This is a genomic window from Pseudomonas sp. BN505, from assembly GCF_029873175.1.
In the GTDB taxonomy this organism is placed as follows: Bacteria; Pseudomonadota; Gammaproteobacteria; order Pseudomonadales; family Pseudomonadaceae; genus Aquipseudomonas; species Aquipseudomonas putida.
The window spans coordinates 57,264-111,838 of the sequence record NZ_SSOI01000045.1 but is presented as its reverse complement, the minus strand read 5'-3'; the positions used below and the strand labels follow the sequence as shown (position 1 = coordinate 111,838).

Genomic DNA, 54,575 nt, shown 5'->3' with positions numbered 1-54,575 from the left:
GACGATCGAGACCGGGATGGCGACAACGCCCAGCTGGAGCTTCAAGGCGATCCAGGTGGTGCCCCAGATCAGGACGGTAAGCAGGTAGAGTGACAGGTTCATGGGTAGGGCTCCTCAAGCGGTCGTCCATTCAAACCGGGGCCGCTTCGCGACCCATCGCCGGCAAGCCAGCTCCCACAGGTACAGTGCCCGGCTTGAGGCAGATGCTGTACCTGTGGGAGCTGGCTTGCCGGCGATCGAGGGTGCAGCCCTCGCCAGTGCGACCAGTGTTTGCCCTGTGCGGCGCCTGGCGCTTGCACAAACTTGCGCTTTTCCTTTGCCGGTAGCTGTCACTCGATGCAAGGCGCAGTAGGATGGCTGGCAAGAGGAGCCCCCCATGACGCCACTCACCCAACTGCAAGTGTTCAACGCCATGCATGCCTCGCCCCACGCCAGGCTGGAGCTGAGCGCGCACCTGGGCGATGGGCTGGCGGCGGCGCTGTGGAGCAACCGCGACGATGCCCGCGACTATCACGCCCCGACCCACCACACCCTGTCGTGCTACATCGCCGACGGTACCGGCACCTTTCGCCGCCAGCGCCCGGCCGACAAGGGCGCGCCCGGCAAGCTGTGCGTGATGCCAGCCGGGCAGGAGTCGAACTGGGTGGTAAATGGTGCAATCCGCCTGGCGCACCTGTATGTCAGCGAGGCGCAGTTCGCCCTGGGTTGTGTGCGCCTGCTCGACCGGGAACCGCGTGAACTGCAGTTGCAGGAAGCGACTTTTCTCGACGACCCGCAACAGGCCGTGCGCTTTCGCCAACTGATCCAGCTGGACTGGGACGAGCCCGGCGAGCGCTTGCTGGCCAGCAGCCTGGCCCACGAGATCGTCGACCATGCGCTGCTCAACCAGGTCGGGCTGCGCCAGGGCCTGCGCCTGAAAGGCGGGCTGGCGCCGAACCTGCGCCGGCAATTGGTCGATTACATCGAGGCGCACCTGGACCAGCCGATTACCCTGGGCGAACTGGCCTTGCGCTGCAACCTGTCCGAATACCACTTTGCGCGCATGTTCCGCAGCAGTTTCGGCCTACCTCCGCACCAGTACCTGCTGGCCCGGCGACTGCACCGGGCCTGCCAACTGCTGCAGCTGGGCGTGATGCCGCTGGGGGAGATTGCCCTGCTGTGCGGGTTTGCCAGTGCCAGCCATTTCAGTAACCGGTTCAGGCAGGCGCTTGGTGCAACACCTGGGGAATACCGTTCGGCATTCAAGTCGTGAAACGGGGCCGCTTTGCGGCCCTTTCGCGGCACAAGGCCGCTCCTACAGGGATCATGGTTTCCTTGTAGGAGCGGCCTTGTGCCGCGAAAGGGCTGCAAAGCAGCCCCAAATACCTAGAATTCGAAGGTGCTGGACAGGCTCACCTGCCGCGCATCCCCGATAGCCACGAAGTACTGGTTCACCGCCGAGCTGTAGTAAACCTTGTCGAACAGGTTCTTTACGTTCAGCTGCAAACGCACGTTGTGCTCATCCAGCTTGGTCTCGTAGCTGGCGAACGCATCGGCCACGGTGTACGACGGCAGGTCGAAGGTGTTGGTCGAGTTGCCCGCCCGTTCACCCACGTAACGCGCGCCTGCACCGACACGCAGCTTGTCGCCACCGAACAGGCTGCCGAAGTCGTAAACAGCCGACAGCGAACCACTGTGTTTGGCAACGTTCTGCAAGCGGTTGCCCTCAAGGTCCGGGTCTTTTGTAACCTTGGCATCGGTAAAGGCATAGCTGCCGATCAAGCTCCAGTGATCGCTGAGCTGGCCGGTCAGGTCAAGCTCCACACCTCTTGAATTGACCTCACCGGCATTGCTGTAGACAGTCTCGCCAGTCCCGCTGTCGAAATTGGCAACCAGCACATTACGCTTGGTGATATCGAACAGCGCCAGCGTACCGGTCAGCCGACCGGGCATGTCCAGCTTGGCGCCCAACTCCCACGACTTGCCTTCCTCAGGTGCAACGGACGCGTCCAGCACCACACCGCCAGTCAGCGGCGCAATGCTGGAGTTGGGCTTGAACGACTCGCTGTAACTGCCGTAGAACGACAGCTGCTCATCAAGCTTGTAGACGATGCCGGCATGCGGCACCCAGGCCTGGCCGCTGTTATCGGTATTGGCCGTGAACGGGCGGCCGCGGCCGGCGTACTGGTCGAACTGCTGGAAGCGTGCGCCGGCCACCAGGATCCAGTGGTCATCCAGGTGCAATGCGTCCTGCACGAACAGTGCATCGGTGCGCAGCTTGTCGGTCTGGTCGCTGTCGCTGGCACGCACCGTGCTGCCTTCCACTTCCTGGCCGTAGACCGGGTCCACATAGCTGAAAGTGGACTTGGCAGTCTGGCGAATCAGGTCGCCGCGATACACCTTGCGGTCTTCATGGTCGACGCCGAACAACAGGTCATTCTGCAGGCCGGCCAACTCCACATTACCGGCCAGGCTCAGGGTAGCGAACTGGTCACGGCTCATGGCGTTGTGGGTACCATCGATGCTGCGTGTCAGCGTGCCTTTGGCTTCATTGACGCCGGTCACCCGTACCTGGCTGGCATCATAGGTCTCGCGGTTGAAGCTGTAGCCAAAGTGCAGCTTCCAGTCATTGGCCAGCTGATGGTCGACCTCCAGGCGATACAGGTCGGAGCGCCCTTCCATGTCGTTGAACGGCTCGTCCAGGCGGCGCGTGGCGGGGATGTTCAGCGGGTGGCCATTGCTGCCGAACGCTGTGCCCCGGTCGAAGGGGTAGAGAAACTCGCGGTGCTCGTAGGCCAGTACCACCTGGGTGTCTTCGCCCAGCCAGGCCAGCGACGGCGCCACCAGCGATTCGCGGTGCACGCCGTAGTTGCGCCAGTAGTCTTCGTCTTCATGGTCGACGATCAAGCGGTAAGCGAAGTTGCTGTCGCCCAGCGCACCGGTACTGTCGAGCCCGCCGCCACTGCCATTCTTGCCGCTGCCGTAGGTCGAGCCGCGCACGTTCAGGGCGTTGTACTGCTGTAGTTGCGGGCGCTTGCTGACCACGTTGATCACCCCGCCCGGATCCTGGATGCCGTACAGCAGCGAGGCCGGGCCCTTGAGCACTTCAACCCGCTCGGTGCTGGCGTTGAGGCTACGCCCCTGCACGATGGGCATGCCATCGCGCATGATCGAGCCGTCGCGGTTGTCGCCAAAGCCGCGCTTCATCACCGTGTCGGACGTGCCGCCAAAGTTGTTGCCCTGGGTGATGCCGCTGACGTTGGCCAGCGCATCGTCGAGGTTGCGCGGTGCCTGGTCGCGGATGACCTGGGCCGGTACCACGTTGATGGCCTGGGGGATGTCCTGGTTCGGCCCCTGCCCGCGCATGATCGAAGCGCTGGCCGGGGGCTGGTAGCTGTAGTCGTCCAGCTGCGAGGTTACGTTGGTGGCCTGCAGGTTGAGGGCGCCTGAGGTGTCGGCGGGTTCGAGGGTGAGGGTGCGTGCGTCGACGCGCCGCCAAGCCAGCCCGGTGGTGCCCAGCAGCTGTTGCAGTGCCTGCTCGGCGCTGAAACGGCCATTCAAATCGGGCGCTTGCCCGCCCGGCAGTTCGAGGGTGTAAACCACGCTCTGGCCGGTGGTGCGGCTGAACGCGTTGAGGGCCTGGGCCAAGGGTTGGGCCGGCTGGGCGAAGGCATAGGCCTGCAACTGCTCGGCGGCGCTTGCCAGAGGGGCGACAGCCAAGGCCGGGACCGCAGTCAGGCCGAGCCAGAGAGGGACGCAACGCGAGGAGAACTTCATGGACGCTGACCTGTGAGAGGGTGACGATTGCGAATGAATCGCACTTTCACTCATTACACGGATGCCACGTCCTGTTACCTCACCCGTTGATTGAAATTATTTTTCCTGTGCCGGCCTCTTCGCAGCACAAGGCTGCTCCTACAGGTATTGCATGGCCCCTGTAGGAGCAGCCTTGTGCTGCGAAGAGGCCGGTACAGGCGGTTACCGAACCAGGGTCAAACGCCCCAACACGGTCTGCCGCGAAAAACCCATCACTTTGCCCAGCGAATCAAGCGCCAGCAGCGGCTCGGTCACCGGGAAGCTGCCGCTGACCTTGCGCTGCCCCAGTTCGCCATCCAGCAACAGGATGCGCCCCGGGTAATAGCGCCCAAGGTCTTCGACCACCTGCGCCAGCGGCACCTGGTAATAGTTCAGCCACCCCTGGCGCCAGGCCAGGCGGTTTTCACTGTCCACCGCCAGGGTGTCGCCTACCCAGCCTGCGCTGTAGGCCACCTGCTGGTTGGCCGTCAGCTCACGCGCCAGAGTGCCTTGCGCAGGGCTCACGCCCACACGCCCGCTGCGCACCGTCACCTGGGCGCCGTCGCCTTGCTCACGCACCTCGAACTGAGTGCCGAGCACCCGTACTTCGCCACCGCCGGCTTCGACCAGGAACGGCTCGCCGGTATGCGTGACCTCGAAGAACGCTGCGCCATGCAACAACCGCACACGGCGCTCTCCCTGGGCAAAATCGACCGCAATGGCGCTGCCGGCATCAAGCGTCACCTGCGACTGGTCGGCCAAAGTCACCTGGCGAACCAGCCCGGCACTGCTGTAGTCGGCCTGCAGGTCCTGCAACCAGTACGCCGGGTGCCAGCCACCGGCAAAGCCCACGGCCAGCACCAGGCAGGCCGCCATCGCCAGTGCTGCCACCTGCCGCCACGGCCCGCGGGTCGGCGGCTTGGCCATGGCGTCCAGGTAGCGCTGCAGGGCGTCCTGTTCTTCGTCCGCCAGGCGCGCCGCCGGGGCGGCGCTTTTCTGCCACAGCGCCTGGGCCTGTTGGTAGGCGTCACGGTGCACGGGGTCGGCTAGCAACCAGCGCTTGAACGCAGCCCCTTCGGCTTGCGCGGGCTGCTCATTGATGCGGCTGAGCCATTGCAGGGCGGCCTGGGACTGCGCCTCGGTGATCGGGGGCAAACGGCTCATCGACGGGCACTCCCTGGCCGGCGTGGGGTGGACGCGGGCTCGGCAACACTCGCCTTGCACGCTTCAAGGGCGCGCATCATATGCTTTTCCACGGCGCTCTGGGACAGCTGCATGGCCTTGGCAATTTCGCCGTACTTGCAGCCGTGGATGCGGTTGAGCAGAAAGATCTGCCGGGTGCGCTCGGGCAAGGCGCGCAAGGCAGCTTCGATGCGCTGCAGGTCGTGGTCGACCTCCAGCGCCTGCTCCGGCGCCTGAGCCATGGCCGCCTCGTCCATGGGCAAAGCGGCTTCTGCCACGCGTTCGCGGCTGCCTTCACTGCGCAGGTGGTCGATGGCCAGGTTGCCGGCACAGCGCAACAGGTAGGTGTCCAGCGCCTCGACCTTGACCTCGGGGCGGCGCCAGAAACGCAGGAACAGTTCCTGTACCAGGTCTGAAGCCGTGGCGCGGCAGCCAACGCGCCGGCTGACCAGCGCCTCCATGCGCGCCCGTTGGGCCAGAAACACCTGCACGAAACGTGCGCGCCCGCCACTGCTGTCGGCTTCGGGCTCGATGATATCCCCCTGCTCGCTCACAGGTTCACACGGCAAACACGGCCAGCAACGGGCCCAGCACCACGCTGGCGGCGGCCAGGCCCAGCAGCAGACGTGGCTGGTACGGCAGGCCGAACACCCACACGGTCACCCCGGCCATCATCACTGCCGTCCATTCCACCAGGCCATGGGCCCAGCCACGCAGGTGCACGCTGAGGATCAGCGATAGCAGCAGCAGCAGCCAGCCGGCAACGCGCAACTGCTGTAACTGCCCGGGGCGCGGCTTGCGCCCGAGCAAATCGCTGAAGTGCTTTTCCATGGCCAGGCACAGGGCGACAAAACCTGCGAATGCAATCAGTGCGTTACCCAGCATCAGCTCACCTGTGCCGTTTCAGTGCCCGCTTTTTTTGCCGCGCGTGGCCGCTTGGCAACCGGTTTGGGGCTGCGCAACATCTTGCCGGCCAGCCAGGCCAGGAACAGGCCAGTACCCAGGGCCGTCAGGTCGAAGCCGGCCATGGCCCAGTCACCCGCCTGCAACGAATGGTTCAAACCCCGGTCGGTGCTCAAGCCATTGAGCAGCGGCAGCAGGGCAAAGGCCAGCGCCCCCAGCGCCAGTTGCTCCCCCCAGGCCCGGCGCCCGCTGCGCAGCACGGCATGCACCAGTGACAAGCCCCAGGCGATGAAGAAGGCATTGACCTCCCAGCCGGCGCGGCCCTCGACGCCCACCGGGATCAGGCGGTTGGCCCAGAAGAAGCCCGCCACCGCCAGCAGCAGGCCGCTCATGCTGGCGATATTGAGCACCTCGACCAGGCGCAACTCACCCGGCATGTGCGCGCTCTTGGCATGCTTGAGCTGGCGCTTACCCAGCCACATCACCAGCCCGGTGCCGATCACCGCAGTGCCGGCGACGCCAAAGAAGAAATACAGCCAGCGCAGCCAGGGCCCGGCGAAATTGCCCATGTGCAGCCCGGCAAAACTGAAGGCAGTCATCATCGCCCCGCTCTCTGGCTTGCCCTGGCTCAGCAGCGCACCACTGGCGCCGTCGAACGTCCAGTTGGCACTGCGCCGATAAGCCACGTGGTCGGCAGCCGACTGGGTGAAGGTGACGCGGGCATTGCTGTCGCCGGGGTTCTGCACCTGGATGAAGCCGATACGCGCGCCCGGTTGCAGTTCCTGGACCTTGGCGTACAGGGTTGGCAGCGCAACCAGCGGCGTGGCCACCTGGGCCGCTTTGGGCGAATCGTCGCGGCCGAACAGGTCGTTGAAGTACTTGCCCGTGTCATTGCCATAGCTGGCCATGATGCCCGCCGGCATCACCATGTACATGAACAGCACCAGGCTGCTGTAACTGATCATCAGGTGGAAGGGCAGCACCAGCACGCCGATGGCGTTGTGGCCGTCCAGCCAGGAGCGCTGGCCCTTGCCGGGGCGGAAGGTGAAGAACTCCTTGAAGATCTTCTTGTGGGTGATGATGCCGGTAACCAGCCCCAGCAGCATGATGAAGGCGCAGAAGGTCGACAGCCAGCGGCCAAACGGGTGCGGCATCTGCAGCTGGAAGTGGAACCGGTAGAAGAACTCGCCCCCCCGGCTGTCGCGTGCTTCCACCGGCAGGCCGGTCTGCGTGTCGAGGGTTTTGTTGACGAAGCCACGCGGCCCGCCGTTGGGGTCGCGATAGCCCACGCTCAGGGCCGCCTCACGCTCGTTGGGCATGTCGATGAACCAGGAAGCGGAATGCCCGGCATTGTCCTGCAGGTATTGCTGGGCCTTGTCCAGGCTAAGGGCCGGGTCCAGGGTATGACGGCGCACTTCGGGCTGAGCCCAGTGGGTGATTTCATCCTTGAAGTACGACAGCGTGCCGGTGAGGAAGATGGCAAACAACAGCCAGCCAAAGATCAGGCCGATCCAGGTGTGCAGCCAGGCCATCGCCTGGCGGAAGCCTTCTTTCATGGGTTTTTCATCCAGTAGGCAACGCCGCTGATCATGCCCAGCAACAGGCTCGGCGCCAACACGCCCAGCCAGGCACGCCAGGCGCTGCGACAGGCGAAGCACCAGATGAATGCCAGCAGGTAGAAGACGAACGACAACAGCAGGCCAGTCAGCGTGGCGTCGACCTTAGGCAGTGGCGCCACCAAGGCAATGCAGACGCTGGCCATGGACGCCAGCAGGTAGCCGCCCAACAGCGCGGCCAGGCTGCGTGAGGCAACGGCCAGCCGATAGCTGAGCGAGAGGCCGGCGGTTTTGCGCGTCATGGCGAAGGTCCGGGCGTTTTTGGGGCTGCAATAATAATGATTTCAATTCTCATAGGCAAAGAGTTAGCGATGTGTTGCCTGTCCTGCCCAATCGCCGGTGGAGATTGCCGAGCATTCTGCCCTGCAATACAATGAGAACAATTCTTACTACCAGTTGCGCTACCCGGCGCCGGAGTATCACGGTGCCCAGCGCGCTCACATCCACGGTCGAAGGCCTCTACCACGCTCATCACAACTGGCTCACTAGCTGGTTGCGCCGCCGCCTGGGCTGCCCGCAGAGTGCCGCCGACCTGGCCCAGGACACCTACCTGCGCCTGCTGCAGGCCCGCGAGGCGCCACAGTTGGTCGAGCCACGTGCGTTCCTTGCAACGGTAGCCAAGCGCGTGCTGTGCAACCACTTTCGCCGCCAGGAACTGGAGCGTGCCTACCTGCAAGCACTGGCACAGGTGCCAGAAGAAGTAGCACCGTGCGAGGAGCAGAAGGCGATCATCCTGGAGACCCTGCTTGAGCTGGACCGCCTGCTGGACGGTTTGCCGTCACTGGTCAAACGCGCCTTCCTGCTGGCCCAGGTCGATGGCCTTGGCCAGGGTGAAATTGCGCGTGAACTGGGCATCTCGCTGGCCACGGTCAAGCGCTATCTGACCAAGGCGGCCATGCGCTGCTACTTCGCCCAATGAACGCCGCGTTTTCCCCACAGGTGGCGGAGCAGGCCGTGCAATGGTTGATCGAGTCCCAAGGCGATGATTTTGACCAGGCGCAGCGGTTGGCGCTGGAACACTGGCTGCGGGCCGACCAGGAGCACCAGCGTGCCTGGGCCCATATCCAGCAGGTAAACCAGCGCCTGCATGGGGTGCCCTCGCCGGTGGTGCACGCCACACTGCAAGCCCCCCACTCGCCCGCCCGGCGACGCGCGCTCAAGGCATTGCTGCTGGTGGGAGTGGCCAGTGCCACCGGTCTGGGGCTGCAACAGCACAACCCGATGCCCGGCCTGATGGCCGACTACCGCAGCCCGGTGGGGCAGCGCCGGCGCATGGGCCTGGAAGATGGCAGCGTGCTGCAACTTAACACCCGCAGTGCCGCCGACGTGCGCTTCGACGGGCAACAGCGCCGGGTGCGGTTGTTCGAGGGCGAACTGGCGCTACAGGTGGCCAGCGATGCCCGGCCGTTGCTGCTGCGCACCGGCGAAGGGGCCTTACGCCTGGACAGCGGGCGCTTCAATGTACGCCAGTTCGATGGCTACAGCCTGGTGTCGGTATTCGAGGGGGTGGCCAGCGTTGCAGGGCAACCGTTACTGGCTGGGCAGCAGGCACGCTTCACGGGTGCCTGGCGGTCGACTTCTGCGCTCGACCGCAATGTGGGCGCCTGGGTCGACGGCATGCTGGTGGCCTCGCAGATGCGCCTGGCGGATTTCCTGGCAGAGCTTGGGCGCTATCGCCACGGGCAGCTGGGGTGCAGCGAGCGGGTCGCCGACTTGCGCATCTCCGGGTCGTATCCGCTGGATGACAGTGAGCGCATCCTGCAAATGCTGGAGGTAGCACTGCCAGTGCGGGTGCGACGGTTCACCCGGTACTGGGTGACGGTGGAGCCAACAATGAGCTAAAGCAGGCCTGGCCTCTTCGCCGGCAAGCCAGCTCCCACCTTGAGCGCATAGGCCTTACGTCATGTGCATTCCCCGTGGGAGCTGGCTTGCCGGCGATGAGGCCGGTACAGGGAAATTATTTTCAATCAAGTGAGCCATTTTCCCAACCTTGCGTGACAGACATGGCAGACCCCCTCTCTCAGGACCCGACCCATGCCGTTGCGCCCCAGCCCCCTCCTCCACGCCCTGCTGCTCACCACCACGCTCGGCCTGGCCATGCCCGCCGCCCAAGCCGAAACCCGCAGCTACCATATCGCCGCCGGCTCGCTTGAAGACGCACTCAACCAGTTTGGCCGCGAAAGCGGTGCGTTGATTTCGTTCGGCTCGCAACTGACCCAAGGCATCAGCACCCAGGGGCTGGACGGCCAGTACGCTGTGCGCCAAGGCCTCGACGCGTTGCTGCGCGGCAGCGGCCTGCAGGTGCGGCAGGAAACCGACAATGCCTTCAGCTTGCAGCCAATCGGTAGCCCCGTTGCTGGCGCCCCGGTCGAGCTCGGCGCTTCCACCGTGGTCGGCGACTGGCTGGCAGAAGCGCAGCAGGACAATGTGTTCGAGCACCCAGGCGCCCGCGACGTGGTACGCCGTGAAGAGTTCGAGCGCAGCGGCGCGACCACCGCCCGCGAAGTGCTCAACCGCATCCCCGGGGTGAATGCCCCCGACAACAACGGCACCGGCAGCCACGACCTGGCGCTCAACTTCGGCATTCGCGGCCTCAACCCGCGCCTGGCGTCGCGTTCGACCGTGCTGATGGATGGCATCCCGGTGCCGTTCGCCCCGTATGGCCAGCCGCAGCTGTCGCTGGCACCGCTGAGCATGGGCAACATGGACGCCGTGGATGTGGTGCGCGGTGGCGGCGCGGTGCGCTACGGCCCGCAGAACGTCGGCGGCATCGTCAACTTCGTCACCCGGGCGATCCCCGAGCAGGCCACCTTCAAGGCCGCCATGCAAAACCAGATCAGTCCCTCCTCCAGCCACGACGGCTTCAAGAACAGCGCCAACCTGCTGGTCGGCGGTACCAACGACAACGGCCTGGGCGGCGCACTGCTGTACTCCGGCACCCGTGGTGGCGACTGGCGGGAACACAGCGACACGCAGATCGACGACCTGATCATCAAGGGCAAGCTGCAACTGGATGAAGCCAACAGCCTGCACGCCATGGCCCAGTACTACGAGGGCGAGGCCGACATGCCCGGTGGCCTGAGCACCGCCGACTTCGCTGCCGACCCGTACCAGTCGACGCGCCTGAAGGACAAGTTCTGGGGCCGCCGCACGCTGTTCAACTTCGGCTACGACTACAAGCAGGACGACCGCCAGTTCAGCGTCAACAGCTTCTTCACCAAGACCCTGCGCAGCGGCTACCTGGACCAGGGCAGCTTCGTTTCGCTGTCGCCACGCGAGTACTGGGTGCGCGGCATCGAAACCCGCTTCTCGCAGGGCCTGGCGCTGGGCGATAGCTGGCACGAACTGGGCGTTGGCTATCGGTATGTCAACGAAGCCGGCCACGAACTGCGCTTCCGCGAGCCGGTGAACGGCAACCTGCCGACCACTGCCAGCCGCAACGACCGCGACACCCGTGGTAGCACCGAAGCCCACGCCATCTACCTGGATGACCGCATTGACATCGGCCGCTGGACCATCACCCCGGGCGTGCGCTACGAGATGATCGACTCCGAGCAGAGCAACAAGCTCAACGGCCAGCGCTACCAGGGCAGCTACAACACCGCGCTGCCGGCGCTCAACGTGATGTACCACCTGACCGACAGCTGGAACCTGTACGCCAACACCGAGGGCTCGTTCGGCAGCGTGCAGTACAGCCAGATGCCCAACCGCGTCAGCAGCGGCGAGGTAAAACCGGAGAAGGCACGCACCTGGGAAGTCGGCACCCGCTACGACAACGGCGACCTGCAGGCCGAGATTGGCGCGTTCCTGATCAACTTCGACAACCAGTACGAAAGCAACCAGACCAACGACTCGGTAATCGCCCGCGGCGAAACCCGTCACCAGGGTATCGAAACCAGCGTCCGCTATGCGCTGGATGGCCTGAGCCCGGCCCTGGCCGGCTTCGATGTGCACGCCAGCTATGCGTTCGTTGACGCCACCATCCGCGAGGACGGGCCGAACAAAGGGAACCAGGTGCCGTTCTCGTCGCGGCACAAGGGCAACCTGGGCGTGGGCTACACCGATGGCCCTTGGCAGCTGAACCTGGACGGCAGCTTCCAGAGCAGCCAGTACGCCGACAACGCCAACACCGGCACCGAAAGCGCCGATGGCAGCACCGGGCGCATTCCGGGTTACATGCTGGTCAGCACCCGCGCCGGATACGATTTTGGCGCGCAGCTGTCGAACCTGAAGGTGGCGGTGGGCGTGAAGAACCTGTTCAACCGCGAGTACTACACGCGCTCCTACGATGACAACAACAAGGGCAAGTACGTGGGTGAGCCGCGAACGCTGTATGTGCAGACGTCAGTGGAGTTCTGACTGCCATGCAGCCCTGCCCTCTGTAGGAGCAGCCTTGCGCTGCGAAGAGGCCGGCACAGACAAAACATCTGTTGAAGGCATGCCGGCCCTTTCGCAGCACAAGGCTGCTCCTACAGAACCCCGCCAGGCATCGATGGATTTGCAACAAGAAATTTATTTTCAAAAAGGGCTTGAATTCGGTCCGCGGTTGCCTGACCTTAGAGTCAAGAGGCGCAGAAATTCCAAGGGTCTCAAGGGCCTAGGCGCGTCTCCATGCGAGCAAGCTGAATAAGGATTGAATCATGCAAATCCAGGTCAACAGCAGCAACCATTTCGAAAGCAACGCCCGTCTCGATCAGTGGGTCCGCAGTACCCTGCAGAGCTCTCTGGAACGTTACGAAGAAGACCTCACCCGCATCGAGGTTCACCTGCGCGACGAGAACGGCGCCAAGCCCGGACCGCATGACAAACGCTGCCAGATGGAGGCTCGCCCCAAAGGCCACCAACCGATTTCCGTGACCCATACTGCCACTTCTGTAGACCAGGCAGTCGACGGTGCCGCCACCAAGCTCAACCACGCGCTCGAACACTTCTACGGCAAGCTGCGCAGCAAGCGCGGCGCCCTGGAACTGAGCGACCCGGACGCCTGACCCCAGCAATGAAAACGCCCGGCCAAGTGCCGGGCGTTTTTATTTAAGGCCATTCAAGGGCTCCCTCAATTCACTACCCTCAGCCTTGGCACGGGGAACAGGTTCTCCAGGGTTGTCAGCAAACGCTTGTGATAAAGCGGCTTGCGGAAAAAGTCCACCACCTGCAGGTGCAGCAGTTCGCTGACATCATCCAGGTCGGCCTGCCCGGACATGACAATCACCGGCAGGTGCAGCCGGGCCGTATGCTCGCGCATGCGCCTGATCAAACCGATGCCGCTTTCCTCGGGCATACGCAGGTCGGTGATCACCAGGGCAACGTCCGGATGACGGGTAAGCTGTTGCAAGGCAGCCTGTACCGATGTCGCGGTCAGGCAGGCGAAGCCTTCGTTCTCTAAAAGTTCGGCCAGCTCCAGCAGAACGTCCTGCTCGTCATCCACCAAAAGGATCTGCTGGCGCGAGGAGGCGTTCTGCATGGCGTGGGCTCCTGTTCAATGGTCAAAGGGCATTTTTGATCGTGGTGAAGGTGGCGTTGACGGCCGTGGAGATGTCCCCGACGAATGCGGCCAACACTACTGCAACCATCGTCGCGATGACCGCGTATTCGATACCGGATGCTCCGTCCTTGCGATGCAGGAAGTTCATGCAGTGCAAAATGAACAGTTTCATGGCTCAGCTCCTTGCGGCATGCATGCCGGCGATGGCGGTATCAAAGTGACACCTATTTGCCATCAGCATCGTCAAGCTGGAGAGGTCTGCAAATGTATTAAAGGATTAATTACAAAGTATTAATTCCCGAGAATTAACACCCGTAAATTTGCTAACCCGCTGTATTTCCTCGACTTACTCACAATCCCTAAAAAAACCGCCTTGGCTCATGGCAAATGGTGATGGCTGGGCTACCGTCCTATAGCGAAATAGTGACTTTTTGCCATCAGTCGACGCGTGCAGGGAGGCCGGGATGAGTAGTCGCTTGACCCTGATACTGGCGGCATTCTTCCTGCTGGCAGCGCTGCTGGCAGGCTACTGGGGCATTGTGCTCAGCCGCCCTGCTGCTGTGCCTGCACCGGTTACCCCTGCGGGCGAACAACCGGTTGTCGCCGTCGCCCCACCCCCCGCCGCTCCACCGGAGCCACTGCGTACAGCCGTCGTCGTCCTGCGCAAGGCACTGCCCGCCAATACGCCGATCACTGAAGACGATGTGCTGATCGAGCGCCTGCAGGTAGCCCCCGCCGGGGCCTACCAGCAAACCGCCCAGGTGATCGGGCGAACCAGCGCCAGGCCACTTGCCGCGGGCACCTGGCTGGATGAGTCCAGCTTCCAGGCCGGCGGCCCGCTGGCGCGGATGATCCGCGCCAACGAGCGCGCCGTGGCTGTCGGTGTGGACGAAGTGGTCGGTGCCGCCGGCCAAGTGCGCCCGGGTGACTACGTGGATGTGTTGCTGTTCCTGCGTGAAGAGCCCAACAACCCTCAGTCCTCCGCCCAGGTGGTGCTGCCGGCCTTGCGCGTGCTCAGCGTCGGCGAGCAGACGGGCCTGGCCAACGATGGCCGCCCGGCGCAGACCGCCGAAGAGCAAAAGGCCCGGCGCGAACTGGCCAGCATGAGCGGCAACGGCACCCGCACGGTAGCGCTGGCAGTACCCGAGGCCTTCGCCAGCCGCTTGATGCTGGCTGCCCAGGCCGGCACGTTGCGCCTGGCCGTGCGCAGTGCCGATGAACAACGCCTGGCTCGGTACTGGAACGAACCCGATGTCAAACCGCAGGTAGAAGCCGCCAACCGCGAACTCTACCGCTTCAGCCAGCTGTCCCAGTCGCCGGTGGTCAACGCTGCCAGCCTGGCGACCCGTAACCCCACACCCGCCATGCACATCATCCGTGGCGCACAGGCTGACGATACGAATAAAACCCCCTGACCCGGCAAGGATGCAGCGATGCGTAGTTCCTTTTTGAGACAAGCATGTTGTACCGGGCTGCTGGCCGCGCTGTTGCCCCAGGCGCAGGCGGCGGGCAAAGGCTGCGAAGCGATCAGTCAGCTGCCTTCGGTCATCGAGATAGACCAGGGCCTGCAGCAGGAACTACGCCTGCCGCTGGCGATCAGCCGGGTTGCCGTGGGTGAGCCGAAGGTGGCCGATGTGCAGGCCAGCGGCGAGCGCGGCGTGGTAATTACCGCGGTGGGCCAAGGCAATACCACCCTGATGCTGTGGACGGCATGCGCCCCGTCACCGCACCGGGCCATGGTATTCGTCAAAGGCCGGGCCAGTGCCGACATGGCCGAAGACAGTTTTTTGCCGTCGCAGGATGCGCAACTGATAAGCCAGGTGCAGGCCGACATCCGCTTCGTGGAAGTACGCCGCACCAAATACAAGGAGGCCGGTGCACGATTGTTCTTCAAAGGCTCCAACAATAGCCTGATCGGCTCGCCGGGCACCGTGCCCGGCACGTCCGTCAGCCCCGGTTCGGTCCCCAACGTAACCCCGTCGATCCCCCTCGACGACACCGTCTTCAACATCGTCTGGGGCGGCGGCAGCAGCCGCTTCCTGGCCATGATCAACGCCCTGGAAAACAGCGGCTTCGCCTACACCCTGGCCCGCCCGAGCCTGACCGTGCTCAGCGGCCAGACAGCAAGCTTCCTGGCGGGCGGCGAAATCCCGATCCCGGTGCCCAGCGCGGGCAGCGACAACGTGTCGATCGAATACAAGGAATTTGGCGTACGCCTGGCGCTGACACCGACCGTCATCAGCCAAGGCAGGATCACCCTCAAGGTGGCGCCGGAAGTCAGCGAGCTGGACTACAGCAACGTGGTGACCATCGCCGGCACGCAGGTGCCGGGTTTGACGGTAAGGCGCACCGACACCAGCATTGCCCTGGCCGATGGCGAGAGCTTCATCATCAGCGGCCTGGTCAGCAACAACACCCGTTCCGCCGTAGACCGCCTGCCTGGCCTGGGTAGCCTGCCGGTACTGGGCGCGTTCTTCCGCAACTCGGCCATGCGCCGCGAAGAAACCGAACTGCTGATGATCGTCACCCCGCACCTGGTCCAGCCGCTGGCCGCCAACGCCCGGCTGCCGCAACTGCCGGGCGAGAACCTGCGCACCTACGACCCTAGCTGGGGGCGCTTGTTCTTCCTGGAGAACGGCAACTTCGATGGCCAAGGCGGGTTATCCCAATGAACGAGAGCCTGAACCCCACCTTCCTCGCCATCACCCGCAACGAGGAGGACCTGCACTGGCTGCAAGGCGCACTGGCGCCGCAAGGCCAGGTGATCGGTGCCAGCGCCGGCAGCCTCGACGAGCTGCTGGCGCTGGTTAACGCCACCTTCAGCAACCTGATGTTCATCGGCCTGGACCGCGAACAACTGGTCAGCCAGTGCGCCTTGATCGAGGGGGTGCTGGAGGCCAAGCCGATGCTGGCGATCGTCGCCCTCGGCGATGGCATGGACAACCAACTGGTGCTGCACGCCATGCGCGCTGGCGCCCGCGACTTCGTCGCCTATGGCTCGCGCGCAAGCGAAGTGGCCGGGCTGGTGCGCCGCCTGGGCAAGCGCATGCCGGCGGTGGCCAGCAACCCCGCCCTCGGCGGGCTGACGGTGCTGTTCGGCGTACAAAGCAGTGCCGACGGGGCATTGCTCACTACCCACCTGGCCCGGGTGGTGCAGGAGAGCGGCCAGCAAACCCTGTTGCTGGACCTGGGCCTGCCGCGTGGCGACAGCCTGGCACTGCTCGGCCTGGAAGCGTCGTTCTTCTTCGGCGACGCCCTGCGCCACTTGCGCCGCCTCGACACCACACTGATCGACAGCGCATTCACGCGCGACAAGAAAGGCTTGCGCCTGCTGACCTACGCCGAGGCCGACGACCCGCTGCAGCAGACCAGCGCCGCCGAGCTGTACATGCTGTTGAGCGCCCTGCGCCAGCATTTCCAGCACATCGTCGTGAACCTGACCGGGCATGCCGACAGCGAAGCCCTGCGCACGTTGGTGAGCCATTGCGACAAACTGATCGTCTACACCGACCAGAACATCCTCGACTGCCGGCGCAACCTTGAAGTGCTCGACCTGTGGCGTGACCACGGCATGAAGCTGGAGCACGCCAGCCTGTTGGTGGACCGTTATCTGAACAACGTTGCACCCGACGCCGATACCCTGGCCAAACGCTACGGGCTGCCCTTGCTCAAGGCCATCCCCTACAGCCCGGAAGTGCGCCTGAACGTGAAAAACCAAGGCCTGAGCCTGTTCGAACTGGCCCCGCGTGAAAACCTCACTCAAGCCCTGCGTAGCCTGGGCGAACGCCTGGCACGGCGCTCGGAAAACCTCGCACCACCCGCCTTCACCTGGCTGCGTCGGCTTTGGGGGAGCAAATGAGCAATGACCAACCCTTTGGTGGCCCGCAACACGCCTCCGGCGACCCCTACGCGCTAAAGCGTGCACTGCACCGCTTTGCCATCGACGCCATCGAGGACAGCGGCCGCAACCTGCTCGAAGGCGCCCGGCCAGCGCTGACCCAGTTCGTGCTGGAGCAGGTGGGCGATTACGTCGCGCGGCTACGCCTGGCCATGTCGCGCTACGAAATGGAGCGCCTGGCCGAAGAGCTGGTGGATGAGCTGACCGGTTTCGGCCCGCTGGAAGTGTTGCTGCGTGACCCCACCGTCACGGAAATCCTGGTCAACGGGCCGCACCGGGTGTTCGTCGAACGGGCGGGCCTGTTGCAGCAAACCGACCTGCGCTTTATCGACGCCCACCATGTGGAGCGTGTGATGCAGCGCATCCTCGCCCCGCTTGGCCGGCGCCTGGATGAATCCTCGCCAATGGTCGACGCACGCATGCCCGATGGCAGCCGGGTGAATGCGATCATTCCGCCTGTAGCACTGGACGGCCCGTGCCTGTCGATCCGCAAGTTCCGCCAGGACATGCTCAAGAGTGCCGACCTGCTGGCCACCCGCGCCATCGACCAGCACATCTTCGACTTCTTCGAGCGCGCCGTGGGCAAACGTTGCAACATTCTGGTCAGCGGCGGTACCGGCACCGGCAAGACCACCTTGCTGAACATCCTCAGCCAGATGATCGCGCCTCGCGAACGCCTGGTGACCATCGAAGACGTCGCCGAACTGAATTTGCACCATCCCCACGTGGTGCGCCTGGAAACCCGCCCGCCAAATGCCGAAGGGCATGGCGAAGTCAAAGCCAGCGAACTGATCCGCAACGCCCTGCGCATGCGGCCCGACCGCATCATCCTGGGTGAGATACGCGGCAGCGAAGTGCTCGACGTGCTCACCGCAATGAACACCGGCCACGATGGCTCGATGAGCACGGTGCACGCCAACACCGCCCAGGATGCGCTGCTGCGCCTGGAAACCCTGGTCGGCCTGAGCGGCCGGCAGATTGCCGAAAAGACCATGCGGCAAATGGTTTGCGCGGCGCTGGATGTGGTGATCCAGCTGACCCGCCTGCCCGATGGCCGACGCTGCGTCAGCGAGGTGCTGGAAGTGGTCGGCGTGCGCGATGAGGTGTACGTGACCAACACCCTGTTCCGCCTCGATCGTCGTGGCGGCGATACCTTTCTGCGCGAAGCCCCCAACCCGGCAGGCAGCAAGCTGCACGCAGAGGGGCTGCTGTGACCGGCCCCGTGCTGCTGGCACTGTCCCCGCTGCTGCTGGGCGTGGCCTTGCTGCTGCTGCGCCGTGGCCTGTACAAGCGGCACGAAGAGCGCATCCTGCAACGCTTGGGGCGGGCGTTCAGCATTGTGCGCAATGGCACCGCCCGGCGCGAATGGCTCGACGCCCTGCTGCAACGCGCCGGTTTGGGGGCTATCGACTTTGAGCCACAACGCTGGTTACTGGCGTGGCTGGCCGTGGTGCTGCTGGCGCTGATCGTTGCCGGCTGGGTGGCCGCCTTGATGCTGCTGATCGGCCTGCCGACACTGGCGTACCTGACCCTGAGCTGGCAAAGCCGCCGGCAGATGCGGCAAATCGTCGACCAGTTGCCCAGCCTGCTGGACTACAGCGTTCGCAGCCTGAAGGCCGGCCGCACCCTCAATGACGCGGTGCTGGGCGGCATCGACAGCAGCCGCGACCCCCTGCGCTCCGCCATGGCGCGGGTGCGGCGCAACGTACAGTTGGGCGTGGCGCTGGAGGATGCCGTGAGCGAGCTGGCCGAACTGCACCAGCAGGACGAACTGCGGCTGTTCGCCCTCGGCTTGCGCATCAACCAGCGCTACGGCGGCAATGCCAGCGAACTGATGGAAAACCTGATCAAGCTGATCCGCGAGCGTGAACAAGGGGCGCGTCAGCTCAAGGCGATGACCGGCGAAACCCGCATTACCGCGATCATTCTCGGGTCGTTACCGCTGGCCATGGTCGGCTACTTCATGATGGCCAACCCGCATTACCTGTTGGCCATGTGGCGCGACAGCAGCGGCCAGATGATGCTGTTGCTGGCCTTTGCCCTGCAGGTGCTCGGTTGCCTGGTGCTGTGGCGAATGATGAGGAGCCTGTGATCATGGCCTTGCTGATCTGCGCCCTGTGCCTGTTCATCGCCGCCAGCCTGTTTGGTCTACAGGTTATTCGCCAATGGCGAGCGCGGGTACTGGTGACCCGACGTCTGCAAGGGCGACTGACCCGCGACGAACGCCTGGGCGACTGGCTGCAGTGGCTGGGCAACAGCGTGTGGGGGCAGCGGCTACAGAAATTCGACGGCGAAAGCCAGGCCCTGCTTGAGCGGATCGGCTGGCGCCGCAGCCGCCAGCGCGCCCTGTTTGCCGCTGTTCAGCTGGGCCTGCCGCTGCTGGCCGTGGCGCTGACGCTGTTGTTGCAACAGGGGTTCAAGGGCAGCGCCGCGGCCGGCTGGATGGTCTGGCCATTGTGCGCACTGGGCGTCGGTTACCTGTTGCCCAAACGCCTGTTGGCCGTGGCTGCGGCCCGTCGCCAGCGGCGCATCGCAGAAGAGGTCAGCCTGATGATCCCCTTGCTGCGGATTCTCTTCGAGACGGGCCTGGCCGTTGAACAGGCCCTGCGCGTGCTGAGCCACGAAGGCCGGACGCTGATCCCGCACATCAGCGCAGAGCTGCGCCAGGTGCTGCAGCGGGTGGATTCGGGCATGGCGCTCGGCCCGGAGCTGGAAAAGGTCGCCCAGTTGCTGGCTGTGGATGAGTTCACCGATACCTGCGTCATCCTGCGCCAGTTGCTGACACAGGGCAGCGGCGCAATGAAGTCGTTGCAGGCACTGAAGGCGCTGCTCGACGACCGTCGCCTGACCCGTCTGCAAGAACGGGTATCGATGATGTCGGCAAAGATGTCGGCAGTGATGATGGTGTTCCTGTTTCCGGCCTTGCTCATTGTCCTTGCCGGGCCAGGCTTTTCTGCATTGGCGCGGGCGTTGAGCCCATGAGGACTGATTGATGAAGACAATCCTGTTGTGCGCAAGCCTGGTGTTGCTGACCGGATGCGCCGGGCAACAGCCCGAAGGCCTGCGCCAGTTGTTCGCCACCGCCAGTTGCAGCAAGCCGGACGCCGACCAGCAACTGGCACTGAACCTGGCAGACGAAATGCTCAACGACGGGCGCCCGCACGCCAGCCTTGCCCATCTGCAGCAACTGCCGGACACCTTCGACCAGGTGCGCCTGCGCAAGGCCAAGGTGTCACGGCTGCTTGGCCTCAGCGAGGCCGAGCCCTTGTACCGCAGCCTGCTCGGCGGTTGCCTGGCTGCCGAAGGCGAGCACGGCCTGGGCCAACTGGCATCGGCCCGCGGTGACGACGTACAGGCCCTGCAAAACCTGCAACGCGCCGTACGGCTTGCGCCTACCGACGAGCGGGTGCGCAACGACCTTGGCGTGGTGCTGATGAACCTGGGGCGCTATGACCAGGCGCGCTTCGAGTTGCTGACGGCAATCGAACTGAAGGACGACAACACGCTGTCTGCGGTCAACCTGGTGACCTTGGCGCTGGTGCAGGACAACTGGCAGCAGGCCACCGACCTGGTCGGCCGGCTGCAGCTCAAAGCCGGGCAATTTGCCGAAGCCCAGGCGCGGGCCGGCAAGATCAAGGCCGGCGGCCGAGGCCCGATTGCATCGGCCAGGGCCCCGGACATGATGGTCAATTGATACGCGGAGGTGATCATGATCAGATACGTGATGCTACTGGCCTGCTGCGTAGCCAGCGCGACGTTGATGGCCGAGGAATACCCGCGCCATGCCCCTGCGGACGAAACGGCCACCGAACGGCTGTTGCGCGTGCAGTCCAGCGGCGAGCAGGCATCCACGCGCCTGCAGGTGCAAACCGCGCGGGAGCGTGACCAGTCCATGCAGCGCTGGCTGGATACCTACAAGTACGAAATCCCCGACTTCTACCGCTGGACCAAGATGACAGAGCGGAATAATTAGTTCGCGGGTATTTTTGCGTCGCCTGTTAGATCGAGCGCCGCCCGCGCGGCGCTCGATCTAACAGGCGACGCGATACTCAAAGCCAGGCAAGCGAAACGGCAAAACCGGCCAGCAAAAAAGGCGCAAACGGCCTCTTCTCCCCCGGCTGGCGTGCCCTGCGCCGCATCATCTGCCATGCCACCAGTGCCACTCCGGCACCAATGAAGGTACCGAGAACGTGGTCCACGCTGGTAGCCAGCGCCAGCGCGCCAAGCAGCTTGACGTCCCCAGCCCCGAACTGGCCGAGCATGTAGCCAGGCAGCGTCAGTAGCAAAACGATGACGAAAGCCAGTGCCGCATCGCTGCCCTTGGCACCTAGCCAGCTGTGCCCGGTGGCCAGCAACCAGGCCAGCGCACAGGCGGCAACACCGAGCGTAAGGACATTGGAAATCTGCCGCTCCCGGGCATCCTGACCGGCGCACAATGCAAGCCAGACAAGCACTGCAAGGCTGTGTATAGGCAATTGGCCATCCCTGTTCGTCGATCGGTTCTATGCTGTTACTCAGGATTCATGGTCAGGGTAGACGCAATCATGAAAGCAGGCCCGGCAAAACGGCAAAACGGCGCAGCGGCCATTGAGTTCGCGGCCGTATTCATGATTTTTTTCGCGGTGTTCTACGGCCTGGTCAGCTACACCTTGCCCATGCTGATGCTGCAGTCATTCAACCAGGCCAGCGCCGAGGCCGTGCGGCGCTGCGTGGCCCTGGACCCGAACAGCGCCAGCTACACCACCGATGTGCAGAACCTGGCCCACCAGGTCATCGGCCAACAGTTGCAGTGGATGCCCGCCGCGTTCAACTTCCAGCCCGCCAGTGACGCGCAGGTAACCCTGGGCGCCAACAAATTGCTGACCGTGACCATCAATTACCCCAAAACGAAACTGACCAACGTGCTGCCGATGCTGGTCCTGCCGCTGATCGGTGAAGTGCCGCGCCTGCCCGATCGCCTGCGGGCCGAAGCGAGCTTGCAGCTATGAGCGGCCTGTTCGATCGCTGGCTGGGCGGCCCGGCCACCGCGCAGCCCGAGCCTGCCCCGCAAGCGGTGGGCCTGCAACTCTGGCTGGATGACCAAGGGCATGTGCTGCGCCTGGCCGGGCCCTTGCGCACGGTGCTGCCTGCAAACTCACACAGCGCCCCGCGTGTGCATGACTACCTACAACGGCAAAGCTGGCTGGTACTTGAAGGCCCCCCCGCCGACTGGCTGGGGCAACCGCTGGACCTTGATTTTGCGACCGTGCACGGCCCTGCCCTGCACACCCGTGGCTGGCTTCAGCGACAGGCCGATGGCTGGCTGCTGCAGATGTTCGATATCGGTGACCTGCTGGGCGAACGCGAGCAGCACGGCCATCGCCTCACCCAGCAGAAGCTGGCAACGGAGCTTGGCCGCAGCCTGCGCGACTGCGACGAAGAACGCCTGCTGCTGACAGCCACCGAACAACTGCAGCAACTGGCCGAGCACTGGCATGCCGGCTCTGTGCGCCTGATGCTGCCGGGCGATAGCGGCTGGTACACCTACACCTGCAGCGACAACGACTGGCCCTGGGCCGAGGACGAGCGCTTGCGCCCCTGGCTGCAAACACTACCGCCACGGGGCCGCGAAATAGCTGCTGGAAACCCGCTGTTGCAGCCATCGTGCGCCGGTTTGCCATTGTTGGCCGTGCCCTACCTGCACGGCCATACCGTGCAGGCCTGGTTGCTGTGCGCGGGCGCGCCACGGCCGCCGACCAGCGAAACGGTCGCTGCCTTGCTGCAGGCGCTGATCGAGCCCCTGCTCACTCGCCTGCGTCAGCAGCAGTTGCGGCAACGCTCACGTCACCTGGATGAACTGCAACAGCAGCTGGGCGCTGGCTGGTGGTCATGGCCCCTGCAGGGCCCGCTGCAGTTTGACCCGGCCCTGGCCTTGCGCCTGGGCTTACCGCCGGAAGCCACCGCCGAGCAATGGTTGGGGCGCTTGCACCCGGCCGACCGCGAAGCCGCACGCATGGCGCTGGAGCAACTGCGCGAAGGCATTGCCTTGAACCTGAGCCTGCGCCTTCTGCCAGCCAACAGCCTGGCAAGCCCGCGCTGGCTGCAGTGGGTAGGCCAGTTGCAAGGCCGTCAGGTCCAAGGATTTCTGCTCGATATCAGCGCGCTGAAGGCCCAGGAGCTGCAGGCCGGCGCCGCACGCGCGCGGCTGGAAAACCTGATCGCCAGCTCGCCCGCAGTGATTTACGTCCAGCGCTATGCCGAAGGCGCACTGCACAGTGAATTCTTCAGCGCCAGCCTGACGCCAGTGCTGGGCTGGGAGCCGGACAGCGAACAGGCCCGCCAGCCAGGCCAGACGCTGCACCCCGACGACCGCTGGTTGTGGCTGGAACGCACCCGCACGCTGTTGCGCGACGGCCAGGTCCGCAGCCGCTACCGCCTGCGCGACCACCTTGGCCGCTACCACTGGATACTGGACGAAGCCCGCCTGCTGCGTGACGACCTGGGCCAGCCTGTCGAGGCAGTCGGCCTGTGGCTGGACGTCAGCGAAGCGACCGAGGCGGCCGAGCAAGTGCGCCAGAGCGAGGAGCGCTACCGCGTGCTGGTAGAAGACTCGCCGGCCATGATCTGCCGCTACCGCCCAGACCTCGAACTGCTGTTTGGCAACCACCCGCTAGCCGAACAGCTGGAGTGCGCACCACAACAATTGACGGGCATGAACCTTGGTCAGTGGCTATCCGACAGCCAACGTGCGGCCTTTCTCCAGCGCCTGGCGCGGTTGACGCCGGCGCAGCCCTTGGCCAGTGCCGAAATCTGCCTGCAACTGCCCGGGCGCAGAACAGCCTGGTGGGTGTGGGCCGAGCGTGGCCTGTTCGATGAGCACGGCCAGTTGCAGGAAGTGCAGGCGGTGGGGCGCGACAATACCGAGGTACGCCACAGCCAGCAGCAACTGCTGCAAGGGGCCAAGATGGCCACCTTGGGCGAATTGGCAACGGGCCTGGTGCATGAAATCAACCAGCCGTTGAGCACCATGCGCCTGGCGCTGGTCAATACCCTCAAGCGCCTGGAAAGCGGTGAGGTCGATGCCGAGTACGTGACGGGCAAGCTGCAACGCATCGACGCCCAGGTGGAGCGCGTGGCGCACCTGGTGGAGCACCTGCGCACCTATGGGCGCCGCTCCGAGGTCGAACAGCATGTGTTCGCGGCGTGGGTAGCAGTGCACGGTGCGCTGGGGTTGCTGGCGGAAGGGTTGACCGGCAAAGGCGTGGCATTGCACATCGAAGAGCCCGACCTGTGCCCGGAAGTACTGGGCCATGAGGACCAGCTCGAACAGGTGCTGATCAACCTGCTGGTCAATGCCCGTGATGCGCTGCTCGAACGGCGGGTTGCCAAGCCGCGGATCAGTGTGAGCCAGCGCGTCGAGGAAGGGCAACTGTGCCTGCTGGTGGAAGATAACGGCGGCGGCATCGACCCGCGCCTGCTCGAGCGCATCTTCGAACCGTTCTTCACCACCAAGCCCGCCGGCATGGGCACCGGCCTCGGTTTGTCGGTCAGCCACAGCATCGTCGAAGCAATGGGCGGCCGGCTGGAAGCGCACAACTGCAACGAAGGTGCGTGCTTGCGGGTGTGGTTGCCGCTTTACAGTGCCAGCTGAGCGCGGCCGCCAGAGCAACTGAGGTTGGCGCCGACTTCGGCGTTGACCAGGTCGATGCCCAATACTTTCAGCAGCACGTTTATTATTGGATCGAGCAACGGACTGAGCAGGTTTTTGATCAGGGAATTAACGATGCCCGATATCTCGTTGAGTACGCTGGTGACGATCACCAATACTGCGCCAAGACCGCTGTTACCGATGGGTTTGTAGGCTTCCAGATGTACGCCCGACAGGGTGTCGCTGAGGCTGCCGACGACGTTGTCGTTGGCTGTCTTCGTTTTCAGGAAGAACGGAGCCTGGCCGATGTTGGGCGGCGTGCTGGAGGGCGTTTGGAAGACCAGCGGGCGCTCTGATGCACCGCTACCCAGAACCTTGGTATCGACGCGAAGGCCCAGACCACCGCCACCGAATGGAACACGTGCATCGCAACCCAGCAAACCACACTTCTTTGTACCGATATCTACCAAAGGCAGCGCTTTTACCTCAAGGATACCTTTGTTGAAGAAGTCGTCCGGCGAGGCAAGACGACCTATCGCAATTTTGGCTGCAGAACTTTGAGTTTGAGCAGTCAGACGCTTGGGCGCGCAGTTGAACGTGTCTGAAGATTGCGGATTCAAGCGTGCTGTCGCTTCACCGCCCATCAGGCCAATGTCTACCTTCAAAGCATCCGGAACGAGCTGGATATCACTGCGGGTGCATGACAGGCAAAGCAGAGAGGACAAATCGAGGCTGAGCAAACTATTGACCAGACTGGTCAAGGGTGAAAGAAGATTGAGTACCGCATTTGCCAATCCCAAGACTGTACTGAGCAACGGCAGATCCAACGAAATCATCGTTCGTACTTGTGCCGTTTGCACACGTAATTCATCAGTACGTGGATCACCAACAGCCGAAATCTGCATTGGCTCAATGATCTTCAAGCGCAGTCGACCATTTACCAGCCCCAGCGCGCTAATGTTTGAGTCGACAGAAACTGCGTTTTCGTTAAGTGCCAGGAGAATTACCCCCTGCACAAGTTGCAGTAACTGGATGTTGGCATCCAGCCCGGATTGGACAGTACCGTTCTGGATATTCAGTAGTTCGTTCAAGTGCAGAAGCGTACCATTGCCCACACCCAACGCCACAGTGCCCAAGTCAGTCAACACCTTGGCGGCAGGCCCGCTTTGCTGTAGTACCTTGATGGCAGCCTGTACCAGTTGTGTAGCTGTTGCATTGGCAGTCAGCAATTGCTTGTAATCACCGGCAGTCAGCTTCAGTTCGATCATCAATGCGTCAATGTAACTCAGCAAGTTGATGTCTGTGGCAGCAAGCCCTTGCCAGCCCGCCAGATCAAGCTGTGCGCCGCCCCCCAAGGCGCCGAGCAGGGCATTGAGGAAAACCGACTGCCGCGAATCGACGGTCGCCAGCGTGGTCCGAATACTCAACATCGCCTGCGGCGGCAGCGGCGACGATGCCACTGCATGCGCCTGCAAGGTCGTGGTCAACGGCACACCACTGCCCTGCGCCAGGCTATACACCCCCGCCGCAAGACTGGTGGGCACCGTGTTGCTCACATCCACGCGGATGGCTTCATTGCGATTGTTGTCACTGGTGAAGGTGCGCAAGCTGTTGGCGCCAGTCTGCAAGTACCCGCAACTGGCCGTCAGCGGGTTGCTGGCCGCGTGGCCGTTGCGGGTGGCGGCGGTGCGGGCAATCGTGTTGGCCTGGGGCCCGCTGCCGGTGCACACGGCAAACTGGCCTGCCGCCTCCAGCGCCGACATGTCGGCAATGCGCTGCAGCTTGCGCTGCTCCAGGTACAGGCGCCCGCTGTCGATCACCACCAGCATGAACAACAGGGCAAGGCCCAGGGTTATCACCGCCATGAGGCCAATTGCGCCACGTTGACGGGCAGCAGATGAGGGAACCACGGGCACTCCTTTGCCGGCCACTGGCCATGCGTCGCGGCTGCGATTCAAGGAGTGTAGTTGCGATAATGGCTAATTGCCTGCCAGGAACCAACCTGGCAGTGCTCGGTCAACTTCTGCAGACATTCTTCGCAGGGCCCCAGGCATGAACAACCCTTTCGACCGAATCAGTGCTGCATTCGCCCCCGAATACCGGGTCAACCTGAGCATCGCCAACCTCGACGGCAGCATCATGCTGACCCTCTCGGACGACGCCGGCGTGGTCGCCAAGCGCCTCATCACCCAGGCCCAGCGCAACGACCCGGTGCGCCTGCAACGGGTGATCGACAGCATCCGCCTGGGCCTTGCCATCGAACTCAGCCAGAACCCCATGCAGGTGCTGGCCGCGCTGACCCGTGACGCCCGCCACGAGCCGCGCGATTTCGTTGCCAACTGAGGGCTACTTGGCCTCTTCCACTTCCTTGCCGCTGGCATCCAGCACCTTGGTCGAGAACACCCACAGAAGGCACGCGAGCGCGGTGTTCACCATGCACTACAGGAAGTAGAAGTTGGAGGTTTCGCCACTACGCTCCCACAATTGTGAAATCGTTATCTAAGCGATGGCCTTTTGACACCTTCTGTTTTGTGATAATTTCCAACATGCCTACACTTGGAAAGGATTCAAATCAAGATGCGTATAAAAAAATTAAGATTATTCAATGGCTATAAGCGTTTCCATGATTTAACAATTGACTTGGGAGATAATCCGGCAAGGATCGTGGCGCTAGTTGGGGCAAACGGAAGTGGTAAAAGCAGCATTTTAGATGGGATACTCTTTCATCATACTGCATATGGTGCTTTAGGAAGTAAAGGTAGCAAAGACCACCTTTACCACTCCATGCACAACGACCCTTCGTTTAACTATCAAAGCGTTCAGCTTGAGTTTGATTCGGGCGACTACTGGACCACAAGAGAAATGAGAAAAGGTAAAGAAAACACTCTTTTCTCTTTCCGAAGCCCATACAGATATAACTCACTCCTGAACGTCACTCAAAGCATTGCAGTTCCAGAGATATATTTAAATAACTATGGAGCCAGCGCAGCTTCCGACCTTGACGACAAAATGGAAGAAAATTACAGAAGGCTAAACATCAAATTTTCTAATTTTATGCATCAAGCAGATTGCAAGCCGAGCGAAGCCAAAGCAAAAATTATAGGGGATTTAAACAACTCAATAAAAAATTGTTTAGATCTGGAAATCGACAATATCGGCAACATAGAAAGCAGTCAAGGAACATTATTCTTCAAAAAGCCCGACCACCCCAACACCTTTTCATTTAACGTCCTTTCATCGGGAGAAAAGGAAGTTGTCGACATACTCCTGGATCTCTATCTAAGACAAGAAGAATATAACAATACAATTTTTCTTCTGGACGAGCCTGAACTTCATATCAACACCTCCATACAAAAAAACCTTCTTAAAGAAATAAACAAGCTAATTGGAAATAACTGTCAACTTTGGCTAACAACCCATAGCATCGGGTTTATTCGAGCATTACAAGACGAGCTAAAAGAAGAATGTCAAATAATCTACTTCGATGATGACTACAGGCTAGCATCCGAAACTAGAACCCTTACTGCAGCCCCCAAGACCACAGCTATGTGGCGAAAGATTTTTGGGGTCGCGTTAGATGACCTTACTCATCTCCTAAGTCCGAAGCGTATAGTGTACTGCGAAGGCCGCGACAGTCCGGGGAGTGGTGGTAGAGAGCGTGGCATGGATGCACAGGCATACAATTCAATTTTCAACAGCAAGTATCCTGACACCTTATTTGTATCTAGCGGCGGAAATACGGAGCTAGACAAAAGAAGTGACATAGCGATTGCCATACTTTCCAAGGCCTTACCAACCTTGGAGATATTGGTACTTAAAGATCGAGATTCTGGATCTGGCAGGTGTGTATCTGCAGAGGAAAGACTCCTTTACCTTGACATGAACGCGGATCATCACCGCATGCTTGATCGCTGGGAGATCGAGAACTACCTATTCAGTAAAGACGCCTTGATTAGTTACTGCAAGAAGAACAAACTCGACTTTAATGAAGAAGCTTATGATCACCTCGTCGAGGACATTCAAAATCAAAGCATAAAAGAACTATCAAACCACTTCAGAAATATTTGCAGCATAAAAACAAATATAAATCCGGAGGTTTTCAAACTTAAGATCGCAGAATGCCTCCCTGAAAACTCCGAAACATATAGGGATCTCGAAAAATCAATTTTCCTGGTACCTAAAATCTGAGAGATCTAGGTCGGGCGCGACAACGAGTCCGACCTTCCTGAGCCAAATTCACGCGAATATCTGGACAACACGATTGAATTGTCCGACGGCGCGGCCATGTTTGCCAAATGCCTAAATCACACAGATCCATACACCGAATCAGTAAGCCTTGCAACGGGTGATCGACAGCATCCGCCTGGGCCTTGCCATCGAACTCAGCCAGAACCCCATGCAGGTGCTGGCCGCGCTGACCCGTGACGCCCGCCACGAGCCGCGCCATTTCGTTGCCAACTGAGGGCTACTTGCCCTCCTCCACTGCCTTGCCATTGGCATCCAGCACCTTGGTCGAGGGGTAGCGGTACGACGCGTAGCGCACCACCAGGATCGAGAACGCCAGCAACAGGATGCCCCCACACAGGTACAGCAACCCTTCGTCCGGTGCCTTGTGGTGCGAGACATCGCCGATCAGCAGGCGGGTCAGCGCGGTGATGGCCACGTACAGCAGGAAGCGGATCGGCATGTGGTTGGTCTTGAAGTAGATACCGACCATCGCCCCCAGCTCCAGGTAGATGAACAGCAGCAAGATGTCATCGACGCTGATCCCGCCCTTGCCCAGCATTTCCAGGAACGTCGCCACCGCCGCGTAGGCGGTGATCGCGCCAATGCCGAACAACGCCAGGTAATGGAACGCCTCGACGCACAGGTTGCCCAGCGAGTCGGCCGAGCCGTGCAGGCCCTTGCGCAGTTTTTCTGCCCATTTGATGTTCACGATGTTCCATTCCCCGATACGACTTTAAGGATGATGCGTCACCCGTGTGACGCTTGTGCCATGCAGTTAAAGGGCCAGGCCCCTGTCTTGGAAGGCGACCGATTGCCGCAAGGCACTTTGGGCATGGCAAGAAGACAGGTCGCCTGGGCCGGCCCTTCGCGGGTGAACCCGCTCCCACAGGTACTGCTCCCCATGGCCACGCTACAATTTCTGCTTGCGAACCAACCAACATTGCCATTACTGTATATAGATACAGTAAGTCGCAACACAACCAGCAAAAAGGCATAGAGGTGATGAATGGCCGTCGAAGTGGTGTACCGCAGCAGCCGCGACCCGGAGCGCTTGTTTATGGATAAGGCCGAAGCAGACCGTCACGACAAGATGCTCGAACTGGCGGAGCGCCTCGCTGAAGTGCTGCACAAGGCGGTGCCCTCGCTGACCGAGCAGCAGGTCGAGGAAGCCGGTATCTACATGGCCAAGAATCGCGATGTGTTTGCTCGGGCGTTCAAAAGCCAGCCGGATGCTTTGGCCGAGTTGCTCGAAGGTGACGCAGCCGAGTGACATTGGCGCCGCCTGCTTCGCGGGCTCGCCCGCCCCCACAGAGACCCCACTGCCTTCAAGGCTTGTGCAATACCTGTGGGAGCGGGCAAGCCCGCGAATAGGCCAGCAAAGCCAGTATCAACCTTCAGCCATACAACAACCGCTCCGCCAGCATCTGCGCCACCCGCGCCGGCGAACGCTTTTCCGCCTGCGCATGGCCAAATACTTCGGTCAGCCGCGAAGGAATGCGCGCCAGGTGCGCTGTAATGGTGCCCAGGTCCTCGCCCCGGTGGGTCAGCGCCACGTAGATAAGCCCGCCGGCATTGATCACGTAGTCTGGCGCATACAGTATCCCGCGGGACTCCAACTGGTCTGCCACCTGCAAGGTAGTCAGCTGGTTGTTGGCCGCCCCCGCCACTGCCGCACAGCGCAGCTGCATCACGCTCTGCCCGTTCAGTACCGGCCCCACGCCGCAGGGTGCGAAGATGTCGCAAGGGGTGCTGATCAACGCATCGTTGGTCACAGGTTTTGCATCGAACTGCTCCATCGCCAAGCGCACACGCCCTGGGTCCAGGTCGCTGACCAGCAGCTCCGCGCCCACCGCATGCAGTTGCTCCGCCAGCGCATACCCGACATTGCCCAGCCCCTGTACCGCTACCCGCAGCCCTCTGAGGTCATCGCTGCCCAGACGGAACGAGGTGGTGGCACGAATGCCGGCGAACACCCCCATCGCGGCATGTGGCGAGGGGTCACCGGAGGCCGTGGTGCTGGTCACATGGGGGGTGCTCTGGGCGATGCAGTCCATGTCCAGGGTCGAGGTGCCACTGTCCACAGCGATGATGAAGCGCCCATGCAAGGTATCGATGAAGCGGCCAAAGGCCTCGAACAGCGCGGCGCGGTTCTCCACATGCGGGTTGCGCATGATCACCGCCTTGCCCCCACCCAGCGGCAAGCCCGCCAGCGCCGCCTTGTAGCTCATGCCTTGGGCCAGGCGAATGGCGTCGGTCATGGCGCTTTCGTCATCGGCGTACGGCAGATAGCGGCAACCGCCCATGGCTGGGCCCAGCTGCTCGCTGTGGATCGCCACAACCGCTTTCAGGCCCGTCGCCGGGTCGTTGAACAGGTGCAGTGACTGGGTACGGGTGCTTTGCATCAGTGCGAACATCGACAGGCTCCCCCACGAGGTGCTCCTTCCAGTATAGGCACGGCCCCGAAGCTGGCGTGGCCGCCGGACCACTGGACGAAACCGCCCGCCACAGCTAATACTCAAGCGTGTGTGGAGATACCCCATGAAGCCACGTCAAGCCTGCCTGGCCTGCCTGGAACGCGAGCCTGTCGCCCTGCTGGAAGCCGCATTGTGGATGGCCGCCGAGCACGACCGCAGCGTCGAGCCCGCGGCCAGCCTTGCCATGCTGCATGACCTGCAGCGTGAGATCAGCGCCAACCTGCCGATGCTGCCACTGTGTGAACTGGCCCAGCCACTGCTGCGACAACTCAATGCCCTGGGCTTTCAGCAGGATGAGTACCACCCCCTGCGCCCGCAGGCCGCGATGATGGACAAGGTGCTACAACGCCGCCGTGGCCAACCACTGACCTTGGCCATCCTTGCCCTGGAGCTGGCCCAGCGGCTGTCCATCCCGCTGGAGGGTGTGGGCTTCCCTGGACATTTCCTGCTGCGCGTGCCGGGTGCCGACCACCTGCTTGACCCCTGTGGTGGCCGACGCCTGTACCCCAATGATTGCCGTGAGCTGCTGGCGCGCCAGTTCGGCCCGCACGTTGCGCTGACGGCGGAGCACCTGCGCAGCGCCAGCCCGCTGCAGATGCTGCAACGGCTGTCACGCAACCTGCGCCAGCTGCACATCAGCAACGACAATCACCTGGCGGCCTTGATCGATGCCGAGCGGATCATGCAGCTGGGCCCGGTTCAAGTCAGCGACTACGTGACCCGCGCCTCGCTGTACCAGCACCTGGACTGCCCACAGGCCGAGCGCTTCGACCTGGAGCATGCGTTACTGCTGACAGATGACCCGGTCCAGCGCCTGAAGCTGTCCGAGCGGATCGGCAAGCTTCCGACGGCGAACCGTTCCCTTCACTGAGCCGGGCTGTCTGGCTGCTGGGCTGGGTGGGCCTTGGAGAATGCCGGGTGCACGGCCGCCAGGGCGGCAACCCGGAGGATGCGCGGGAAGCTGTCGAGGTCGATATTGAAGCGCTCGGCGGCATAAAGCTGCGGGATCAGGTACACATCCGCCAGCCCGGGTTGCTCACCGAAGCAAAAGCCATGGTCACCGATCAGTTGCTCCACCGCTGCCAACCCCTGGCTGATCCAGTGGCCGATCCACTGGTTGACCTGGCCTTCGTCCTGGCCGGCCTGGCGCAACCGGTTGAGCACGCTGACGTTGTGTAGCGGATGAACGTCGCAGCCAATGATTGCCGCCACGCCGCGTACCTTGGCGCGCGCTTCGGCCGTGGCCGGCAGCAGTGCAGGCTGTGGATAAACCTCTTCCAGGTACTCGATGATCGCGGGTGACTGCACCAGCAATTCGCCGCCGTCGGTACGCAACGCCGGCACGCGGCCCTGCGGGTTGACGGCGACATAGCCCGCACCCCGCTGCTCACCCTGTAGCAGGTTGACCGGCAGGGACTGGTAAGCCAGCCCCTTCAGTGCCAGGGCAATGCGCACCCGGTAGGACGAAGTGGAACGGTAATAAGTGTACAGCTCCATGCCCCTGCCTCCTCAGTTGGCCGCGATGACCGTGCCACGGCATTCGCCGAAGCCGATGCTGGCCACGCCGTCACGGCTGCAGCGGGCACGCAGGATGATCTCGTCGCCGTCTTCGAGGAACTTGCGCACCTCGCCGCTGGCCAGCTCAACTGGCAGCTTGCCGCCTTCGGTAATCTCCAGCAGGCTGCCATGCGAACCCGGCGTGGCGCCCGACAATGTGCCCGAACCGAACAGGTCGCCCGGCTGCAGTTGGCAGCCGTTGACGCTGTGGTGCGCCACCAGCTGCGCCACGGTCCAGTACATGCTGCGGGTGTTGCTCAGGGTCAGGCGGTGCGGGGCAGCGCCCTGCTCGCGCATGCGCTCGGTCAGCAGCAGCACTTCGAGTTCGATATCGAATGCACCGGCGGCCTGGTCGCGCTTGTCCAGCAGGTACGACAGTGGCTGCGGGTCGCCATCCGGGCGTGCCGGCTGGGCGCAGCGGAACGGCTCCAGCGCTTCAGCCGTGACCACCCAAGGCGAGATGGTAGTAATGAAGCTTTTGGACAGGAACGGCCCCAAGGGCTGGTATTCCCAAGCCTGGATATCACGCGCCGACCAGTCGTTGAGCAGGCACAGGCCGGCTACGTGCTCGGCAGCATCGCCAATCGGGATCGCCTGGCCCATGTCATTGCCCTGGCCAATCCAGATGCCCAGTTCCAGTTCGTAGTCCAGCCGCGCGCAAGGGCCGAAGCTCGGCTCGGTGTGCCCGGCCGGCAAGGTCTGGCCCTTGGGCCGGCGTACATCGGTGCCGGACGGGCGGATGGTCGAGGCGCGGCCGTGATAACCGATCGGCACGTACTTGTAGTTGGGTAGCAGCGGGTTGTCGGGGCGGAACAGCTTGCCCACGTTCTTGGCGTGCTCGATGCCCACGTAGAAGTCGGTGTAGTCACCGATCTGCGCAGGTACATGCAACTGGCAGGCACTGGCCGGGTACAGCGCGGCTTGCAGCGCCGCCTGGTGTTCGCTGTGTTCGCCAAGCAGCACCTGCAAGCGCTCGCGCAGGGCGACACGAGCGCTGCGGCCCAGCGCGAAGAATGCGTTCAGTGCACCACCACGGGTGGCTTCCACGGCGGCCTTGGCGGCGCCGTCGAACAGGCCGGCGGCCAGTACCGCCTCCAGGTCAAGGATCGCGTCGCCGATGGCCACGCCACAGCGCCTGGCTTCACCCGGCCGGCTGAAGATACCCAATGGCAGGTTCTGCAGCGGGAAGTCGCTGTGCCCGTTGGCGTGCTCGACCCAGCTACGGGCATTGGCAGTGTGGTTCATCGGTTATCTCCGGTTCGGGTTGAAGGTACTCGGCAAGGTGGCCCAGCAACTATCGTAGTCGGCCTGCAATTGCGGGCATTCAAGGGCCTGCTGGCTCGGGCGCAGCACTTGGCTGGTCTCGAACATGAAGGCCATGGTGTTGTCGATCTTGTGCGGCGCCAGGTCGGCAGCAATGGCTTTTTCGCAGGTTTCGGCGTCGGGGCCGTGGGCGCTCATCACCCCGTGCAGCGAGGCACCACCGGGCAGGAAGCCCTCGGCCTTGGCATCGTAGGCACCGCTGATCAGGCCCATGAACTCGTTCATGAGGTTGCGGTGGAACCATGGCGGACGGAAGGTGTTCTCGGCCACCATCCAGCGCGGCGGGAAGATCACGAAGTCCATGTTGGCCAGGCCATGCACGCTGGTCGGCGAAGTCAGCACGGTGAAGATCGACGGGTCCGGATGGTCGAAGCTGACGGTACCGATAGTGTTGAAACGGCGCAGGTCGTATTTGTACGGCACGTTGCTGCCGTGCCAGGCAACCACATCCAGCGGCGAGTGCTGCAGTTCGCAGGCCCAGTGCTCGCCGAGGAACTTCTGCACCAGTTGCACCGGCCCTTCGGCCTCTTCGTAGTGCGCCACCGGGGTGAGGAAGTCGCGCGGGTTGGCCAGGCCGTTGCTGCCAATCGGGCCCAGCTCCGGAATACGCAGCGGTGCACCGTGGTTTTCGGCGATATAGCCACGGGCCTGGCCGTCGAGCAGTTCGACGCGGAACTTCATGCCGCGCGGAATCACCGCGATTTCCAGGGGGCCGACTTCCATTACACCCAGTTCGGTGGCAATGCGCAGGCGGCCCTGTTCCGGCACCAGCAGCAGTTCACCGTCGGCGTTGAAGAACACTCGCTCCATGGAACGGTTGGCGCAGTAGATGTAGATGCTCACGCCGGCCGGTTTCTGCGCCGGGGCGTTGGCCACCATGGGCAGCCAGCCTTCGATGAAATCGGTGGGCTCGGCAGGTATGGGCTGGGGGCTCCAGCGCAGACGGTTGGGGTTGATGGCCCCCAGCGGCGCGGTCAGCGGCTGGCGCGCCAGCCGCTCGAAACGCGGGTGCAATGCAGACGGGCGAATGCGATACAGCCAGGTACGGCGCAGCTCGCTGCGGGCCATGGTGAACGCCGTGCCCGAGAGCAATTCGGCGTACAGCCCATAAGGCGCCCTCTGCGGCGAGTTCTGCCCGACCGGCAAGGCCCCCGGCAGCGCTTCGCTGGCAAACTCGTTGCCGAAGCCGCTGAGGTAGTGAAGGTCGGGTGATGTGTCGCGAGTCATCGATGCCTCCGGGCTCTGACTGAGCCGTTGCTGGCAGCTGGCTGCTGGCCCGATGCGGGGTGACAGCGCGTCTGCATTGTTTTTATCGTAATCAGATTACGAATAACGTAATTTGCTACGAGCATGGCGTCAAGCTATAAAGGCGCGACTCGAAGAATCCGGAAGCAGATGTCCATGACCAAAGCCAGCTCCTCCGCCGACAACGGCAAGCAGAAAGTCCGCTCGGCGGAGGTTGGCACAGACATCCTCAAAGCCCTTGCCGAACTCTCCCCCTCCACCTCGCTGTCGCGCCTGTCGGAACATGTGCAGATGCCAGCGAGCAAGGTGCACCGCTACCTGCAGGCGCTGATTGCCAGCGGCTTTGCCGAGCAGGATGCGGCCACCAACCATTACGGCCTGGGCCGTGAGGCATTGCGGGTGGGGCTGGCGGCACTGGGCAGCATCGATGTGCTGAAGATTGCCGCACTGCCGCTGTCGCAGCTACGCGATGAACTGAACGAGAGCTGCTTCATTGCGGTGTGGGGCAACCAGGGCGCAACCGTGGTCAGCATCGAACCTGCGGTGCGTGCAGTTACCGTGGTCACGCAGATGGGCTCGGTGCTGCCGCTGCTCACCTCGTCCACCGGCCTGGTGTTCGCCGCCTACCTGCCGGAACGCGAGACCGTGGAGCTGCGTGACCGGGAACTGGCCGCCCTGCAGCAGAGTGCCGACGATTACCAGGCGGTATTGGCGGGCATTCGCGAACGCGGCCTGCACCATGTGCACGGGCTGCTGATGCCGGGCGTGGATGCGCTGTCGGCGCCCGTGTTCAATGCCATGGGGCAGGTTGCGGCGGTGATGACCGTGGTCGGGCCGACGTCGATCTTCCATGCCGACGAACATGGCCCTGCGGCGCAACGGCTGCTGGCGGCTGCGCGGGAAACCAGCTGGCGCATGGGCTACTCGCCCGCCGCCTGAGCGCCTGCGGCACTATTGCCCGATACGTAAAGGTGAATGTCATAAGCCGCTATTTTTCCCATGGGATCAAGCGCTTATTCTTGACTCACTGGCCGGCATGAAGGGCTCTCCCCCCGCTTTTCATGCCTGCGAGGTTCACCGACGTAGATTTTGAAGCTCCTTGATCTGACGTCTCGATTGGCCGCTGCGGCTTGCAGCGGCCTTTTTTTTTCCTGAAAAATCTTCCGCCTGTGCCGGCCTCTTCGCGGGCTTGCCCGCGAAGAGGCCGGCACAGACAGTAGAACTTCAGCTCAGCGGGTACTTCTGCAGGTTCGCCATCATCTGCTGCAGCGCCTGCAAACTGTCCTGCGGATGCACCGCCCCGTCAAAGTCACCGATCCGGGCCCAGTTCTCGGCCACCTGCTCCGGGGTAAAGCCTTCGCGCGGATCGAAGCCCACCCCCAGGCTGCGCTCCCAACGCACCTTGCCCACCCAGCCACCGCCTACCTCGAACAGCTCACCCGTGCCCTGGCACTGCTCGCTACCCAGGTACACCACCAGCGGGCTGACCAGTTCGGGCTTGAGCCGCTCGAATACCTGGGGCGGGATCAGCCCTTCGGTCATGCGCGTGCCACCGGTGGGGGCGATGGCGTTGACCAGGATGCCGTGCTTGCGCCCTTCGATCGCCAGGGTGCGGGTCAGCCCGTACAAGCCCAGCTTGGCCATGCCGTAGTTGGCTTGGCCGAAATTCCCGTAAATGCCAGAGGTAGAAGCGGTGAAGATCACCCGCCCCCAGTTCTGCTCGCGCAGGTGTGGCCAGGCAGCCCGGGTGACTTTGAAGGCCCCTTCGGCATGCACCTGGTAAACCTGCTCCCAGTCGCTGTCGTCCATCTTGTGGAACGTCTTGTCACGCAGGATGCCTGCATTGTTCACCACCACATCGACCCGGCCGAAGCTGTCCAGGGCCTGCTCGACGATGCGTGCGCCCTGGCTGACCGAGTCGTGGTTGGCGATGGCGATGCCACCGGCGGCGCGGATCTCCTCCACCACACGATCGGCGGCCGACGCGCTGGCACCTTCACCGTGCGTAGAGCCGCCAAGGTCGTTGACCACGACCGTGGCGCCACGTGCGGCAAACAGCAACGCATGGGCGCGGCCCAGGCCACCGCCGGCTCCGGTGACAATCACCACGCGATCTTGCAGACGGACAGGCTCGCTCATGCTCATGGCTCCAGGCAGGTTCAGGTAAGCCGAGTGTCCGCCGCAAACACCGGGCGGACAACAAAGCTCACGCAGGCTGAATGCCTGGCAATAACGCAGGGCGATGCGGCCCGGTCAGGACCACGCCACTTTCTGCGTATAGAAGCTCACAGGCTGCTCACGAAAGGCCAGGTAGTGCCGCAGCACCTGCACTGGCGCTTCGGTGTGCGGGTAATGGCCGATGCCTGGTAGCTGCACGGTGTCCGCCTCCGGCACCAGTTGCCGGTAGCGCTCGAGCATGTGCGCGCCGGACAGCGGGTCGACCACGCCATTGATCAGGCGCAGTGGCACGCCTGTGCGCTGCATCGCCCCGACCCAGCGCTCGCGGTGCAATCTGCGTTCGGGCATGTAGCTCACCAGCTTGTGCAGGATACGTGTGCCCCGGTTGGCGGTGATCAGGCTCCAGAAATCATCCAGGGCACTTTCGCTGGGGTGGGTGCAAGGGCCATAGACCTGGGTCACGTTGCGCACCAGGTCGTCACGCCCGAACGAACGCCCGACCAGCCAGCCGAACCGGCTGAGCAGCAGCTTCTGGATCAGCAGCATGCGGCAGCTTTCGGGGAACAGCCCGCTGTTGAGGAACACACAGCTGGCAACCTCGGCACGCTGCTCATGGTGCCGCGCCAGCAGCTCCTGGGCGACGCTGCCGCCGTAGTCGTGGGCCAGCAGGTGCACCGGCTGGTCGACCTGCAGGTGGCCAAGCAAAGCCTGCTGCAAGTCTGCCTGCTCCATCAGGCTGTAGGCGTGATCGACCGGCTTGGCCGAATCGCCAAAGCCCAGCATGTCGCACGCGATCACCCTGAAGCGTTGGCTCAAAGGCCCCCACAAATAATGCCAATCCCAGCTGGCGGTGGGGAAACCGTGTAACAGAAGCAGGGGCTCTCCTTGCCCTGCGGTCCAGTAGCGGATGCTCTGGCCCCGGAAAGTGAAACTCTGTCCCCGGGTACGCCAGACGCACAATGGAATTTCGGCCATAGGCATCAGAACGGTCCCGGTGAAGTGGTGTTGGCGGAATAGGGCAAGGCTGCGGTCATTGCATGTCACCTCGGCACATACATGTGCTCTCTATGTCGAGGCAGAGTCTAGCCAGCAGGCCATGGGCTGAAACTTGCGTTGCCAGCCAGCTTGATGACTGAGCGAGTCAGTGGCACGAACGGTCAGAGCAGCATGGCCAGCAGCGGTGCCGCGAACAGGTTCAACAACCCGGTCAGGACCATGACCAGGCCGGCCACCGAGCCTTCCTCGCGGCCCACCTCCTGTGCCCGGCTGACCCCGGCACCGTGCGCCCCGACGCCAAACAGTGCACCCCGTGCCAGGGGCGTGCGCAGCGGCAACCAGCGCAGCAGCACGCCACCGAACATGGCGCCGAGCACGCCGGTGAACATCACGAACACCGCCGTCAGCTCCGGCACGCCACCCAGGTCATGGGCCAAGGGCATGGCAAACGGCGTGGTGATCGAACGCGGCACCAGCGACAGGCTGGTTGCACTGTCCAGCGCCAGCAGGTGCGCAAGGCCCCAGGAGCTGGCGATCGAGGCACTGCTGCCTGCCACCATGCCCACCATCAGGGCCGGCCAATGGCGCGCCAGCATGGCCCGCTGCTGCCAGATCGGCACCGCGAAGGCCACAGTCACCGGGCCGAGCACGCTCATCAACCAATGGGTATTGCGGGCATACTCTGCATAGGCGGTATGCAGCGGCACCGCCACGGCCAGCAGCAGCACGGGTACCAGGATCAACGGCGACAGCAGGTAGCGCTTGCTGCGCCGGTACAGCCAACGGCTGCCCAGGTAAGCCAGCAAGGTCAGGGCCAGCCAGAACAGCGGCATGGGTTCAAGGCTCATGGCGCAAGCTCCAGCGGCACACCAGTTCCACGGTCAAGGCAGTCACCACCATCACCATCAGGGTGCTCACGGCGATCACCAGCAGGATGCGCCAGCCCTCTTCACGGATGAGCGAGCCGTAATCCAGCAGGCTCATCAGCGCCGGGATGAAAAACAGCAGCATCTCGGCCATCAGCCAGCCCGCGCCCAGTTGCAACATGGCCGGCTTGAGTACACCTGAGGCGAACAGTATCAACAACAGTGCCAGGCCCATCACGCCGCCGGGGATTGGCCAGCCCAGCCAACTGGCAAGCTGGCCTCCGAGCAGGAACAAAGAACAAAGGATCGCCAGTTCGACAAGCAGGCGCAGGGCTTTTTTCAATAACGCGGGTTTCATGATGAGGGTTCCTCGACAGATCCTTATTTTAAGATTCGGCTGCCTAGGCCAGAAGCGAATTGTTAGACTGATCGCCATTCCATAATGGAATTCAGATCATGGAATTCAAACAGCTACGCAGCTTTATCGAAGTGGTCCACCGCGGCGGTTTCACCCAGGCGGCGCACACCCTGCACATCAGCCAGTCGGCTGTAAGCAAGCAAGTGGCACAGCTGGAGCAAGATGTGGGCCAGCCACTTCTGGAGCGCCAGGCCTCGCAGCTGCACTTGACGGCAGCCGGGCGCATTGTGCTGGAGCGTGGCGAGGCCCTGCTGCGTCAGCGCCAGGCACTGCTCAATGAGCTGGACGACCTCAGCCTGATGGAGCGTGGCGAGCTGCGCCTGGGCTTGCCCATGCTGGGCAGCGACGCCCTGTTCGCCGGTTTGTTCGCCGAATACCGCCGGCGCCACCCGAATATCGCGATTCAGTTGCTCGAAGGCGGCAGCCGTAGTGTCGAGCAGGCAGTCAGGAGTGGCGAACTGGAATTGGGTGGCAGCCTGACGCCCAGCGACGAAGCGTTCGACTACCAACCGTTTTGCAACGAACCGCTGGATGCCCTGCTGCCGGCTGGCCATGCCTTGGCGGGCCTGGACGAGGTGGACCTGGGGCAACTGGCCGATACGCCGTTCCTGCTGTATCAGCGCAGCTTCGTGCTCAATGACCGGCTGCTGAAGGCGTGCCACCAGCACGGTTTTACCCCGAAGGAAGGCGGGCGCAGCGGCCAGGCGGATTTTTTGGCAGCGCTGGTGGCGGCGGGCCAGGGCGTGGTGTTGCTGCCCCGGGTGGTGGCAAAAGCGCTTGAGCGCCCTGGGGTGGTGCGTTTGCCGCTGCGTTCGCCGCAGGATTTGCGTTGGGATATTGCCTTTATCTGGCGGCGCGGGGCGTACCTGTCACGGGCGGCGCAGGCGTGGTTGGCGTTGCTGCGCGAGTGGTCGGTGCCGGGCAGTAGCTAATGCTTGAGCCTGTGCCGGCCCTTTCGCGGGTGAACCCGCTCCCACAGGGACACCACAGTTTGGGAAAGCTGCGCCCTACAGGTGGGAGCGGGTTTACCCGCGAAGAGGCCAGGACAAGCGAAAATGCCCCGTCAGGCTTTCAACGCTTGAACAAGCTCCGCCAACCACGGTTCGGCATCGGCTTCCGGGGTCACGGTCTCGCTGGCATCCAGGCGCAGCATCGGCTGCACTTCGCGCACACCCAACTCGGCAAACAGCTCGCGCATTTGTTCGCCACCACCACAGTAGGTGTCACCGTAGCTGGCGTCGCCCAACGCAATTACTGCACCCGGCAGGCCACGCCAGGCCGCAGGCAGGGTGTCACGAATGGCGCAGTACAACGGCATGAGGTTGTCCGGCAGCTCGCCCATGCCGGTGGTCGAGGTCACGGCCAGCAAGGCGTCTGGGGCAAAACCTTCAAGATCCTGCAGGGTGGCACGCGCCGCATGCCAGGCCTCCAGGCCTCCAGCCTTCAACAGCGATTCGGCGTGACGGGCGACTTCTTCGGCGGTGCCATAGACCGATCCGGAAATAATGGCGACTTTCATCGGGTAGAGGATTCCGAAACTGAGTGAAAACGTAGGATACTAGCATCCAGCGCTGGCAAAAGGCCGCCTCTACCAAAGTCGCCGCCTTCAGCCTTTCTTTGCTCAATGGCCCAGACATGATCAACGCGCAATTGCTGCAATCGATGGTCGATGCGTCGAATGACGGGATCGTGGTTGCCGAACAGGAAGGCGACGACACCATCCTGATCTACGTGAACGCCGCCTTCGAACGCCTGACCGGCTATAGCCGCGACGAAATCCTCTACCAGGATTGCCGCTTCCTGCAGGCCGACGACCGTGACCAGCTTGGCCGTGCCCGCATCCGCAGGGCCTTGGCCGAAGGCCGCCCCTGTCGCGAAGTGCTGCGCAACTACCGCAAGGATGGCAGCGCGTTCTGGAACGAGCTGTCGATCACCCCGGTAAGGCTAGACGCTGAACAGCGGACCTATTTCATCGGTATTCAGCAGGACGTCAGCCGCCAGGTCCAACTTGAGCGGGAGCTGGCCGAACTGCGCGTTTGTCCGAAACCCGACGAACGCGCCTGAACCAAGTACGCCACGCACGGTCAATTCCGTTGAAGAAATCGCCACCACCGAGTTCGATCATGCAAGCAGACGCGCTCCTGACCCAGGACGAACTGGATTTCATCCAGAGCATGCAGCATTCGCCGCAACTGAACCTGGCAGACTCCATGTCGAGCTTGCTGGTCAATGGCGACCGTCGCATCCAGAGCTTGCTGACCCGACTGGTGGCCAACGAACAGGTGACTTTGCAGGCCCAGTTCAACAACCAGCAGATCAGCTTCCCGCTGCAGTTGGTTGAAGACGAGTTCCACGCCCTGCACCTTCAAGTGGGTTCACCCGAAATCTACGAAGACGGCCCCATGCTGCGCGCGTGGCGCCTGTCGATGGAAACGCCCAGCCCGTTGCTCGATAGCCATGATCAGCAAAGCGGCCTGTGGGTTCGCGATATTTCGTTCAAAGGTGTACTGGTGGAGATCCGCGGCTTGCCAGCGGCGCCCACCCGTTTCGAGTTGCGCTTCGCCCCGGGCGATATCAGCCCGATCGAATTGCATGGTGTACTGGGCCGGCGCATCGGCCCGGACCTGGCGGCCTACGACCTGGGCCAGAGCCCGGCCGAAGAGATCGACCGCCTGCGCGACTATATCCTCCAGGCCCATCGCCAGGCGCACCCCGAACTGCACACTCAGGTATCGAGCTGACCGGCCAGAAACTGCCGCAAGCGCTGGCGCATCACACTACCCTGCGCCCCGAGGCACGCTACCAGGCTGCCTGCCAAGTGGTCCTGTGCCACTTCTGCAGCTTCGCCGGCCAGCAACAACGGGCATTCCAGTACCGCAGCCATGCGCACCAGTCGTCGGGTGAGTTCCGCCGTGGGTGGGTGGTGGGAAAACAGCACCAGGGCATCGGGTTTCAGGCGTTCGCAGACCAGCGCCAGCTCCTGCAGCGGCTGCCCGCTCGCCAAGGGCGTCACGCCAATATCGTCGCTGCCCAGGCTCAGGCCGGTCACCAGTAATTCCAGTTCATGGCATTGCCCTGGCAACGCTGCCAGCAGCACTGTGCGACCACGCGGCACATGGGCGAGCTGCAAACGGGCAAATACCCGGCCACGCAAGAACTGGTCAAGGAACAGCCACTCGCTGGCCTGCCCATAGCCGCCCTGCCCGGCCGCCAGGTCGTGCCAAACCGGCATGAACACCTCGGCGAACACCTGGTCCAGGGTGTTGGCAGCAAACACCTCGTCGAACAGCCGGTCCAGGCCGGCCATGTCAAACCGCTGCACGGCCTGACGCGCCTGGTGCTGCCAGCGCAACCACGCGTCCGTCGCCCCGCTGACCTGCTCGGCAAGGGCATGACCGCGAGCGAGGATGCTGCCCACTTTACTCACCGCCACACCGCGCTCAAGCCAGCCGAGGATACGGCGGATGTCATCGATGTCCGCTTGGGAATAAAGGCGGTGGCCACTGTCGGTGCGGGTTGGCTGAATCAGCCCGTAGCGGCGCTCCCAGGCACGCAGGGTCACGGCGTTGACGCCCGTCAGTCGGGAAACTTCGCGGATCGGAAACAGCTCCTGCTGCTCATGACCCACTTCGATCAGCGGATCACGTCCCTGTTCGTTCATCTGCACGGGGTACCCTGAGTGCGGAAGTTGAACGCTCATTCTACTACGCCAACACCGATCGCAGGGTGCAACCGTTTGCCGGCTGACATTTGCCGAAGATCACACATGCGCGATAATCCGCGCCCGATTCTTGCATACACACCTGCGTTGCCCACCACCCCGGGCCACGCAGCCAAAGGGGCCAGCTACCCGCCAGCCCCGTTGCCAGGAGATACACGATGTCTACCCCACCCGTCACCTTGATGGTGTCGCGCCGCGCCGCCCATGGCCGCTACCAAGACCTGCTGGCCTGGCTGCATGAAGGCGAGCAGCTGGCCACCGACTTCCCCGGCTACCTCGGTTCGGGCATCCTCGCCCCGCCCCGCGATGGCGACGAATTCCAGATCATCTTCCGCTTCAGCGACGAACCCACCCTGCATGCCTGGGAGCATTCCGCCTCGCGCCGGGCTTGGCTGCAACGCGGCAACGGCCTGTTCGAACGCCCCAAAGAAGCGCGCGTCAGTGGCATCGACGACTGGTTTGGCACCAATACGGTGCAAAAACCACCGCGCTGGAAGCAGGCGGTGGCCATCTGGCTGGCGTTCTTCCCGGTGTCGCTGGCGTTCAACCTGCTGTTTGGCCCCTGGCTGGCCACGCTGGACCTGCTGCCCCGGGTAATGCTCAGCACCCTGGCCCTGACGCCGGTCATGGTGTACCTGTTCATCCCCCTGTCCACCCGCCTGCTGGCCAGTTGGCTGCATGCCTCACCTGCCACCACTGGCGCCCTGCGCAGCCGCTGAGGCAGGCCATACAACTGGGAAACAGTTCGGGTATGCTGGGCGGCAACCAAAGGACAGACAAGTTGACCGCCCCGAAATGAACAGCCCCATTCTCGTTACCGGAGCCAGCCAGCGCGTCGGGCTGGCCCTGGCCCTTGAACTGGCACAGGCCGGCCATACGGTGGTCAGTGCCAGCCGCAGCGTCCAGCCACACACGGCCCACCCGAACATCGTGCAGTTTCAGGCCGACCTGTGCCTGGCGGCCGACCGCCAGGCCCTGATCGATCACCTGCACAGCCATTACGACGGCCTGCGCGCCATCATCCACAACGCCTCGCTGTGGCTCGATGACGGGCTCGACAACCTCGATACCATGTTCCGCCTGCACGTCGAAGCGCCCTACCACCTCAACCTGGCCCTGGGCGACTTGCTTGCCAAAGTGGAAAAGGCCGACATCATCCACATCTGCGACGAAACCTCTTCTCGCGGCAGCAAAAGCCACATTGGCTACGCCGCCACCAAGGCTGCGCTGCAGAACATGGTGCTGTCATTCGCTGAAAAATATGCGCCCACGGTGCATGTGAACGGTATCCTGCCCGGGCTGCTGATCCTCAAGGAAGGGGGCGACGAAGCCTACCGCCAGCAAACCTTGAAAAAGGCCCTGCTGGAGTTCGAACCCGGCGCCGGCCCACTGATCGAGACAGTCAAATACCTGCTCGCCAGCCAGTACAGCACCGGTAGCCAGGTGGTCATCAATGGTGGCCGCCACTTGAAGAACCGCATGACCTGAGAGAAGCCCATGACCCCACAGCAACAGCTCGAACTCGAAGCCGCCGCGTTCCGGCGCCTGGTCGAACACCTGCAAAAGCGCACCGATGTACAGAACATCGACCTGATGAACCTGTCCGGTTTCTGCCGCAACTGCCTGTCCAAGTGGTACAAAGCTGCGGCCGACGAGCGCCAGCTCGACCTGAGCCTGGACGACGCCCGCGAAGCGGTATATGGCATGCCCTACGCCGAGTGGAAAGCCCAATACCAGAAAGAAGCCAGCGCCGACCAACAGGCGGCGTTCGAAAAAGGAAAACCTCGTGACTGATCTGAACACCCTGCGCGCCAGCCTGGCCAGCGGCCACCATGTATTTGCCGATACCCTGGCGTTCATTGCCGACAACTACAGCTACCAGCCGCAGGCCTTCAACAACGGCGGCGTGGAGAACGCGGCCGGGCAGAACGAAGGGTCGTGCAAGACCTTGGGCCTGGCTTTGCTGGAAGGGCTGAGCGACCAGGAAGCGCTGCTGGCCTTTGGCGAGCACTACCGTGATGTGGTGGCCACGCCTGAGGGCAGCGACCATGGCAATATCCGTGCGCTGATCGAGCATGGTTTGGCCGGTGTGAAATTTGCCGGGCAGCCATTGTCGCGCAAGGCTTGAGATAGTTGGGGCCGCTTTGCGGCCCCAAAATCCTGCCCCCCTCAATCCATGAGGGTGCCGGGTACCCCGTGGTCCAGCGCTCCTCGTTGCAACCACTGCAAGGCCACCGGCCACAGGCTCTCGCGAAACCGGTCATGGAAAAACGCGAAATGGCCAATCTCCTCGACCGAGATATCCACAGGCGCGATACGCAGGTGCCGGGCACCCTGTAGATAACTCAGCAACCGCTCGGTCGCCGCCACAGTGCCAAACGGGTCATCGGTCAAGCTGATGGCCAGCGTCGCTGCCTGGACGTGTGCAAACGGTACCCTCTCCAGCCGGCGCCCACTTGGCCGGTGCTCATAGCGTGGCGTACGGGTGGTCCAGTCATCCACCACCCCTGCCGGGGTGTCTTCCATCCAGCCCAGACGCTTGCCGGGGAAGTAGCCCAAAGCGCGGGTAAGCAAAGGCATCACCACATGCCATTTGCCGAACAGCCGCCAGCGTTGATCAGCCGCATAATCGCGCCAGTAGGCAAACTGTGCGCCTACCATCACTACCCTGCGTATCTGGCCGGCCGATGGTGCCAGGCCGACTGCGCAACCGCCAAAACTGTGCCCCACCACGTCTATTGGCTGACCGGGGAAATGCGCGGCCGCATGCGCCAACATCGCTTCGAAATCCAGACGGCCCCAGTCGCTCCACGATGCCTGGAAGCCACGCAACGAAGCCGGGCGGGATTCACCGATGCCACGGTAGTCGTAGGTCAGCACATCGCAGCCTTGGGCAAACAGGTAGTCGGCAAAACGGGAGTAATAGCGGCAACGTACCGAAGTGGCAGCGTTGATGATCACCAGCGGGCGCTGGGGGTCAGGCTGGGCGTGGCGCCAGATAAAGCCGCCGAGGCTGTAGCCGTCGGTTGTGGCCTGGCTAAATGGGGTGGCGGGTTGGGTGAGGCTGCTCATGGCGCATTCCCTGTTGTTGTGCGCCAAAACTAGCAAAAAATCTTGAACCTGTGCTGGCCTTATCGCCGGCAAGCCAGCTCCCACAAGGTTTCACAGGCCATGAGGCTTGTGGTGTACCTGTGGGAGCTGGCTTGCCGGCGATAGGGCCAGCCCGGTTCGGCTTACAGCTCGATGCAGTCGAACTTCACATCGGTGGCCACGTCGTCGTCATAGTTGACGTCAGCGCGCTCGAATCCGAACAGGTTGAGGAACTGCTTCTTGTAACCGGCATAGTCGGTCAGGGCGAACAGGTTCTCGGTGGTCACTTTTGGCCACAGGGCCTTGCACTCGTTCTGCACGTCGTCGCGCAGTTCCCAGTCGTCCAGGCGCAGACGGCCCTTCTCGTCGACTTCGGCCGGCGCACCATCGGCGCGATACAGGCGGTCGCGGTACATGCGGTCCAGTTGGTCCTGGGTGCCTTCGTGAACGCCTTTCTCCTGCATGATCTTGAAGACCATCGACAGGTACAGCGGCATAACCGGAATGGCCGAGCTGGCCTGGGTAACCACCGACTTCAGCACGGCTACGTTGGCGCCGCCTTTCACTTCGCCGGCCAGCTTCTGGTCCAGGCGCAGGGCAGTTTCGTCCAGGTCCTGCTTGGCCTGGCCCAGTGCACCGTGCCAGTAGATCGGCCAGGTGATGTCGCTGCCGATGTAGCTGAAGGCCACGGTGCGAGCGCCTTCGGCCAGCACGTTGGCGCCTGCCAGGGCGTCGATCCACAGCTGCCAGTCCTGGCCGCCCATGACGGTCACGGTGTCGGCAATTTCCTGCTCGGTGGCCGGCTCGATGCTGGCCTCGATGATGGTGTCCTTGTTGGTGTCGATGGCGGTCGACTTGTAAGGCTCGCCGATCGGCTTCAGGGCCGAGCGGATGACTTCACCGGTCTGCGGCAGTTTGCGCACAGGCGAGGCCAGCGAGTAGATGACCAGGTCGACCTTGCCACCCATCTCGTTCTTGATCAGCTCGATGACCTTGGCACGGGCCTCGTCGGAGAAGGCGTCACCGTTGATCGACTTGCTGTACAGGCCCTCGGCCTTGGCAAACTTGTCGAAGGCAGCGGAGTTGTACCAGCCAGCAGTGCCGGCCTTGGTTTCGGTGCCTGGTTTTTCGAAGAACACGCCCAGGGTGTCGGCCTTGAAACCGAACGCTGCGGTGATACGCGCTGCCAGGCCGTAGCCACTGGAAGCACCGATGACCAGGACCTTCTTCGGGCCATCCTCGCGCACGCCCAGCTTGCGGGTGGCTTCGATCTGGTCACGGACGTTGAACTCGCAGCCCTTCGGGTGAGTCGTGGTGCAGATGAAACCGCGAACCTTAGGATGAATGATGGCCAATGTCTGTACCTCGTCAGGTTTATGCCGGGGAAACGCCGCTTGGGGCGATTCCGATTGATCAGAGGGTGAGACTACCCCCGCAGGTTATCCGACACATATTACGGGGTGATCATGGGGATGCAAAACCGGGGTTTACCTGTACCGGCCCTATCGCTGGCAAGCCAGCTCCCAAGGACTGCGCAAACTTTCCGCCCTGTGGGGTACCTGTGGGAGCTGGCTTGCCGGCGATAGGGCCAGTAATGCCAACATCACTCTGAGGCCAAAGCACCTTTCAACCACTCCAGAAACCGCTTGGCAAGCGGGTCATCCTGACTATCCCGATGCACCAGGCAAGCCCACGCCGGCCCCCGCACCCGCTGCGCCGACAACGCCTGCAGGCGCCCCTCCTCCATCGCCCGCCGCGCCAGCAACTGGCTGACCAGTGCCACCCCCAGCCCCTCGCTCGCCGCATCCAGCAACAGCCCGGGATCGGAAAAATTCAGCCCCTTGCCCTGCTGCCCCACGTTCTCGCCACCCTCCAGCTGCCAATGGCTCCAGTCCATCTCCCGCTCGCCATGCAAGGTAGTGCGCACAGCCGAAACGGCCAGTGAAGGATGGCAGGCCGGGTACAGCTGGTCCTGATGCAGCACGCTGAAGCTGCACTCGGCCTGGGCGCTAAGGTCATCGCGGATGGCCAGGTCGATGGTCTCGGTGACCATATCCGGCACCTCGAAGCTGGTGAACAGCCACAAGTCCACTTCGGGGCAACGCTGGTGAAAGTCGGCCAGCCGCGGCAACAGCCAGTGCCTGGCAAATGCCGGGGTGGTGTTGACCACCAGTTGGTTGGGCTTGCGGTACTGGTCAAGCCGGCGAATGCCCACGGCCAGGTGCTGCAACAGCGATTGCGTGGTGCTGAGCAGGTCATGCCCGGCGTCGGTCAGGCTCACGCTACGCCCGCTGCGATGGAACAGCGGCTGCTCCAGGTAGGTTTCCAGGCTGCGGATCTGCTGGCTGATGGCCGACTGCGTCAGGTTCAGCGCCTCGGCTGCCTTGTGGAAGCTGCCCAGCCGCGCCGCAGCCTCGAAACCGCGCAGGGCATTAAGGGGTGGCCAGTGTTTAAGCATGATTGATAAGCCCTGCTGATCAGATGTGCGCTAAATCTATCGTTTGTCGCCGGCCAGGCCTAGCCATAGCATGAACACCAACACCCGCGACGGCGGGCTTCGTTGATAAAAATCCTTAATAGATCGGAGTTCACTATGCACCTGTCCCTCGACAGCGGCTGGCGCATGCCCGCCGAATGGGCACGCCACGCGGCAACCTGGATGGTCTGGCCACACAATCAGGCCCTGTGGGAAAGCGGCTGGAACGTGCGCCTGGCCGATGTACAGCAGGACTACGCCCGGGTCGCAGCGGCCATCGCCCGTTTCGAGCCGGTGAAAATGGTGGTCGACCCGTCTGCCGTGGCCAGCGCCCGCGCGCTCTGCGGTGCCAACATCGAGCTGATCGAACTGGCAGTGGACGACAGCTGGTGCCGTGACAGCGGCCCGAGTTTCGTCTGCCACCCGCAGCATGGCCTGGCCGGCCTGAGCTGGCGCTTCAATGCCTGGGGCGACAAGTCGCAACACAGCCTGGACCGCAGCCTGGGCCGGCGCATCCTCGACCAGCTAGGCCTCGACGGTTTTAGCACGTCGCTGTGCAACGAGGGTGGCGCGATTCATGTCGATGGTGAAGGCACGCTGATCACCACCGAGTCGGTGCTGCTTAACCCCAACCGCAACCCTGGCGTGAGCAAGGCCGAGTTCGAAGCCTGCTTTGCCCGCCACCTGGGCATCCGCAAGACCATCTGGCTGCCGGGTGACCCGCAATACGTCACCGGCGACATGACCGACGGCCACGTCGACGGCGTGTGTGCCTTCGCTCGGCCAGGCGTACTGCTGGTCGACGCCACCCATGAGCAAGGCTCGGTGTACGCCGACGTGGTGCGGGAAAACCGCCGCGCCCTGGAACTGGCCACCGACGCCCAAGGCCGCCACTTCGAACTGCTGGACCTGTACGAGGCCACCGCCGCGGTCGACCATAACGCCGAGGTGTTCTGTGCGTCCTACACCAACTTCTACATCGCCAACGGCGCGATCATCATGCCGGCCTACGGTATTGCCGCCGACCAGGAGGCCGCTGCACAACTGGCCCACGCCTTCCCGGGCCGGCAGATCGTACCCGTGCGCATCGACCACATAGCCCACGGCGGTGGCGGCATCCACTGCATCACCCAGCAGCAGCCGGAGGTGCAGCCATGAGCCTGCTACGGGTTGCCACCACCCAGATGCCGTGCAGCTGGAACCTGCCCGACAACCTCGACCGCGCCGAACAGCTGGTGCGCCAGGCCGCTGCCAAAGGCGCCCAGGTGATCCTGCTGCAAGAGCTGTTCGCTACCCCGTACTTCTGCATCGAACAGGACCACCAGCACCATGCCCTCGCCCAGCCCTACCCCGACAGCCCGATCCTGCAGCGCTTCGCTGCGCTGGCCGGCGAGCTGGGCGTGGTGCTCCCGCTGAGCTGGTACGAGCGCGCCGGCAATGCCTTCTTCAACTCGCTGACCGTGGCCGATGCCGACGGCCGCCTGCTCGGGGTGTACCGCAAAACCCACATCCCCAACGCTATCGGCTACCAGGAGAAGGAGTACTTCAGCCCTGGCGACACCGGCTTCAAGGTCTGGGATACCGCCTTTGGCCGCCTGGGTATTGGTATCTGCTGGGATCAGTGGTTCCCCGAAACCGCTCGCTGCCTGGCACTGATGGGCGCTGAAGTGCTGTTGTTCCCCACCGCCATCGGCTCCGAGCCCGGCTGCGCCGAACTGGACTCACGCGACCATTGGCAGGTGGCAATGCGCGGCCACGCCGCCGCCAACCTGTTGCCGGTGGTGGCGGCCAATCGCGTAGGCGATGAAGTCGCCGCCAGCGACGCTTCGTTGAGCATGCGCTTCTATGGTTCGTCGTTCATCTGCGACCACAAGGGCGCCATGCTCGCCGAGGCCGACCGTGACAACGGCGGCATCTGGCTGCACGACCTGGACCTGGCACGCATGCGCGATGACCGCCTGAGCTGGGGCATCTACCGCGATCGTCGCCCGGAAATGTACGCCCCACTGCTGACTCTGGACGGCAAGCATCCACATACCCTGAGGGCCTGAGCATGAAACACCACGTTCTAGCCGCATTGGCGCTGGCCATTTGCGCCAGCCAGGCCCAGGCCGAACAGGCCGTTTTGCGCCTGTACAACTGGGCCGACTATTTTGCCGAGGACACCCTGAAGCAGTTCACGGCCGAAACCGGCATCCAGGTCATCTACGACGTCATGGACGGCAGTGAAGTACTCGAAGCCAAGCTGATGTCCGGGCGCAGTGGCTACGACCTGGTGTTCCCCGGTGACACCGTTGCCGAGCGGCTGATGCGCGCCGGCAGCCTGCAGCCACTGGACCACAGTCGCCTTGAGGCACTGGACGACATCGACCCTGGCCTGCGCCAGCTGCATGCCCGGTACCCCAAGGCCAGCCAGGCGACCGTCCCCTACACCTGGGGCACCATCGGCCTGACGGTGAATGCCGAGAAAGTCCGCCAGCGCATGCCCGATGCGCCGCTGGACGACCTCGACCTGCTGTTCAAGCCGGAGCTGGCGGCCAAGTTCGCCGACTGCGGTATCTCGGTCATCGACTCGCCCGACGAAGTGTTGGCGGTGGTCCTCAACTACCTGGGGCGCGAGCCACGCAGCGCCAAGCGTGAAGACTTGGCCGCCGCCAGCGAGCTGCTCAAGGCCATACGCCCGTATGTGCGCAAGTTCCAGTCGCAGCCGGTGACCGAACTGGTCAACGAAAACCTGTGCGTGTCCCTGGGCTACAGCGGCGACGTGATCCAGGCCCAGCGCACGGCCGAGGCCGCAGGCAAGCACCTGGACTTCCAGTACCGCTTGCCCCGCCAAGGCACCACGGTGTGGATGGACACCATGGCCATCCCGGCCGATGCCAGGCACCCGGAATACGCCTATCGTTTCATCAACTTCGTCATGCGCCCGGCGAACATGGCTGCCATCAGCAACTTCACCGGTTACCCCACTGCCAGCGCCAAGGCGCGCCAGGCGGTGGACCCACGCATGCGCGACAACCCCGATATCTACCTCGACGAAGCAACCTATGCCCGACTAATACCGGGCCGCGATATCCCACAGGCTGACATGCGGGCACGCATGCGCGTGTGGACACGCTTCAAGACTGCACAGGACTGAGCCATGCCAAGCCGTAGAACCTTCCTGCAACTGTCACTGGCGGCCGGCCTCGGCACCGGCCTTGGCTTGCCCCTGGGCCTGACTCGCGCCGACGAGCCCGGGCGCTGGCTCATGCCTGACGAGGGGGAAACGCAGCAGCGCGCCTTCATCGCCTTCGGCGCCCAGGATGTCATCTGGGAAGACTTCACCGCCGATGTGCAAGCAGCCCTGGGCCGCATCGCCCAGGCCATCGCGCGTTATCAGCCGGTCACCGTGTTCTGCCGGGCAAGCGAACGAAAGCTGGCCGAGCAGCACTGCGCCAGCCCGCGCACAAGCTTTGTCGAGTGCGAACTGGACGACATCTGGATGCGCGACATCGGCGCCAACTTCGTCCTCGATGACGACGGCGCGCTGGGCGCGGTGGATTTCAACTTCAACGGCTGGGGCAACAAGCAGCGCCACCGCAACGATGCACAGCTGGCCAAGCGGATCGCCACACTCGCCGGCGCGCGCTATCAGCGCAGCGAGTTGGTCGGCGAAGGAGGTGCCATCGAAGTGGATGGCCATGGCACCGGCATCATGACCGAAAGCAGCTGGGTCAATGCCAACCGCAACAACGGCTGGAGCAAGGCCGAGGTCGAGGCCGAGCTCAAGGAGCGCTTGGGGTTGAGCAAGGTTATCTGGCTGCCGGGCATCGCCGGTGAGGACATCACTGACGGGCATGTGGATTTCTATGCCCGCTTCGTGCGGCCGGGGGTGGTGATTGCCAACCTGGACAACGACGCGGAATCGTATGACCACGGCGTGACGCGCAAGCATCTTGAGATTCTCAAGCGCGCCACCGATGCAGAAGGCCGGACGTTGCAGATTCATGTCGTGTCACCGCCACAGCGCGGGCGGCGTAACAGGTTCAGCAAGGGCAATGAAGACTTTGCGGCCGGATACGTCAATTACTTCGTGATCAATGGCGCGATCATCGCGCCGCAGTTTGGTGATGCGCAGGCGGATGAAGAGGCTCGGGCGTTGCTGGCGGCGTTATACCCGGGGCGCGATATCGTGCAGCTGGATATTGATGCCATTGCCGCCGGGGGTGGCGGGATTCACTGTGTGACCCATCAGTGTCCGGCTGTTTGAGTTGTGTTGCCTGACCTGGCCTCTTCGCGGCTAAAGCCGCTCCCACAAGGACCCCGCCGCTCTCAAGGGCTGTGTAGTACCTGTGGGAGCGGCTTTAGCCGCGAAGAGGCCGGCACAGTTAAATTCAATCCCGGCGCCGTCGACGCCCGGTGATCATCGACAACGGCAGGTTCTCGCGCAGGCGCACACTCTCGTAGATGGCCGCCAGCACATGCACACACACCAACGCCAACACCGCATCGGCCAACCAGCTGTGCAGGTCGGTCGGCCAATCGGCGCCCCACAGCGCATCCACCTCCTGGGACGCCCAGCCGGTCAGGACCAGCCCTGCGATACCGGTCAGCATCAACAGCATCACCAACGCGCCAATCGGCGAATGCCCCAGGCGATGACAAGGCTCGCCGCGCAGCAGCGCACGGGCATGCCCTGCCAGGCGCGCCGGGGTTGGCCAGAAATCGGCCCAGCGCGCACTGGGTGGCCCGACAAAGCCCCAGACCACGCGCACCACGACACAGGCCAGTGCGTAGTAACCGAGCCACTGGTGCCAGTCGTCCCCTTCTTCGTTGAAAAAATAGTCGGCGAAGAACACACCGGCGATGGAGAGATGGCACAGCCGCAGGAGCGGGTCCCACAGCTGCACAGTGGCGTCGCTGTTCAATCGTGGTACTCGGACTTGACCGCCTTGCCGCTCACCGGGTCATGGTAGATCTCGACCTTGCGGCCATCCTTGTCGAGACCATAGATCTCGTAGCAGTTGCCCTTGGTAACCTTGAACTTGTTGATCTTGTAACCCTGCTCCTTGAGCTGGGCCTGGAACTTTTCCTGGTCTTGCCAGGTGCTTTTGTCTGCGGTGGTGCATTGGGTGGCGGCGAATGCTGTGCTGCTGCCGATCAGTAGCATCAAGGCGATGAGGGTGCGCATGGGTATGGGCTCCATTCAGTTGAGTGAAAACAGCACGGAATTCAGCTTAGTTGGATAGAACGCCGAGCGCCCATTGATTTATTTTTCACATCAATCCGAAAGAAAAACAAACTTAACAAATGAGCCAAAGCCACCGATGCTTGGGCATTACGCCCATCGCACGGAGAACAACAACATGAACGACGTGGTCATCGTCGCCGCGACCCGCACCGCCATCGGCAGCTTCCAGGGCGCCCTGGCCACGGTACCTGCGGTCGACCTCGGTGCCGCCGTGATCAAGCGCCTGCTGGAGCAGACCGGGCTGGACCCGGCGCAGGTGGACGAAGTGATCCTCGGCCAGGTGCTCACC

59 protein-coding genes and 1 pseudogene (2 of these 60 cut by a window edge) are annotated in these 54,575 nt (G+C 63.0%); 33 read left to right on the top strand and 27 right to left on the bottom strand.

Annotated features, from left to right (window positions below; all coding sequences use genetic code 11):
* On the bottom strand, positions 1 to 102 hold the 5' end (the start) of the coding sequence (locus E8E78_RS13720) for a DMT family transporter (protein WP_049278176.1). It extends 801 nt beyond the left edge of the window; only the first 102 of its 903 coding nucleotides appear in the window; its start codon is at positions 100 to 102; its stop codon lies off the left edge, out of view.
* Between the two features lie 274 nt (positions 103 to 376).
* Here E8E78_RS13720 and E8E78_RS13715 point away from each other — a divergent pair, with 274 nt between their 5' ends.
* Positions 377 to 1,252, top strand: a complete 876-nt coding sequence (locus tag E8E78_RS13715) for an AraC family transcriptional regulator (RefSeq protein WP_049278178.1) — start codon at positions 377 to 379, stop codon at positions 1,250 to 1,252.
* A gap of 113 nt (positions 1,253 to 1,365) precedes the next feature.
* Here E8E78_RS13715 and E8E78_RS13710 read toward each other — a convergent pair whose 3' ends face one another.
* The 6 genes from E8E78_RS13710 to E8E78_RS13685 all read right to left on the bottom strand — a co-directional run bounded on the left by E8E78_RS13710 (position 1,366) and on the right by E8E78_RS13685 (position 7,717).
* Positions 1,366 to 3,756: a TonB-dependent receptor gene (locus E8E78_RS13710; protein ID WP_280313105.1), complete on the bottom strand. Its 2,391-nt coding sequence runs from the start codon at positions 3,754 to 3,756 to the stop codon at positions 1,366 to 1,368.
* A gap of 201 nt (positions 3,757 to 3,957) precedes the next feature.
* On the bottom strand, positions 3,958 to 4,938 hold the full coding sequence (locus E8E78_RS13705) for a FecR family protein (protein ID WP_280313106.1): 981 nt from the start codon (positions 4,936 to 4,938) through the stop codon (positions 3,958 to 3,960).
* Entirely contained in the window at positions 4,935 to 5,510 is a 576-nt protein-coding gene (locus E8E78_RS13700) for an RNA polymerase sigma factor (RefSeq protein ID WP_059395166.1), read from the bottom strand. Before E8E78_RS13700 ends, E8E78_RS13705 begins: the two co-directional genes overlap by 4 nt.
* Before the next feature lie 4 nt (positions 5,511 to 5,514).
* Positions 5,515 to 5,841: a DUF3325 domain-containing protein gene (locus E8E78_RS13695; protein WP_280313107.1), complete on the bottom strand. Its 327-nt coding sequence runs from the start codon at positions 5,839 to 5,841 to the stop codon at positions 5,515 to 5,517.
* On the bottom strand, positions 5,841 to 7,415 hold the full coding sequence (locus E8E78_RS13690) for a PepSY-associated TM helix domain-containing protein (protein ID WP_280313108.1): 1,575 nt from the start codon (positions 7,413 to 7,415) through the stop codon (positions 5,841 to 5,843). Before E8E78_RS13690 ends, E8E78_RS13695 begins: the two co-directional genes overlap by 1 nt.
* Complete coding sequence (locus tag E8E78_RS13685; RefSeq protein WP_016497978.1) at positions 7,412 to 7,717, bottom strand: DUF3649 domain-containing protein; 306 nt, start codon at positions 7,715 to 7,717, stop codon at positions 7,412 to 7,414. The genes E8E78_RS13690 and E8E78_RS13685 overlap by 4 nt, the downstream gene beginning before the upstream one ends.
* 131 nt (positions 7,718 to 7,848) lie before the next feature.
* Here E8E78_RS13685 and E8E78_RS13680 point away from each other — a divergent pair, with 131 nt between their 5' ends.
* The 4 genes from E8E78_RS13680 (at position 7,849) to E8E78_RS13665 (ending at position 12,463) form a co-directional block, all read left to right on the top strand.
* Positions 7,849 to 8,394, top strand: a complete 546-nt coding sequence (locus tag E8E78_RS13680; protein WP_280313111.1) for a sigma-70 family RNA polymerase sigma factor — start codon at positions 7,849 to 7,851, stop codon at positions 8,392 to 8,394.
* Complete coding sequence (locus E8E78_RS13675; protein ID WP_016497976.1) at positions 8,391 to 9,317, top strand: FecR family protein; 927 nt, start codon at positions 8,391 to 8,393, stop codon at positions 9,315 to 9,317. Before E8E78_RS13680 ends, E8E78_RS13675 begins: the two co-directional genes overlap by 4 nt.
* A 192-nt stretch (positions 9,318 to 9,509) precedes the next feature.
* A complete protein-coding gene (gene fecA, locus E8E78_RS13670) occupies positions 9,510 to 11,834 on the top strand; it encodes a TonB-dependent Fe(3+) dicitrate receptor FecA (RefSeq protein ID WP_059395169.1) in 2,325 nt (774 codons plus the stop codon).
* 281 nt (positions 11,835 to 12,115) lie between these two features.
* On the top strand, positions 12,116 to 12,463 hold the full coding sequence (locus E8E78_RS13665) for an HPF/RaiA family ribosome-associated protein (protein ID WP_016489041.1): 348 nt from the start codon (positions 12,116 to 12,118) through the stop codon (positions 12,461 to 12,463).
* A 65-nt stretch (positions 12,464 to 12,528) separates the two neighbouring features.
* On the opposite strand, the gene E8E78_RS13660 is transcribed toward E8E78_RS13665, so the two are convergent.
* Positions 12,529 to 12,936 (bottom strand): response regulator, encoded by a 408-nt coding sequence (locus E8E78_RS13660; protein WP_016497974.1) that lies wholly within the window; start codon positions 12,934 to 12,936, stop codon positions 12,529 to 12,531.
* A gap of 22 nt (positions 12,937 to 12,958) precedes the next feature.
* Complete coding sequence (locus E8E78_RS13655) at positions 12,959 to 13,129, bottom strand: Flp family type IVb pilin (RefSeq protein ID WP_016497973.1); 171 nt, start codon at positions 13,127 to 13,129, stop codon at positions 12,959 to 12,961.
* A 292-nt stretch (positions 13,130 to 13,421) separates the two neighbouring features.
* Between E8E78_RS13655 and cpaB the strand changes: the two genes are divergently transcribed.
* Genes cpaB through E8E78_RS13615 form a run of 8 tightly spaced genes read left to right on the top strand, consistent with a single transcriptional unit; the run spans position 13,422 to position 20,828 of the window.
* Complete coding sequence (cpaB, locus tag E8E78_RS13650) at positions 13,422 to 14,372, top strand: Flp pilus assembly protein CpaB (RefSeq protein WP_280313113.1); 951 nt, start codon at positions 13,422 to 13,424, stop codon at positions 14,370 to 14,372.
* An 18-nt stretch (positions 14,373 to 14,390) separates the two neighbouring features.
* Positions 14,391 to 15,629 (top strand): type II and III secretion system protein family protein, encoded by a 1,239-nt coding sequence (locus tag E8E78_RS13645; protein WP_016497971.1) that lies wholly within the window; start codon positions 14,391 to 14,393, stop codon positions 15,627 to 15,629.
* Positions 15,626 to 16,816, top strand: coding sequence for a hypothetical protein (locus E8E78_RS13640; RefSeq protein WP_016497970.1), 1,191 nt, complete (start codon positions 15,626 to 15,628; stop codon positions 16,814 to 16,816). Before E8E78_RS13645 ends, E8E78_RS13640 begins: the two co-directional genes overlap by 4 nt.
* Positions 16,813 to 18,069, top strand: coding sequence for a CpaF family protein (locus tag E8E78_RS13635; RefSeq protein ID WP_016497969.1), 1,257 nt, complete (start codon positions 16,813 to 16,815; stop codon positions 18,067 to 18,069). Before E8E78_RS13640 ends, E8E78_RS13635 begins: the two co-directional genes overlap by 4 nt.
* The gene (locus E8E78_RS13630) at positions 18,066 to 18,947 is read left to right on the top strand and encodes a type II secretion system F family protein (protein WP_274137680.1); all 882 of its coding nucleotides are present in this window, start codon (positions 18,066 to 18,068) and stop codon (positions 18,945 to 18,947) included. Before E8E78_RS13635 ends, E8E78_RS13630 begins: the two co-directional genes overlap by 4 nt.
* Before the next feature lie 2 nt (positions 18,948 to 18,949).
* The gene (locus tag E8E78_RS13625) at positions 18,950 to 19,837 is read left to right on the top strand and encodes a type II secretion system F family protein (RefSeq protein WP_049275428.1); all 888 of its coding nucleotides are present in this window, start codon (positions 18,950 to 18,952) and stop codon (positions 19,835 to 19,837) included.
* Positions 19,838 to 19,847: 10 nt separating this feature from the next.
* Positions 19,848 to 20,549, top strand: a complete 702-nt coding sequence (locus tag E8E78_RS13620; protein ID WP_016497966.1) for a tetratricopeptide repeat protein — start codon at positions 19,848 to 19,850, stop codon at positions 20,547 to 20,549.
* A 15-nt stretch (positions 20,550 to 20,564) separates the two neighbouring features.
* On the top strand, positions 20,565 to 20,828 hold the full coding sequence (locus E8E78_RS13615; protein ID WP_059395172.1) for a DUF3613 domain-containing protein: 264 nt from the start codon (positions 20,565 to 20,567) through the stop codon (positions 20,826 to 20,828).
* Positions 20,829 to 20,904: 76 nt separating this feature from the next.
* On the opposite strand, the gene E8E78_RS13610 is transcribed toward E8E78_RS13615, so the two are convergent.
* Positions 20,905 to 21,324, bottom strand: a complete 420-nt coding sequence (locus tag E8E78_RS13610) for an A24 family peptidase (RefSeq protein WP_041167959.1) — start codon at positions 21,322 to 21,324, stop codon at positions 20,905 to 20,907.
* A gap of 75 nt (positions 21,325 to 21,399) precedes the next feature.
* On the opposite strand from E8E78_RS13610, the gene E8E78_RS13605 reads away from it, so the two are divergent.
* Both E8E78_RS13605 and E8E78_RS13600 read left to right on the top strand, forming a co-directional pair.
* On the top strand, positions 21,400 to 21,843 hold the full coding sequence (locus E8E78_RS13605; protein ID WP_041167554.1) for a TadE/TadG family type IV pilus assembly protein: 444 nt from the start codon (positions 21,400 to 21,402) through the stop codon (positions 21,841 to 21,843).
* The gene (locus E8E78_RS13600) at positions 21,840 to 24,485 is read left to right on the top strand and encodes an ATP-binding protein (protein ID WP_280313120.1); all 2,646 of its coding nucleotides are present in this window, start codon (positions 21,840 to 21,842) and stop codon (positions 24,483 to 24,485) included. The genes E8E78_RS13605 and E8E78_RS13600 overlap by 4 nt, the downstream gene beginning before the upstream one ends.
* Here E8E78_RS13600 and E8E78_RS13595 read toward each other — a convergent pair.
* Positions 24,470 to 26,392: a pilus assembly protein TadG-related protein gene (locus tag E8E78_RS13595; RefSeq protein ID WP_232861767.1), complete on the bottom strand. Its 1,923-nt coding sequence runs from the start codon at positions 26,390 to 26,392 to the stop codon at positions 24,470 to 24,472. The genes E8E78_RS13600 and E8E78_RS13595 overlap by 16 nt on opposite strands.
* Before the next feature lie 142 nt (positions 26,393 to 26,534).
* Here E8E78_RS13595 and E8E78_RS13590 point away from each other — a divergent pair, with 142 nt between their 5' ends.
* The 3 genes and pseudogenes from E8E78_RS13590 to E8E78_RS13580 all read left to right on the top strand — a co-directional run.
* On the top strand, positions 26,535 to 26,825 hold the full coding sequence (locus tag E8E78_RS13590) for a DUF3509 domain-containing protein (protein WP_280313123.1): 291 nt from the start codon (positions 26,535 to 26,537) through the stop codon (positions 26,823 to 26,825).
* 234 nt (positions 26,826 to 27,059) lie between these two features.
* A complete protein-coding gene (locus E8E78_RS13585; RefSeq protein WP_280313124.1) occupies positions 27,060 to 28,670 on the top strand; it encodes an ATP-binding protein in 1,611 nt (536 codons plus the stop codon).
* Positions 28,671 to 28,730: 60 nt separating this feature from the next.
* Positions 28,731 to 28,944, top strand: a pseudogene (locus E8E78_RS13580) (DUF3509 domain-containing protein); the annotation flags it as partial.
* Positions 28,945 to 28,947: 3 nt separating this feature from the next.
* Here the strand turns inward: E8E78_RS13580 and E8E78_RS13575 are convergent.
* Positions 28,948 to 29,418: a phosphate-starvation-inducible PsiE family protein gene (locus tag E8E78_RS13575; protein ID WP_016497960.1), complete on the bottom strand. Its 471-nt coding sequence runs from the start codon at positions 29,416 to 29,418 to the stop codon at positions 28,948 to 28,950.
* 297 nt (positions 29,419 to 29,715) lie between these two features.
* Here E8E78_RS13575 and E8E78_RS13570 point away from each other — a divergent pair, with 297 nt between their 5' ends.
* Positions 29,716 to 29,979, top strand: a complete 264-nt coding sequence (locus E8E78_RS13570; RefSeq protein WP_049275432.1) for a YebG family protein — start codon at positions 29,716 to 29,718, stop codon at positions 29,977 to 29,979.
* 124 nt (positions 29,980 to 30,103) lie between these two features.
* Here the strand turns inward: E8E78_RS13570 and E8E78_RS13565 are convergent, their stop codons facing one another.
* The gene (locus E8E78_RS13565; protein ID WP_016497958.1) at positions 30,104 to 31,123 is read right to left on the bottom strand and encodes a Glu/Leu/Phe/Val dehydrogenase dimerization domain-containing protein; all 1,020 of its coding nucleotides are present in this window, start codon (positions 31,121 to 31,123) and stop codon (positions 30,104 to 30,106) included.
* A 124-nt stretch (positions 31,124 to 31,247) separates the two neighbouring features.
* Between E8E78_RS13565 and E8E78_RS13560 the strand changes: the two genes are divergently transcribed.
* Complete coding sequence (locus E8E78_RS13560) at positions 31,248 to 32,054, top strand: tetratricopeptide repeat protein (RefSeq protein WP_016497957.1); 807 nt, start codon at positions 31,248 to 31,250, stop codon at positions 32,052 to 32,054.
* On the opposite strand, the gene maiA is transcribed toward E8E78_RS13560, so the two are convergent.
* Genes maiA through hmgA form a run of 3 tightly spaced genes read right to left on the bottom strand, consistent with a single transcriptional unit; the run spans position 32,048 to position 35,290 of the window.
* Positions 32,048 to 32,680 carry a maleylacetoacetate isomerase gene (maiA, locus tag E8E78_RS13555; protein ID WP_049275433.1) on the bottom strand — a complete coding sequence of 211 codons (633 nt, stop codon included), beginning with the start codon at positions 32,678 to 32,680 and terminating at the stop codon, positions 32,048 to 32,050. The genes E8E78_RS13560 and maiA overlap by 7 nt on opposite strands.
* 12 nt (positions 32,681 to 32,692) lie before the next feature.
* On the bottom strand, positions 32,693 to 33,985 hold the full coding sequence (fahA, locus tag E8E78_RS13550; protein ID WP_049275434.1) for a fumarylacetoacetase: 1,293 nt from the start codon (positions 33,983 to 33,985) through the stop codon (positions 32,693 to 32,695).
* Between the two features lie 3 nt (positions 33,986 to 33,988).
* A complete protein-coding gene (hmgA, locus tag E8E78_RS13545) occupies positions 33,989 to 35,290 on the bottom strand; it encodes a homogentisate 1,2-dioxygenase (RefSeq protein WP_049275436.1) in 1,302 nt (433 codons plus the stop codon).
* A gap of 174 nt (positions 35,291 to 35,464) precedes the next feature.
* On the opposite strand from hmgA, the gene E8E78_RS13540 reads away from it, so the two are divergent.
* Positions 35,465 to 36,247: an IclR family transcriptional regulator gene (locus tag E8E78_RS13540; protein WP_016497953.1), complete on the top strand. Its 783-nt coding sequence runs from the start codon at positions 35,465 to 35,467 to the stop codon at positions 36,245 to 36,247.
* A 285-nt stretch (positions 36,248 to 36,532) separates the two neighbouring features.
* Here the strand turns inward: E8E78_RS13540 and E8E78_RS13535 are convergent, their stop codons facing one another.
* The 4 genes from E8E78_RS13535 to E8E78_RS13520 form a co-directional block, all read right to left on the bottom strand.
* Positions 36,533 to 37,447 (bottom strand): SDR family oxidoreductase, encoded by a 915-nt coding sequence (locus E8E78_RS13535; RefSeq protein WP_049275437.1) that lies wholly within the window; start codon positions 37,445 to 37,447, stop codon positions 36,533 to 36,535.
* 114 nt (positions 37,448 to 37,561) lie between these two features.
* Positions 37,562 to 38,467 carry an alpha/beta hydrolase gene (locus E8E78_RS13530; RefSeq protein ID WP_049275438.1) on the bottom strand — a complete coding sequence of 302 codons (906 nt, stop codon included), beginning with the start codon at positions 38,465 to 38,467 and terminating at the stop codon, positions 37,562 to 37,564.
* 176 nt (positions 38,468 to 38,643) lie between these two features.
* Entirely contained in the window at positions 38,644 to 39,330 is a 687-nt protein-coding gene (locus tag E8E78_RS13525; RefSeq protein ID WP_016497950.1) for an LrgB family protein, read from the bottom strand.
* A complete protein-coding gene (locus E8E78_RS13520; protein WP_016497949.1) occupies positions 39,320 to 39,706 on the bottom strand; it encodes a CidA/LrgA family protein in 387 nt (128 codons plus the stop codon). Before E8E78_RS13520 ends, E8E78_RS13525 begins: the two co-directional genes overlap by 11 nt.
* Before the next feature lie 98 nt (positions 39,707 to 39,804).
* On the opposite strand from E8E78_RS13520, the gene E8E78_RS13515 reads away from it, so the two are divergent.
* Complete coding sequence (locus E8E78_RS13515; protein WP_049275441.1) at positions 39,805 to 40,698, top strand: LysR family transcriptional regulator; 894 nt, start codon at positions 39,805 to 39,807, stop codon at positions 40,696 to 40,698.
* Between the two features lie 131 nt (positions 40,699 to 40,829).
* Here the strand turns inward: E8E78_RS13515 and E8E78_RS13510 are convergent, their stop codons facing one another.
* Entirely contained in the window at positions 40,830 to 41,285 is a 456-nt protein-coding gene (locus E8E78_RS13510) for a flavodoxin (RefSeq protein ID WP_174369724.1), read from the bottom strand.
* Positions 41,286 to 41,401: 116 nt separating this feature from the next.
* On the opposite strand from E8E78_RS13510, the gene E8E78_RS13505 reads away from it, so the two are divergent.
* Entirely contained in the window at positions 41,402 to 41,830 is a 429-nt protein-coding gene (locus E8E78_RS13505; protein WP_049275443.1) for a PAS domain S-box protein, read from the top strand.
* Between the two features lie 59 nt (positions 41,831 to 41,889).
* Entirely contained in the window at positions 41,890 to 42,507 is a 618-nt protein-coding gene (locus E8E78_RS13500; RefSeq protein WP_049275444.1) for a PilZ domain-containing protein, read from the top strand.
* On the opposite strand, the gene E8E78_RS13495 is transcribed toward E8E78_RS13500, so the two are convergent.
* A complete protein-coding gene (locus tag E8E78_RS13495; RefSeq protein ID WP_084967084.1) occupies positions 42,492 to 43,427 on the bottom strand; it encodes a MerR family transcriptional regulator in 936 nt (311 codons plus the stop codon). The genes E8E78_RS13500 and E8E78_RS13495 overlap by 16 nt on opposite strands.
* Positions 43,428 to 43,645: 218 nt before the next feature.
* On the opposite strand from E8E78_RS13495, the gene E8E78_RS13490 reads away from it, so the two are divergent.
* From E8E78_RS13490 to E8E78_RS13475, 4 genes are all read left to right on the top strand, one after another.
* Positions 43,646 to 44,206: an antibiotic biosynthesis monooxygenase gene (locus E8E78_RS13490; protein ID WP_049275446.1), complete on the top strand. Its 561-nt coding sequence runs from the start codon at positions 43,646 to 43,648 to the stop codon at positions 44,204 to 44,206.
* A gap of 76 nt (positions 44,207 to 44,282) precedes the next feature.
* A complete protein-coding gene (folM, locus tag E8E78_RS13485; protein WP_059395190.1) occupies positions 44,283 to 44,975 on the top strand; it encodes a dihydromonapterin reductase in 693 nt (230 codons plus the stop codon).
* A 9-nt stretch (positions 44,976 to 44,984) separates the two neighbouring features.
* A complete protein-coding gene (locus E8E78_RS13480; RefSeq protein ID WP_003260708.1) occupies positions 44,985 to 45,281 on the top strand; it encodes a DUF1244 domain-containing protein in 297 nt (98 codons plus the stop codon).
* Positions 45,274 to 45,615 (top strand): HopJ type III effector protein, encoded by a 342-nt coding sequence (locus tag E8E78_RS13475; protein ID WP_061202761.1) that lies wholly within the window; start codon positions 45,274 to 45,276, stop codon positions 45,613 to 45,615. The genes E8E78_RS13480 and E8E78_RS13475 overlap by 8 nt, the downstream gene beginning before the upstream one ends.
* A gap of 41 nt (positions 45,616 to 45,656) precedes the next feature.
* Here E8E78_RS13475 and E8E78_RS13470 read toward each other — a convergent pair whose 3' ends face one another.
* From E8E78_RS13470 to E8E78_RS13460, 3 genes are all read right to left on the bottom strand, one after another.
* Positions 45,657 to 46,559 carry an alpha/beta fold hydrolase gene (locus tag E8E78_RS13470; protein WP_059395191.1) on the bottom strand — a complete coding sequence of 301 codons (903 nt, stop codon included), beginning with the start codon at positions 46,557 to 46,559 and terminating at the stop codon, positions 45,657 to 45,659.
* A gap of 161 nt (positions 46,560 to 46,720) precedes the next feature.
* Complete coding sequence (gene fabV / locus E8E78_RS13465) at positions 46,721 to 47,932, bottom strand: enoyl-ACP reductase FabV (protein ID WP_059395192.1); 1,212 nt, start codon at positions 47,930 to 47,932, stop codon at positions 46,721 to 46,723.
* A gap of 248 nt (positions 47,933 to 48,180) precedes the next feature.
* On the bottom strand, positions 48,181 to 49,035 hold the full coding sequence (locus E8E78_RS13460; protein WP_049275449.1) for a LysR substrate-binding domain-containing protein: 855 nt from the start codon (positions 49,033 to 49,035) through the stop codon (positions 48,181 to 48,183).
* 135 nt (positions 49,036 to 49,170) lie between these two features.
* Between E8E78_RS13460 and E8E78_RS13455 the strand changes: the two genes are divergently transcribed.
* Genes E8E78_RS13455 through E8E78_RS13440 form a run of 4 tightly spaced genes read left to right on the top strand, consistent with a single transcriptional unit; the run spans position 49,171 to position 53,305 of the window.
* A complete protein-coding gene (locus tag E8E78_RS13455; protein WP_049275450.1) occupies positions 49,171 to 50,211 on the top strand; it encodes an agmatine deiminase family protein in 1,041 nt (346 codons plus the stop codon).
* Positions 50,208 to 51,104: an N-carbamoylputrescine amidase gene (gene aguB, locus E8E78_RS13450; RefSeq protein WP_049275451.1), complete on the top strand. Its 897-nt coding sequence runs from the start codon at positions 50,208 to 50,210 to the stop codon at positions 51,102 to 51,104. Before E8E78_RS13455 ends, aguB begins: the two co-directional genes overlap by 4 nt.
* A 2-nt stretch (positions 51,105 to 51,106) precedes the next feature.
* Positions 51,107 to 52,192 (top strand): extracellular solute-binding protein, encoded by a 1,086-nt coding sequence (locus E8E78_RS13445; RefSeq protein ID WP_049275452.1) that lies wholly within the window; start codon positions 51,107 to 51,109, stop codon positions 52,190 to 52,192.
* Between the two features lie 3 nt (positions 52,193 to 52,195).
* Positions 52,196 to 53,305 carry an agmatine deiminase family protein gene (locus tag E8E78_RS13440; RefSeq protein ID WP_274137669.1) on the top strand — a complete coding sequence of 370 codons (1,110 nt, stop codon included), beginning with the start codon at positions 52,196 to 52,198 and terminating at the stop codon, positions 53,303 to 53,305.
* A gap of 124 nt (positions 53,306 to 53,429) precedes the next feature.
* Here E8E78_RS13440 and E8E78_RS13435 read toward each other — a convergent pair whose 3' ends face one another.
* Together E8E78_RS13435 and E8E78_RS13430 are read right to left on the bottom strand one after the other, a co-directional pair.
* Positions 53,430 to 53,963: a cytochrome b/b6 domain-containing protein gene (locus E8E78_RS13435; RefSeq protein ID WP_049278183.1), complete on the bottom strand. Its 534-nt coding sequence runs from the start codon at positions 53,961 to 53,963 to the stop codon at positions 53,430 to 53,432.
* Positions 53,960 to 54,226, bottom strand: a complete 267-nt coding sequence (locus tag E8E78_RS13430; protein ID WP_016489091.1) for a PepSY domain-containing protein — start codon at positions 54,224 to 54,226, stop codon at positions 53,960 to 53,962. The genes E8E78_RS13435 and E8E78_RS13430 overlap by 4 nt, the downstream gene beginning before the upstream one ends.
* A 175-nt stretch (positions 54,227 to 54,401) precedes the next feature.
* On the opposite strand from E8E78_RS13430, the gene E8E78_RS13425 reads away from it, so the two are divergent.
* Positions 54,402 to 54,575, top strand: partial view of an acetyl-CoA C-acetyltransferase gene (locus E8E78_RS13425; protein WP_061202805.1) — the 5' end (the start) only. It continues 1,005 nt past the right edge of the window; 174 of the gene's 1,179 nt are visible here — the first part of the coding sequence; the start codon lies at positions 54,402 to 54,404; the stop codon falls past the right edge of the window.

Bases quoted from the DNA above. Each gene is read 5' to 3' on its own strand.
- E8E78_RS13715 (WP_049278178.1), top strand. From the start codon at position 377: ATGACGCCACTCACCCAACTGCAAGTGTTCAACGCCATGCATGCCTCG.
- E8E78_RS13710 (WP_280313105.1), bottom strand. From the start codon at position 3,756: ATGAAGTTCTCCTCGCGTTGCGTCCCTCTCTGGCTCGGCCTGACTGCG.
- E8E78_RS13705 (WP_280313106.1), bottom strand. From the start codon at position 4,938: ATGAGCCGTTTGCCCCCGATCACCGAGGCGCAGTCCCAGGCCGCCCTG.
- E8E78_RS13695 (WP_280313107.1), bottom strand. From the start codon at position 5,841: ATGCTGGGTAACGCACTGATTGCATTCGCAGGTTTTGTCGCCCTGTGC.
- E8E78_RS13690 (WP_280313108.1), bottom strand. From the start codon at position 7,415: ATGAAAGAAGGCTTCCGCCAGGCGATGGCCTGGCTGCACACCTGGATC.
- E8E78_RS13685 (WP_016497978.1), bottom strand. From the start codon at position 7,717: ATGACGCGCAAAACCGCCGGCCTCTCGCTCAGCTATCGGCTGGCCGTT.
- E8E78_RS13680 (WP_280313111.1), top strand. From the start codon at position 7,849: ATGAGAACAATTCTTACTACCAGTTGCGCTACCCGGCGCCGGAGTATC.
- E8E78_RS13675 (WP_016497976.1), top strand. From the start codon at position 8,391: ATGAACGCCGCGTTTTCCCCACAGGTGGCGGAGCAGGCCGTGCAATGG.
- fecA (WP_059395169.1), top strand. From the start codon at position 9,510: ATGCCGTTGCGCCCCAGCCCCCTCCTCCACGCCCTGCTGCTCACCACC.
- E8E78_RS13665 (WP_016489041.1), top strand. From the start codon at position 12,116: ATGCAAATCCAGGTCAACAGCAGCAACCATTTCGAAAGCAACGCCCGT.
- E8E78_RS13660 (WP_016497974.1), bottom strand. From the start codon at position 12,936: ATGCAGAACGCCTCCTCGCGCCAGCAGATCCTTTTGGTGGATGACGAG.
- E8E78_RS13655 (WP_016497973.1), bottom strand. From the start codon at position 13,129: ATGAAACTGTTCATTTTGCACTGCATGAACTTCCTGCATCGCAAGGAC.
- cpaB (WP_280313113.1), top strand. From the start codon at position 13,422: ATGAGTAGTCGCTTGACCCTGATACTGGCGGCATTCTTCCTGCTGGCA.
- E8E78_RS13645 (WP_016497971.1), top strand. From the start codon at position 14,391: ATGCGTAGTTCCTTTTTGAGACAAGCATGTTGTACCGGGCTGCTGGCC.
- E8E78_RS13640 (WP_016497970.1), top strand. From the start codon at position 15,626: ATGAACGAGAGCCTGAACCCCACCTTCCTCGCCATCACCCGCAACGAG.
- E8E78_RS13635 (WP_016497969.1), top strand. From the start codon at position 16,813: ATGAGCAATGACCAACCCTTTGGTGGCCCGCAACACGCCTCCGGCGAC.
- E8E78_RS13625 (WP_049275428.1), top strand. From the start codon at position 18,950: ATGGCCTTGCTGATCTGCGCCCTGTGCCTGTTCATCGCCGCCAGCCTG.
- E8E78_RS13620 (WP_016497966.1), top strand. From the start codon at position 19,848: ATGAAGACAATCCTGTTGTGCGCAAGCCTGGTGTTGCTGACCGGATGC.
- E8E78_RS13615 (WP_059395172.1), top strand. From the start codon at position 20,565: ATGATCAGATACGTGATGCTACTGGCCTGCTGCGTAGCCAGCGCGACG.
- E8E78_RS13605 (WP_041167554.1), top strand. From the start codon at position 21,400: ATGAAAGCAGGCCCGGCAAAACGGCAAAACGGCGCAGCGGCCATTGAG.
- E8E78_RS13600 (WP_280313120.1), top strand. From the start codon at position 21,840: ATGAGCGGCCTGTTCGATCGCTGGCTGGGCGGCCCGGCCACCGCGCAG.
- E8E78_RS13590 (WP_280313123.1), top strand. From the start codon at position 26,535: ATGAACAACCCTTTCGACCGAATCAGTGCTGCATTCGCCCCCGAATAC.
- E8E78_RS13585 (WP_280313124.1), top strand. From the start codon at position 27,060: ATGCGTATAAAAAAATTAAGATTATTCAATGGCTATAAGCGTTTCCAT.
- E8E78_RS13570 (WP_049275432.1), top strand. From the start codon at position 29,716: ATGGCCGTCGAAGTGGTGTACCGCAGCAGCCGCGACCCGGAGCGCTTG.
- E8E78_RS13565 (WP_016497958.1), bottom strand. From the start codon at position 31,123: ATGTTCGCACTGATGCAAAGCACCCGTACCCAGTCACTGCACCTGTTC.
- E8E78_RS13560 (WP_016497957.1), top strand. From the start codon at position 31,248: ATGAAGCCACGTCAAGCCTGCCTGGCCTGCCTGGAACGCGAGCCTGTC.
- maiA (WP_049275433.1), bottom strand. From the start codon at position 32,680: ATGGAGCTGTACACTTATTACCGTTCCACTTCGTCCTACCGGGTGCGC.
- fahA (WP_049275434.1), bottom strand. From the start codon at position 33,985: ATGAACCACACTGCCAATGCCCGTAGCTGGGTCGAGCACGCCAACGGG.
- hmgA (WP_049275436.1), bottom strand. From the start codon at position 35,290: ATGACTCGCGACACATCACCCGACCTTCACTACCTCAGCGGCTTCGGC.
- E8E78_RS13540 (WP_016497953.1), top strand. From the start codon at position 35,465: ATGACCAAAGCCAGCTCCTCCGCCGACAACGGCAAGCAGAAAGTCCGC.
- E8E78_RS13535 (WP_049275437.1), bottom strand. From the start codon at position 37,447: ATGAGCGAGCCTGTCCGTCTGCAAGATCGCGTGGTGATTGTCACCGGA.
- E8E78_RS13530 (WP_049275438.1), bottom strand. From the start codon at position 38,467: ATGCCTATGGCCGAAATTCCATTGTGCGTCTGGCGTACCCGGGGACAG.
- E8E78_RS13525 (WP_016497950.1), bottom strand. From the start codon at position 39,330: ATGAGCCTTGAACCCATGCCGCTGTTCTGGCTGGCCCTGACCTTGCTG.
- E8E78_RS13520 (WP_016497949.1), bottom strand. From the start codon at position 39,706: ATGAAACCCGCGTTATTGAAAAAAGCCCTGCGCCTGCTTGTCGAACTG.
- E8E78_RS13515 (WP_049275441.1), top strand. From the start codon at position 39,805: ATGGAATTCAAACAGCTACGCAGCTTTATCGAAGTGGTCCACCGCGGC.
- E8E78_RS13510 (WP_174369724.1), bottom strand. From the start codon at position 41,285: ATGAAAGTCGCCATTATTTCCGGATCGGTCTATGGCACCGCCGAAGAA.
- E8E78_RS13505 (WP_049275443.1), top strand. From the start codon at position 41,402: ATGATCAACGCGCAATTGCTGCAATCGATGGTCGATGCGTCGAATGAC.
- E8E78_RS13500 (WP_049275444.1), top strand. From the start codon at position 41,890: ATGCAAGCAGACGCGCTCCTGACCCAGGACGAACTGGATTTCATCCAG.
- E8E78_RS13495 (WP_084967084.1), bottom strand. From the start codon at position 43,427: ATGAACGAACAGGGACGTGATCCGCTGATCGAAGTGGGTCATGAGCAG.
- E8E78_RS13490 (WP_049275446.1), top strand. From the start codon at position 43,646: ATGTCTACCCCACCCGTCACCTTGATGGTGTCGCGCCGCGCCGCCCAT.
- folM (WP_059395190.1), top strand. From the start codon at position 44,283: ATGAACAGCCCCATTCTCGTTACCGGAGCCAGCCAGCGCGTCGGGCTG.
- E8E78_RS13480 (WP_003260708.1), top strand. From the start codon at position 44,985: ATGACCCCACAGCAACAGCTCGAACTCGAAGCCGCCGCGTTCCGGCGC.
- E8E78_RS13470 (WP_059395191.1), bottom strand. From the start codon at position 46,559: ATGAGCAGCCTCACCCAACCCGCCACCCCATTTAGCCAGGCCACAACC.
- E8E78_RS13460 (WP_049275449.1), bottom strand. From the start codon at position 49,035: ATGCTTAAACACTGGCCACCCCTTAATGCCCTGCGCGGTTTCGAGGCT.
- E8E78_RS13455 (WP_049275450.1), top strand. From the start codon at position 49,171: ATGCACCTGTCCCTCGACAGCGGCTGGCGCATGCCCGCCGAATGGGCA.
- aguB (WP_049275451.1), top strand. From the start codon at position 50,208: ATGAGCCTGCTACGGGTTGCCACCACCCAGATGCCGTGCAGCTGGAAC.
- E8E78_RS13445 (WP_049275452.1), top strand. From the start codon at position 51,107: ATGAAACACCACGTTCTAGCCGCATTGGCGCTGGCCATTTGCGCCAGC.
- E8E78_RS13440 (WP_274137669.1), top strand. From the start codon at position 52,196: ATGCCAAGCCGTAGAACCTTCCTGCAACTGTCACTGGCGGCCGGCCTC.
- E8E78_RS13430 (WP_016489091.1), bottom strand. From the start codon at position 54,226: ATGCGCACCCTCATCGCCTTGATGCTACTGATCGGCAGCAGCACAGCA.